Below are 57671 nucleotides of genomic sequence, written 5' to 3' on the forward strand. Positions count from 1 at the left end.
CTTGGAATACGTATAACCGTCAGTTACGGGTTAATTTGCGTTAATTTTCGGTTTGGCACAGACTTTAGCAATTCCGAGTGGATTCGGACGTAGTCGAATCCGCCGTAATTGCGGTTATACATTGTTGTAGGTAGTTTTTTATTCATATTTTATTAATCAACCATACAATTCCGATTCCAGAGAATAAAAATCCACCGACTATAAAAATCATTGGAAAATAGGTTTTCCAGAACTCACTGTTTATCATTATTTCGTATTCATTATTCTTTTTCAAGTAAATTATATCAATCGGTTCATTTATCCGTTTAGGATTCGCACTTGAATCCAACTTTTGGGTTGTTTCACTTCCGTTTTTGTCCGTAAATCGAACAACAGGAAAGTGATAGATATGTGAATCACCGTCAGCATCTTTGCTACGTTCCTCTATAAAGTCAATTATTTTAGCTTTAGTTTTAATTCCACTTGTTTGTATTCTACGATTTGAATTCCGAACGTTAAATCCAGCGTATAAAAATCCACCTCCAACTATTAAAAAAACAATTGCTCCAATTAAGTTTTCCATTCAGTTTCTTGAGTTGTCAAATTACCTACAACTAGTTAGTAAACGCAATATATTGCGTTTATTCCGCCAATATGGGTGAATAAACGCACATTTTACATTTTTAGCTGTTATTTTTCCCACAATTTATAATTATTTTCTGTATTGTAATTACGGAAATGTGTAATTAGCTCAATTTTGTGTGTAAAATGCATTAATTATACTCCGTTTTGTATTTTTATTTAGGAATTTTTTAATCATTTTTAAACGACTACAAATATTTACAACCGAAAGTAAGCGCTTTGTAACCGTATAAAGTTTGGTTACGGTTTTAGGTTTACAGTGCCATTGCAATAGTGCTTTGGTAGTAGTAACTGTTAAACATTAAAACACACAAATTATGAACGCACTTAAAAACAGAGTACAGTTAATTGGTAACTTAGGTAACGATCCAGAAATTATAAACTTAGATGGTGGTAAAAAGCTTGCACGCTTTTCTATAGCTACTAATGAGACGTACAAAAACGCTGCTGGCGAAAAAATAACAGATACCCAATGGCACAATGTTGTTGCTTGGGGAAAAACTGCAGAAATTGTAGAAAACTATTTAACCAAAGGAAAAGAAATTGCTTTAGAGGGCAAATTGGTTAACAGGTCTTACGAGACCAAAGAAGGCGAAAAAAGATATAGTACAGAGGTGAATTGTAACGAGATTTTAATGCTTGGTAAAGGGTAATGTAACCTAAACACTAACCATAAACTAAAAAGGCTTTCTATACTGGTTTAGAAAGCCTTTTTAGTATTACATATTTTTATGTAAAGCTAGTTGTATGCGCTTACGGGCAACGTCTACCTCTAATACTTTTACCACTATTTGTTGGTGTAGGCTTACGTGCTCATTTACGTCTTTTACAAAAGTGTCTGACAGGTTAGATATGTGTATTAAGCCACTTTCCTTAATACCAACATCTACAAAACAACCAAAATTGGTAATATTGTTTACTATACCTGGTAATAACTGTCCAGCAACAAGGTCTGTTATAGACCGTATGTTTTGGTTAAAAGAAAATACTTTGGCTTTTTCTCTAATATCTAAACCAGGCTTTTCTAGCTCCTTAACAATGTCTTGCAATGTTGGTAAACCAACAGTGTCTGTACAGTATTTTTCTAGTTCTATTTTTTGTAAAACCTCTTTATTACCAATTAACTCTTCAATAGGTACTTTGGTATCTTTTGTTATTTGTTGTACTATGCTGTAACTCTCTGGGTGTACGGCAGAATCATCTAAGGGGTTATTGGCATTTTTTATGCGTAAAAAAGCAGCACCTTGCTCAAACGCTTTTCCGCCCAAACGCGGTACTTTTTTTATGGCTGTTCTGCTTGTAAAAGCACCATTTTCGTTTCGGTAGTTTACAATGTTTTCGGCTAATTTTGGTCCAATACCAGATACATAACTTAGTAAAGATGTACTTGCGGTGTTTATATTTACACCAACCGCATTTACACAACTCTCTACAACAGTGTCTAAAGATTGTTTTAGTTTGCTTTGGTCTACATCATGTTGGTATTGCCCAACACCTATAGATTTTGCATCTATTTTTACCAATTCTGCTAACGGATCTGCAAGTCTACGCCCAATAGAAACTGCACCACGCACAGTAACATCATAATTAGGAAACTCATCTCTAGCAATTTTAGAAGCCGAGTATATAGATGCGCCTGCTTCGCTAACCACAAAAACTTCTAATGGGTTTTTAAATTGTATGCGTTTAACCAATTGCTCTGTTTCTCTAGAGGCTGTACCGTTACCTATTGCTATGGCTTCAATTTTATATGCATCTGCTAAAGAGCTAATTTTTTTAATAGCTTCTGTGCTTTTGTTTTGTGGTGCATGCGGATAAATAGTTTCATTGTGCAACAAATCTCCTTGGGCATCTAAACACACCAATTTGCAACCGGTTCTAAAACCAGGATCTAAGGCTAATATTCTTTTTTCGCCTAAAGGAGAACCTAATAGTAATTGTTTTAAATTTTTAGAGAAAACAGCTATTGCATCTGCATCTGCTTTTTCTTTAGCATTTTTTAAAAGCTCGTTAGACAAAGAGGGGAGAAGTAGTCTTTTGTAAGCATCTTGTATAGCAAGCTCTATTTGCTGTGCACAGGCATTGTTACTTTTTATAATTCGGTTTTCAATTTTATCTAAAGCTCTATCATTGTCTATTTCTATTTTAACCCTAATAAAACCTTCTTTTTCTGCTCTTAAAATGGCAAGTAACCTGTGTGATGGGCATCGTTTTAAAGCCTCGCTCCAATCAAAATAATCTCTAAACTTCTGGGCTTTTTCGTCATCTTTTTTAGTGCCAATAACTTTGGTTGTAATTAGGGCGTAGTTTTCAAGCTGGTGGCGTATACCGTTTCTAATATCTGTGCGCTCATTAATCCATTCAGATATAATATGTCTTGCTCCTTCTAACGCCAAATCTTCATTAATAATAACATCATTTAGGTATCTAGAGGCTGTATATTCAATTTCATCATTACGCTGTGCCATTATTATTTTAGCTAAAGGCTCTAAACCGTTTTTAATAGCGGTTTCAGCTTTTGTCTTACGCTTTTTCTTAAACGGAAGGTAAATATCTTCTAAAGTAGTAAGGTTGTCTGTGGCAGCAATTTTTGTTTGTAGTTCTGGCGTTAAAACATCTTGTTCTTGCAACGCTTTTAGTATTGCTGCTTTTCTTTTTTCTAAGGCTTCAAACTGAGCTTTGTAGGTAACAATAGCACCAATTTGTACCTCGTCTAAGTTTCCTGTTTTTTCTTTACGGTATCTAGATATAAAAGGTATGGTACAATCTTGATTTAAAAGCTCTATAGTATTTTTTACACTTAGTTCTGGTAACTGCGTGTGTTTAAGTATATATTTTATCATTAAAAAAGACCTTATAAATTTAGTTTTATAAGGTCTCTAATATATTTAACTCAATTGATTTAATCGAATTTCTGTGCTATAATTTTTCTAGTTTTCGCCAGACTGCATTTTAGCATCATTTATCATTTTCTCGTTAGGTAAAATAGCAACGTTTACTCTTCTGTTTTTGGCTCTACCTTCTGGTGTACTGTTATCATGCGTTGGTTTTTCTTCTCCAAACCACTCTGTAGTAAATCTACTAGCAGCAATTCCTTTAGCTGTTAAGTATGATGTTACTGCGTTTGCTCTGTTTTTAGATAACGTCATGTTGTAATCTGCAGCACCAGAACTATCTGTATGGCCTACAACCAAAATATTGGTATCTGGATACTCTATAAATACATTAGCTAATTTATCTAAAGATGTTTTAGATGCACCGTTAATGTTGTATTTAGCTGTGTCAAAAAATACACCACTGTTTTCATCAAAAGTTACAACAATACCATCATCTACACGCTCTACTTGTGCACCCGGAATTTCTTCTTCAATTTTTTGTGCTTGCTTATCCATTCTATTACCAATAAGCACACCAGCACCACCACCAACAACACCACCAATAACTGCACCTAGCTCGCCATTGCCTCCTTTGCCTACATTGTTACCAATTATAGCACCTAAAATTGCACCACCAGCAGCACCAATTGCACCACCTTTTTGTTTGTTGTTTGCGTTTTGTACAGCATCACAACTTGTAAAATTTACCATTAATAGTAATGCAAATACACCTATTGTTATTTTTTTTATTGTTGTTTTCATGTGTTAATTTTAAATTATTTAATAATTAATGGGTTGTGTTTTTTTTACCAATCTGCTTTGGTAAAGTTCATTGTAATTGTAAATGGTTTGCCATCTACAGATAAAGTTTGTGTCCAGGTCATATTAGACTCTGTTAACAATGCAAGTGATAATCTAAACCCTACGTTGTTTTGACTTTTACCTTTTGCGTCTGTAGGCTTAATTAAAAAGTCGTACAAGCCAGTAGTTTCATCAATTTCTTGAATTGTAAAAATAAAGTTACGTTCTCCTGTAGCACAATTTGCATTGTTTATGCTATACTTACCAGTATTGTTGTTAGGTATAAAAGACCAAGAACTACCTTGAAAGCATTCTTTAGATACATCGTTTAAAAGCGTAACATTGTATTCACCAGCTTCACTATAAGATATGTTGCTAAGTGTCCATTCTCCTTTAATTACTTTTTTTGATGTTCTAACGGTTTTTGATGCTCCGCAAGAAACTAAACTTACTGCAAGTAGTAGTACTATTAACTGTTTCATAATTTATTTTGATTTATGTATATACGAAATAACTGTTTTTTTAGACCACACAGTAACTCATTTGCATAAAATGATAATGCAATAAATTTGTAGTCCAAATACTATGTAAAGATACTAGATGTTGTATTAACTAGGTGTGAAAAAAACTGTAAATTAGATGAAGTGCGTAGTCTTAGGCTACTTTTTTAAGCAAATCAAAACAAGGACATTTTTTACAACGCTTGTTTTCAGATTTCTTATATTTTTTACAGCATTTGCTTTTTACCTTATCTGCAACTTTAGGAGTTGCTTTTAGCAATTTTTTTAATGCTTTTTTTTCTTTTTTCTTATCCTTTTTTTTGCCCATAACTACTTATGCCTAAAAATAGTACGGCAAAAGTAGTTATTTTAAATTAATCTAAATAAAATTATTTTGTTAAACTTATTGTGGATCTTCTGTAGAGGCTGTAGACACTGTTAGTTGCTGTATATCTCTATCAAACAAATACAAACCACCTTTATCATCTCCAATAAGGTTTATTTTGTCTAAAATAGTACGTGCCATAGCTTCTTCCTCTATTTGTTCTGATACGTACCATTGTAAAAAGTTATGTGTAGCATAATCTTTTTCTTGTAAGGTAATGTGTACTAGCTCATTAATACTATTAGAAACAAACACTTCATGTTCAAATAATTTTTCGAACATTTCTTTAAAAGAATTAAAGGTTACGTTAGGTGCGGCAAGCTCAGAAATTTGTGCGTGTCCGCCACGTTCATTAACAAATTTAACCAGTTTTAGCATATGGTCTCGCTCTTCATTAGACTGGTCGTACATAAAACCAGCAACACCCTCAAGACCTTTTACCTCAGCCCAGCAAGCCATAGCTAAATAAATCTGAGAAGATTCTGCTTCTATTTTTATCTGATTGTTAAGTGCTTTTTCTATATTTTTTGATAACATAATTTTCTTCTTTTTATAAAATTACAAAATTAATTTATTGTTTCGCCACTATTTACACCATCTTCATCTGGGTTCACAAAAACTAATTTTCCGTCTGCATTTTCTGTCATTAAAATCATTCCTTCACTCTCTACACCGCGTAAAGCTCTTGGAGCTAGGTTTACTAAAACAGTAACTTTTTTACCTACAATTTCTTCAGGAGTAAAGCTTTCTGCAATACCAGAAACTATGGTGCGGGTATCTAAACCAGTATCTACCTTTAAAACCAATAGCTTTTTTGCTTTAGCCATTTTTTCTGCTTCTATAATGGTACCAACACGCATATCTAACTTTGTAAAATCGTCAAAAGTAATGGTGTCTTTTTGTGCAGCTACTTCTTTGCTCATTTGTAAGTTTGCTTTTTTTGTTGCTTCTAGCTTTGCTAGTTGAGCTTCAATTTCTTTGTCTTCTACTTTTCTAAACAACAATTCTGCTTTGTTAATTGTATGTCCGGCTGGTAATAATACATCTTGGGTAGCAATAGTATTCCATTCTACGTTATTATTTGCAGCACTTACATTTAAAATGTTTTTAAGTTTATCCGATGTAAAAGGTAAAAATGGCTCACTTAGTACAGCCAATGCAGATGCTATTTGTAAAGCAACATACATTATGGTTTTTACACGTTCCTCATCTTGCTTAATAACTTTCCAAGGTTCTTCATCTGCTAAGTACTTGTTACCAAGTCTAGCTAAATTCATTAATTCTTGTCCGGCTTCTCTAAATCTATAGCGTTCTAAAGAACTAGAAATTATTTCTGGGTATTTTTTAACCTCTTCTAAAGTAGCTTTATCTATTTCAGAAAATGTAGCAGGAGTAGGTAAAACACCGTTGTAATATTTGTTTGTTAATACCACAACTCTGTTTATAAAATTACCAAAAATGGCAACCAACTCGTTATTATTACGTGCCTGAAAATCTTTCCAAGTAAAATCGTTATCCTTAGTTTCTGGAGCGTTTGCAGTTAGTGTGTAACGCAAAACATCTTGCATATCTGGGAAATCTTCTAAATACTCATGCAACCAAACGGCCCAGTTTTTAGAGGTTGATAACTTATTGCCTTCTAAATTTAAAAATTCATTTGCTGGTACGTTTTCAGGTAGAATAAAATCTCCGTGTGCTTTTAGCATACTAGGGAAAATAATACAGTGAAAAACAATATTATCTTTACCTATAAAGTGAAGCATTTTTGTGTTTTCATCTTTCCAATATGGCTCCCAATCTTTGCCCTCGCGTGCAGCCCATTCTTTGGTAGATGAGATGTAACCAATAGGCGCATCAAACCAAACATAAAGTACTTTGCCCTCACCACCTGGTACCGGAACAGGAATTCCCCAGTCTAAATCTCTGGTTACGGCACGTGGTTTTAAACCATCATCTATCCAAGATTTACATTGTCCGTAAACATTAGGTTTCCAATCGTTTTTATGGCCTTCTAAAATCCATTCTTTTAAAAAGTCCTCATACCTATCTAAAGGTAAAAACCAGTGTTTTGTTTCTTTTAAAGTAGGTACAGCACCAGATACGGTAGATTTAGGATTTATTAATTCGGTAGCACTTAATGTAGATCCACAGTTTTCACATTGGTCTCCATAAGCTTCTTCATGACCACATTTTGGACACGTACCAATTACAAACCTATCTGCCAAAAACTGTTTAGCTTCTGCATCATATAATTGTTCTGTAGTTTCTTCTATAAAATCACCTTTGTCATACAAATTCTTAAAAAACTCAGAAGCTGTATCATGGTGTACTTGTGCAGATGTGCGCGAGTAATTATCAAAAGTAATTCCAAAATCTAAAAAAGATTTTTTAATGATTGCGTGGTATTTATCTATAACCTGTTTAGGTGTAATGCCTTCCTTTTTGGCTTTCATAGAAATAGCAACACCGTGCTCATCACTACCACAAACAAAGGCAACATCTTTATTGGTGCCTCTTAAATAACGTGCATAAATATCTGCAGGAACATATACACCTGCCAAATGGCCAATATGTATTGGTCCGTTTGTGTAAGGTAACGCAGCTGTAATTGTATATCTACTTGGTGTTTTTGTTTGTTGTGCCATTAAAATTGAATTAAGCTGCAAAAATACATTTTTAGCAAGCAGTACTAAAGAAAAGATAGAAATAAATGCGTGTTACAACCACTAGCTACTTTTAAAAACTAGCGCAATACAACGATTATTTAAAATATAAGCTGTATTTTTTAGTTGTAATTGTGTAAAAAAGATAAAGTTATGAGTGGTAAGCCAGTACGTAAAGATGTTTTAAAATCTGTAGATTTAGATGCTATAAAAGATACTCCTAAGTCTGAAGATGATATTACACGTGTGTATAAAAACAAAAATTCTAGAGTTAAAAAGGAGTTAGATTTTAAAACAAAAAAGAACAATACTAAATTGACATAAAAAAAGCACCTAAATTAAATAATAGGTGCTTTAATGTAATATTAATTGTAATGTAAACTGATTAAGATACCATTACAGATTTGCTCATTTTTTGATCTTGAACACTTATTCTGTAAATGTATTTACCAGTGGCAAGGTTTACAGGTAGGCGTTCTCTAATGTTAATTTCTTGAGAGCCTTCTGTAGTCATAGCATTGTATACTGTGCCTATGTTTTGCCCTAAAATGTTATAAATTTGAATATCTACATGTGCCGTAAATGGCATTTCTAAATGTATTGTTGGGTTTCCTTTTGTAGGGTAATATGGTTTGTGAACTACCATATTTTCTATTACAGGGTCTGGTTCTGTAGGATCTGTTCCTCCGTCTGGTGGTCCAGGTAAAACAGGAGTTTCATCATCAATAGCAATATCTGGAAAATCTTCTCCACTACAACTAAAACCTAAATCTACTGGCACATAAGTGCGTCCTAATAAATGTCTTTCTACAGCTTCTCTAGGTACACATAACCATTCTGCTAAAACAGTGCCATATAAATCTCTAAAATCCATTGTATACTCAAGGTTACCTCTTTCATTAGGATCCTCTAATGATGGATGATCACCAACAAATGCACTACCATTTAACGCAGAACCAAAGAATAGTGTAGGACTTGCTTTACCATGATCTGTACCGTTAGATCCGTTTTCGTATATTCTACGTCCAAACTCAGAAAAGGTCATACTTAAAACCTTGTCATCTTGCTCTGTACAGGCTAAGTCTTGGTAAAAATCGCTTACGGCAACAGATAAATTTGTCATTAAGCGTTCATGTACTAATGGCTGATTTCCGTGCGTGTCAAAACCACCCATAGAAATCATATATACTTTTGTGCCTAAGCCACCTTTTATTAGCTTGGCTAATACAGCTAATTGTCGTGCAAAACTATTGTCTTGGTATTCAATACCGCAACCTAAAGCTTCACCACGTTCATAAGCCTCATGTATTTTACCAGAATACTCATAAGTAGTATTAGCAACACCTCTTAAAAACTTAATTTGGTCACCATACATACAATCGCCAAAAATAGTTTCGTCAGCTATTTCATATTGGTTACCTGTTTCTGCAATACGCTCTAGTTGGTTAATGTTACTTGTTACAAATGCATAATTTGTTTCTTCTCCCTGAAAAACCAAGCTACCATATTGTCCTATTTGGATAGCAGCAGGAGCTTCTGGTGGGTTAATTAAATAATCTTGATATAATTCTTCAAAATGTCTACCCATCCAACCTGTTTTTTCACCAGAAAAACCAGTGGTTGTTAAATCGGTATTTGCAAAAATATCTGATCCTGTAAAATGAGATAAACTCTGACCTTCATAACCTACGCCATGAACTGCTTTAAACTGACCTTCTCCCCACATGCGCTCTAAAGAGGTCATGTATGATGGAACACCAAAATTATCGGTTAATTTTAAAACCTTACTTTCTGGTATGTATATATTAGGTCTTGCATTTGCGTAAGTATCATATTGCTCTATTGGTATAACAGTACTTAAACCGTCATTACCACCTGCAAGTCTTATTAAAACTAAAACTTTACCGTCTGACTCTGCATCTGCAATTGCAGTAGACAAAGGTGACGTAGCCGAAGCGTTAAGTACATTGCTACCTAATAGCATAGAACCAGAGCCAACCATCCCCATTGCTTGTAAAAAAGAACGTCTGTTCCATTTTTTATGCTCTAAGTCATGAGCCTCTTTGTCTGCATGTTGTACTTTAGAATTTGTATTGCACATAATAAATGGTTATTTTAATTGGAATTCTGGTTGTCTAATAATATGCATCATAAGCTGAAAAACTAATACTTCTGCACCTGGGTAATATAAGCTCCAGGTACCGTCTCCTTCTGGAGGAGCGTAATATTGTACCAGTGCATCGTCTCTAAATACATCATATGCATTTTGTAGCTCGTCTGCAGCAATACCTTTTGGTAATAATTTATCTAAAATGGCATCGGTAACCCTGTCTGGATTACTTTCTGTAGATGCATTAGGTGTCACAGAAATAGCAAAATCTCTAAATTGCTCAGAGCTTACATTGTATGCTGTTTGCAAATAAAGTTCTGCAGATAGCCAGCGGCCAATCATAAAATTAGTATTTATCCAATACCTATCTCTGTACCAACCTTCTACTCCTGGTGGGTTAAAAATTTCTTGTCCAAGAAGTCTGCATGTGTTTTCTACACTTGCAATTGTATCTTCATCAAACGTAAAATTAGTTTCGTTTATTAGGTTTATATAAATATCAAACGGACTCTTAATTATTACACCAACAGCTTCGTCATCATAAAAATGTTCACTTTTAAATAGCACTCTTAATACTTCTGCTATTTCAAAACCACTACCTCTAAATACTGCCGCTAATTCGTCAACAATTTGTTTTGCATTACCGTTGTTTTCTTCGTCATCAGAATCTGGGTGAACAAAAAACTCGTATAATTTTTTACAAATAAACCAGCTTATTTTTTCTTCTCTTTGGTCAAACAAATTAGTTATAACACCATCATAATCAAAGGTGTCTGTTTGGCCAAAAATGGTTTTACTACCTGTGTCATGCTTTGTTGGGTCAAAAGTAATTGGAGTATAACTTTCTTCACCACGTTCTACCCAACCAGTTAAGGCTCTAGCGGTTTCTATAATATCTTCTTCTGTATAGCCGTTACCTTCACCTAATGTAAATAATTCATACAACTCACGCGCATAGTTTTCATTAGGGTTGTTACCATTATTGTACACACCATCTAAATAAAATAACATAGCGTCATTAAGGCCAATTTCACTTACAAAATCTTTAAAATTGCCTATTGCATTACGTTGTAAACAATTTACATACCTATAAAATAGAGGCGGAGCCATATAGTTTCTGTATTCCGTTACAAAATGGTTGCTCCAAAAGAAACTTAACCTATCTTTTAAATTATTTGTAACTAAACCATTTATGTATAGACTTATAAACTCTTGTTTTTGTTGATTTCTTAATTGGTTTCTAGCGTCATCATCCTCAGGATAATCTGCACCTGTCCAATTTGCCCATATAGGTGCTGCAATTTCTGGCATACTAATAGCTTCTGCTATTAAATTATCTACATATGCAGACACATTTTGTCCTACAGCGTTTGTAATAGTGTCTACAGAGGCACTAAAACCTAATCTTCTGTAAAGATGTTCAGCTTTTTGTTTGTCTAGTGAGCCAGCTATGGGGTTTAGCGATGCAGAATTGCAATTCACAAAATATTCCATAATAATTATTGCATTAGTATTGATCGGTTATTAGGTTGTGTGTTTATTTTTAACGTTAAAATATACATTACCGTATATGAATGGTTAAAAATTTTAACAAAGCAACTTTATTACCTACGTAAATTAAGCGGTTTTAGATGATGAAAAGCTTTTTTTTTCGATGAAATGCTGTAATTTGTGTGTTAAATTTTTTTTATGGGTATTCACAATCAGTTTGGTAAAGAAGGGGAAAAACTAGCAGTAGAGTTTTTAAAGGACAATGGTTACGTTATTAAGCACCTTAATTACCGTTATTTAAAAGCTGAGGTAGATATTATTGCACAGCAAAAAAGCACACTAGCCATTATAGAGGTAAAGTCTAGAAGTAGTGACGCTTTACAGAATATTGCAGATACGGTAACCGCTAAAAAAATTAAACTTCTTGTTATGGCTGCAGATCATTATGTGTCTGATAATGATTTAGATGTAGATGTTAGATTTGATATTATTACAATTTTAAAAAATGCAGATAATTTAAAAATTGAGCATTTAAAGGATGCATTTTATCATTTTTAAAATTGAACCTACATATTTTTATCATATTACAATTGTTACATTTAAAACAATTTGTTAATTTTGTAATGTAAAGATGATTTTTTTCGTTTACACTGAAAAATATTTTTCTAATACACGCAAAACAAACAACCAAAAATTAATTTAAACTAACAGCAAGATGAAAACAATATCATCCGTAGTAGAGGAGTACATTAAAAAGAAGCCTTTTTTACAAAGTGCTTTGGCACAAAGCATTATTAACTTAACGTCGTTATCTAGAATAATTAAACCAGAAATAGAATCTGAATTAGGTAAAGATATTAGAAACGGAGCTATTGTTATGGCTTTAAAAAGGTTATCTGACGATTTAGAGTTTAGAGCTACGCACAAAATTGTAAAAGTCCTTAAAAACATAGGAGAAATTACGGTGAGGTCTTCTTTAACAGATTTTACTTTTTTATTGTCTGATTCTATCTTAGATAACCAAACAAAGCTAATTAGAGAAGTTAACAAAAATAAAGATGTTTTTTATACTTCTTCTAGAGGAGTAAATGAGCTTAATATTGTGGTAAATAATACTTTAGATAATACAGTAGAAGAGTTGTTTAAGCACGAAAGATGTACCCAAAAAGCAGAAAATTTATCTTCTATTACTGTAAAATTACCAGCAGAGAATGTATCAGTTCCTGGTATTTATTATTTTATTTTTCAGCGTTTAGCTTGGGAAGGTATTGTACTTTTTGAGGTGATTTCTACAACCAATGAGTTTACTATTTTAGTAAATGATGAGCAGGTAGATGTAGCCTTTAAAACTATAAAAGATCTAAAGGCTTTATAAGTCTATTTGTACTATTTTTTATTTAAATATTCTAGAACCTCTTTGTAGGTTTCTGGCTTGTTTACAATTCTTTTGTCTTTATCTAAAATAAAGTAGGTAGGTGTGGCAGAAATGTTATACAATTCTGCGTATTTGCTATCCCACTTGCCTAGGGCTAATGCGTGTGTAAAACTTTTAAGTTTAGCAGACTCTGTGTCCCAATAATTGTACTCGTCCTCTAAACCAACAGCAAGTACCTTTATGTTGCTGTATTGTTGTATTGCTTTGTTTAGTTGTGGCAATTCTTTTAAACAATGAGAGCATGTGCTACTCCAGAAAACAACAACGTAGTTTTCTGCAGCATCTAGTTTACTTAAGCTGTTTTTGCCATCATTCCAAGTAATTTCTGGTGCTTTTGCACCAATTCTTAACCTTGTATGTGCTTCTATACCTTTTATTAATTCTTGATTATTAGTTACAGCGCCAATTTCTTTTAGGTAGTTGCTGTATATAAAATCTGATGTTTTATTATACTTTGCGCTTGCCGCATAAATCCATAAGTCATAAAACAAGCTAAACTTAAAAGTATCATTAACACCCTCTAACTTACTAGCAACAGTTTGTATGTTTTGTTGCAAAACTGTTTCTGTAGCATCTTTTGTAATTTTATTTAACGGCAAAGATGTGTACACATAATTTAATGTTTTATCTGTTAAGAATGATGAAGCCTGTAATTGCTCATTTTTAAAATCTATTGCTGAAAAATAATTTTGCTTTTTATGTTCTACAAATTCGTAGATAGATTCAAAACTACTTGCTACGTATGGCTTATTTGCTTTAATAAAATTAAGAGCTATTAAATCTTTAGCATCAGCTTCATACTTAGCTTGTGTGCTATTTATTTTATTGTAAATTTTTGCTAACTCTTTTTTATTAGTACTGTTAGATGTGTAAAAGTCTATAACCTGCTTTTGCAACGCATTAATTTCTAAAAAATAACTGTTTACTATTTTGTTTTCTGTTGATGTTGCATAGGTGGCCCCATCTTGTGCATTAAAATTAAGAACAATGTCTTCCTTGCCATTGTACAAAACATCAAAATTAAATTCTTCTTGTGGTACAGCATATACCAGCCTGTAAGTTCCGGCTGCTGCATTGGCAGGTAATTCTAGTTTAAATTTACCGTCTTCTATTTTAGTATCTGCAACATAAACTTGAGTGCCAGGTTTAAGTTGGTATGCAATAAGCCAAGTATACTCTTTGGCTGGCGAAAACGTGCCAGATATGGTGTGCTGTGCTGTTAATGACATAGCAATAAGAGCAAATAATAATGTTAGCGTTTTTTTCATAGTATGCTTTTTTTTAGCAATGGTTAATGCTTAGTTATTTAGCTTATTTTCAAAAACCGAACCAAACTAAATATTTTTAATCATTTTAATGCGTATTAAAAGGAGCCAAGCTCTTTAATGCTTTTTCTACAGTAGTAATTTTATCAAAAACTAAAAGTAAACGTAAGCCAGCTCTAGTTTGTTTTTCTTTCATTTTACAAATAGCGGTATTGGCTTGTACAAATTGTAAAACTTTAGTGAATTTAGGACTTTGGTAAAAACCAGATTGTTGGTCTGCAATAAAATAGCCAATCATTTTACCTTTTTTAAGTACAATTTTTTCTAAACCTAGGCTATTTGCAATCCATTTTATACGAACCGAGTTTAGTAAATCTTCAACCGGACTAGGTATTTCCCCAAAACGGTCTACCAATTCTTTTTCATACTTAGCTAAACCTTCTTCTGTGGTAATTTGGTTTAATTGGGTGTATAAGTTTAATCGTTCTGTAACATTATTTACATAATCATCAGGAAATAAAAGTTCAAAATCAGAGTCTATCTGAGTTTCTTTTACAAACACTTTGTCTTTACCTTCTACCTCTTCGTACAATTCTTTAAACTCGTTTTCTTTTAATTCTTCTACAGTTTCTGCTAATATTTTTTGATAGGCATCAAAACCAATTTCATTAATAAATCCGCTTTGCTCACCACCTAAAATATCACCTGCACCACGTATTTCTAAATCTTTCATTGCAATATTAAAACCACTACCCAACTCTGTAAATTGTTCTAATGCTTGTATACGCTTGCGAGCATCGTTACTCATAGAGTCATAAGGTGGTGTAATAAAATAACAGAATGCTTTTTTATTGCTACGCCCTACACGGCCACGCATTTGGTGCAAATCACTTAAACCAAAATTATTGGCGTTGTTTATAAAAATAGTATTGGCGTTAGGAACATCTAAACCACTTTCTATAATGGTGGTAGACACTAAAACATCAAACTCACCATTCATAAAAGCAAGCATTAAAGTTTCTAGCTTTTTACCGTCCATTTGTCCGTGGCCAATGCCAATTTTAGCATCAGGAACCAAACGTTGCAACATACCAGCAACCTCTTTAATATTTTCTATACGGTTGTGTATAAAAAACACTTGTCCGCCTCTTTGTATCTCGTAAGAAACTGCATCTCTAATGGTGTCTTCTGTAAAGCGCACAACGTGGCTGTCTATTGGGTACCTATTTGGAGGAGCTGTGTTTATTGTAGATAAATCTCTGGCTGCCATTAAACTAAATTGCAGCGTTCTTGGTATTGGCGTAGCAGTTAATGTAAGTACATCTACATTTTCTTTAATAGACTTTAACTTGTCTTTTACAGCAACACCAAATTTTTGTTCCTCATCTACAATTAGCAAACCTAGATCTTTAAAAACTACGTTTTTATTTACCAATTGGTGTGTGCCAATTATAATATCTACTTTGCCTTCTGCCAAACGTTCTAAGGTTTCTCTTTTTTCTTTTGCAGTTCTAAAACGGTTTACATAATCTACCGTTACAGGCATATCTTTTAAACGCTCTGCAAATGTTTTATGGTGCTGAAAAGCCAATATAGTTGTTGGCACTAAAACAGCTACTTGTTTGCCGTTATCTACCGCTTTAAAGGCGGCACGTATAGCAACCTCTGTTTTACCAAAACCAACATCGCCACAAATAAGACGATCCATTGGCCTGTCACTCTCCATATCTTTTTTAAGATCTTCGGTGGCTTTACTTTGGTCTGGGGTATCTTCATAAATAAAAGAAGCCTCTAACTCGTGCTGTAAATAACTATCTGGAGCGTATTTAAATCCTTTTTTAAGTCTACGGTTGGCGTATACTTTAATAAGGTCAAACGCAATTTGTTTAACTCTGGTTTTGGTTTTCTGCTTCAGTTTTTTCCAAGCACCAGAACCTAGTTTAAATATTTTTGGAGGCTTACCGTCTTTGCCCGCAAATTTAGATATTTTGTGTAGGGAATGTATGCTAACGTACAACACATCGCGCTCACTATACATTAATTTTATGGCCTCTTGTTTTTTACCTTCTACATCTATTTTTTGTAAACCGCCAAATTTACCAACGCCATGATCTATGTGTGTTACATAATCTCCAATATCTAACTTGGTAAGTTCTTTAAGTGTAATGGCTTGCTTTTTTGCATAGCCATTTTTAAGGTTGAATTTATGGTAACGCTCAAAAACTTGATGATCTGTGTAGCAGGCAACTTTTATATCATCTAAAATAAAACCTTGAAAAAGAGGTAATACAACTGTTTTGTAATGTACATCTTGTTCTACTTCATCAAAAATATCATGAAAGCGTTTTGCTTGTTGCTCAGTAGCACAAAAAATATAATTGGTATACTTATTAGTGTGATTTTGATCTAGGTTTTCAATTAGTAAGTCGAACTTTTTATTAAAAGACGGCTGTGGTTTAGAATGAAAAACAATAGATTTATCTGCATTTGTTGCTGTTTGATGAATGCTTATAACATTAAACCCATCAAACTCTTTTTTTAACTGATTAGAATCTACAAACAACTCCTTTGGCTGAGCGTGTTTTAGCTCGCCTGTAAGTTTTGTAAAAGCTTCTTCTGCTTTTGCAAAAAGCGAGTCTAACCTATCATGTAAAAGTTCTGTATTTTTAGAAAAAATGACAGTTTTTGCGGCAATATATTTTAAAAAGCTTTCTCTTGTTTCGTCTAAAAATTTGTTTTCTACATTGGGTACAATGGTAATTTTAGTGACTTTGTCTGTAGATAATTGTGTTTCTACATCAAAAGTTCTAATGCTATCTACCTCGTCACCAAAAAATTCTATTCTGTAAGGCACATCATTAGAAAACGAAAAAACATCTACAATACCACCACGAACCGAAAATTCTCCAGGTTCGGTAACAAAGTCTACACGTTTAAACTTATACTCAAACAACACCTCATTTAAAAAGTCTAGGGTAATGGTGTCATCAACCTTAATTTTTAGTGTGTTTTTATCTAGTTCTTTGCGGGTTACCACTTTCTCAAACAACGCATCTGGATACGTAACTAGTAATGCTGGTTTTTTACGCGAATTAATTCGGTTTAAAACCTCTGCACGTAGCAGCACATTAGCATTATCTACCTCGTCTATTTGGTAAGGTCTACGGTAGCTACCAGGATAAAACAGTACATCTTTTTCGCCTACCAATTGCTCTAAATCATTTAAATGGTAAGCAGCCTCTTCTTTGTCGCTAAAAACAACCAGAAAAGGGGTGTCTGCTTCTTTAAAAGTTTCAGATATTACAAAGGATAGGGCAGAGCCTGTTAAACCTGTAAGTGTTGTGTTTTTTTCATTTTTGGCAATAGTAGTTTGCAGTTTCTGCATTTGCGGAAGCTGTGCCAACGATTTTAAAATGAGAGATTTTCCCAAAAGTCAATACATTTTTTGCAAATATAAAGCTACAATTTTAAACAATTATAGTTTGTAGCTAATTTTAAAAAGAACAATGCGTGGTAAAATAAAGGTTTTACTATCGCTTATTAAAAATGTACTAAAAGAATTGTCTTGCTTAAACTGTGTATCAAACAGGTTAGTAGCTTTAATTTCAAAACCCCAAGGACTATCTTCTTGTTGGTAAAAAAGAGAAACCATAGCATTGTCAAAAGTATTATCTATGTTTCTGTCTTTATTCACATAATTATCAAAATTATATTCTGCTTTTAAGGTAAAATTTTCTAGAAAAACATAATCTAAATAGGTAAAAAAGTTGGTGCTTCTATACTTGTTTTTTCCTACAGATGTGTTGTAGTCACTATCGGTTTGTGTATAGCCAACCTCTAAATTTGGGCCTTTTTTAAAAACAGTCTCTAGGCTTACGGTATTTGAGAATCTCCCAGAGGTGTTTTTTTGTGTCTCTGAGTTTACAAGCTGGTAAAAATTACTGTAGTTGTATGAGCCTCTGTATTTAGCCCTTATTTTTTTTATTCTTTTATTAAAATTACCACTAAACACCCAGCTATCCTCCGGTTGTGTAAATAGTATTAAAGAATTAAATTGGTTAATGCCTTGCAACTGCGTTTCTCCTTTTAACTGCTCTGTTTTTTTATTGTATCTAACATTTAAGTTGTAAAATAAACCGCGCAATAAACTTCTTTTAGAGTAATTAAAACTTGTAGTATGAAAAAACTCATTTTCTAGGTTGGCATTGCCTCTAAAAACCGAATTAAAATTACGGAGTATAAAATTACTTGCAAGGTTGTTTACAGAAGGAAAACGAGCATTTGCTTTGTATTTAAAAGTTGCTTTTGCACCGTTTTTAAATTTAATTTCTGTGGTAAACTCTGGTGTAAGTACCGTTTTTGTATTGGTTGTTTTTGTTTGTAACTGATGTAAAGACCAGTTAAAATAATGTTGGTATACGGCAGGTTTAAATGTAAAAATACCAGTTCTAAATTTGTATTCTAAACCTACATAAGTGTCTATAAAATTATGCTGTAAATTGTTGCCAAAATCGGCAGTATTAAAATTGTTTATTTCTCCGCTACTTAAGAGCTGCACATCTTCATTTACAAAAGAGTTAAAGGTTGAGTTTACACCCAAACTAAAATACAAGTGATTGTAGTTGTTTAACACCCAATAGTCTTTTACAATGGCATTTACACTGTGTGTTTTTACTTCTTTTGTTTGCTGTATGTTATATACATCATCTGTCTGTAACGGAATTAGTCCTTGTAGTATTTCTTTATCTGTTTGCCAATTTGTGTTGGGTTTGTCTATGGTATAACTGTGCGTAGCCTCTAAAGTACCGGTGTGGTTGTCTGTTAGTTTACGACTATAGGTTACATTTTGTTTTAAGGTTAGTGCATCTATATCATTAGCTGTATGTATGCTATTTGTATTTGTTGGGCTGTTTGTATTAATGGTGTTTAAACCATTGTTGTTGGTTAGTTTTACAAACGTATTAAATGCAAAATCCTCTTTGTATGTTGGGTCATAATCTAGTGTTATTTTACCAATGGTAAAAAAGTTATTGGCATTGCCAGTGGTGGCTCTGTTTTCTGTAAAAGGATCGTTGTTGTTTTGGTAAATATTCTCGGTTTGGTTTTCTGTGTCGGTATCTGTTTTAGATGCAATAACATAACCACTAATATCTGTGGTGCTATTTATGGCTTGGCGTACGTTAAGCGCACCAAATTTTTGACTACGCTCTTTAAAATTATTGTTGTTTAAAAACTGACTAAAGTCTGACTGAAACAAACTAGACATACTGCCAGAACCAGCCAGTATTTTGCTAAAACCGCCTTCAAACTCCATATAGTCACTAAACGTAAATGCTTTTTCGCCAGTATTGTTTACATCACCAATAAAATTAATGTTGGTTTTAGGACTGTAGTAAAATACATTTGGGTGTATGGCGTACCTGTCTTTAAGGCCAGCAGCAACATCTAAATCTCCAAACAAAAAGCGTTTTTTATCTTTTTTAAGTTTAATGTTTAGTGCCATTTTATCTGTGTCTTGCAACCCCTTAAGCATAGCAATTTCACTATAGTTATCTATAACCTCTATTTGGTCTACAACATTGGCGGGTATGTTGTTTACAGCCATTTTGGTGTTTCCTGTAAAAAAGGGTTTGTTGTCTACCAAAACATTGGTAATTTTTTTACCGTTAGAGGTTACATTACCTTCCCTGTCTACGTCTAAACCAGGTAGTTTTTTTAAGGTTTCTCGTAGTTTGCGTTCTTTGCCATTGGTAAAGGCATCTGTATCATAAACTGTAGTGTCTTCTTTAACCTCTATAGGTATTTTATAGGTGACCTCTACACCGTCTAAAGTGTTTACATCTTCTTGTAAAATAAAGTTTTTAGTGGTTTTTTCTGTTGCTGTAGTGGTAACCACTAATTTTTTATAGCCTATGTAGCTAATGTTAATTTGGTAGGTGTAACCTTTTTGCAAACGTAAAATGTAAGCACCTTTTTCATTGGTAATGGCAAAAGCCGTTTCTGCATCATCACTATCTGGAAAAGCTAAAATATTAGCATTAGGTAAAGGGCTTTGCACGCTGTCTTGTACAAAGCCTTTGTATGTAATTTCTTGGCTGTAAACAATAAATGAAATAATGTAGAAAGTAAAAAATAGTTTTTTAGTCATACTTAATTTAACTATTTTTTTCTTCTTTGCTTACTAGCCTCAGCTAATTCTTCCCACTTTTTATTAGCTTGTTCTTGGGTTATTATTTTATTTAAATTGGGAACTGTAATGTTTAAACCTTTTTTGGGGTTTAAATTTATTTCTGTGGCTGTAATAGAAATCTTATTTTTATTAATCTCTAATACTAAACCAGGTAAACCAGTATATAATTTTGGGCCAAAACTTACAGGTATTTCTGTGGTAAACCAGGCCTCTACTTTTTCTGTATAATAGTGTCCTTGTCTGCTAAATAAAGTTTCAGTTGCCAATGCTTGGTTACAAATATATTTGCCTATTTTTTTTGTTTTATTAGTTATTTTCCAATCAAGAGGAGTTCTTTTAACAATACCAACATATGTGCTGATTTCATAAGTGCTATTATTAGCTGAGTTTCTGTAATATGGTATGGCACTTACAGCCCCAACTGTTGTATTGTATTTATCCAGCTCATCTAAACTTTCTTGCAAATAATAATAAGACTCGTTATTTCTAAAATGTAAAAATAGATCTACTTCTTTTGCATTTTTATACATATCTACTATGAAATCTTTGTGAGTAGAGGGGATTTTTTTAGTAGATGTTACGTTTATAATGCTATCCGCATATGTTTTATTTATCGTTCCACTATATTTAACTATACCACTCAAACTTTGAGAATATATAGATTTTGAGAAAAGAAATATAATCAGAATAATTTTTGTGATTTTTTCCATATTTTTTATTTGATTTAAAGATTTTAATATATTCAAGCAAATCAAACATAAGAAGTGCTTTTGAACATATTATCTATTTTATTGCTTCTTTAAATTTATTTTATTGCTTCTTTAAATTTATTTAATTGCTCTGTATTTAGTTTAGAATACTCTTCTTCAGAGATCTGTTTTCCCTGTCCTATAGGCTCTATAGAAACTTGCTTTAAAAATTTTATTTTAGTTGCTTTGTATAAGGTAGCGTTTAGATTTAATTCTAAAATAACCCCAGGTAAGCCACCATAGCCGTTTGGACCGTATGGAATTTTGATAGAAGGGGCAAACCAAGCTGTTGTAATTAAATTTTTACCTTTGATGATTCTTTTAGAAGTAGCTTTTATGCAATTATAGCCTATTATTTTTTTACTTTCTTTTGTTATTATCCAATTTGATGGAGCTATTTTACCATTTACAACATAAGCTTTACCATTTTGAGACACTTTTTTTTGAACACTATCTTTTTTATAATAGAGAGGGTTACTACAGGCTAACATTTTGGCTAAATTAAAATAAGTTTTATTTATGTTATCTGGGCGCATATTATTTATATTCTTAAAAACAGCTGTCTGATTCTTAAACATAAGTTGCAACTTTATTTCTTCAGCGGCATTATTTACATTTTTCATAAATAATAAAGGTTTACTGATTCCTTTTTTTTCCATTATGTTAACTATAGAATCTATAGAAAAATCATATTCTATTATCCCACATTTTGATTGAGAAAATGAATTATATAGAGACAACGTTAAAATTAAAATGGCTATTTTTTTCATAGTTTTTAATTCCTAAGAGGTGGATTTAAATTATCATATTCTTTTTTCGATATCTTTTTTCCTTTTATGGGCTTTTTAATTTCATTTTTTTTCTTAGATAATAAATTTATTTCTGTAGCAGAAATTAATATTTTATCATCCTGTAGCTCTAGTATTGTTCCTGGTAAGCCAAAATAACCTCTAGGGCCAAAACTTCCTTTAATTTGAGGAGTATACCACGCGGTTACCTTTTTTATAAAATTTCCTTTGCTGTTTACTACTGTGTATTCTGTTACAGCCTTGTAGCAGGTATATTTCCCTATTTTTTTATTTTCTTTTTTCAATACCCAATTTGGCTTTTCTAATGAAACTAGATATAAGTCTCCGTATGCTAAAGCTTGAAGAAGAAACTCTTTGGTATTTACATTTGTGTAATATTTTTTTGAGGCTCCAAAAAATATACTGGCTATTTTACTGTTTATACCATCATCCAATAACTCATCTAACTCGTAGAAAGACTCTTTAGTGCTAAAAGTTAGTTGAAAATCTAATGTCGTGTTTAATAGTGCGTTATTAACATCGTTTAATGTATTGTCTTTACTGTTGTCCCCAAGTGCTTTATTGGTAGAAACCGTGTATTTAATGGTGCTATTTTGAGAATAAATAACAACTGAAATAAAAAATATAATTAGTAATACTATTTTTTGCATAGTTATATAATGTCTAATTTTTCTATTAGTTGTTTTGCTTACTAGCCTCTGCTAATTCTTCCCATTTTTTATTAGCTTGTTCTTGGGTAATTATTTTATTTAAATTGGGCACTGTAATGCTAATCTCTTTTCTGGGATTTAAGTTTATTTCTGTGGCCGTCATTGTAAATTTATCTGTCTTAACTTTTAAGACTAAACCAGGTAAACCAGTATATAATTTAGGACCAATGCTTACAGGTATTTCTGTGGTAAACCAAGCTTCTACTTTTTCTGTATAATAATGTCCTTGTCTGCTAAATAAAGTTTCAGTTGCCAATGCTTGGTTACAAACATATTTGCCAATTTTTTTTGTTTTATTAGTTATTTTCCATTGTAGAGGTTTTCTGTTTATTGTTCCTACGTATTGGTTTATTTCTATAATATTATTTGCTTTTATATTTCTATAAAAGGGCATTTTACCTATTAAGCTCGATGTTGGGTTGTGTCCAGTTTCTAATTCTAGAGCATCATTGTAATAAAAATACGATTGATTATTTTTAAAATGTAAATAGTAATCTACATCAACAGCACTTCCATATTCATTTTTAGCAAATTCTTTATGAGCATGAGGAATATTTTTATTATTGTAAATTGTTTTTAATATGCTATCTATATAAGTCTTGTTGAGTGATCCTTCATATTTAACTGTGCCCTCTAATTTTTGAGCCCAACAAAAATTACTAACAATTAGTAATAATATTAGTGTTGTTATTTTTATTCTATTTTGTTTCATAATTTTTTTTATTAAGTGGGAGAATTTCCCCCCACTTATTAATTAAACTTGCATCCATTACGTCTCATACATTCATCAAAAGCACTAAAGCTATTAGGGTAAGTATTGTCACATGCTGCAAAAAAACTAGAACAATCTGGAGCTTGACGTATTACCTTTTGAGTATTTTTAGGAGATAAATTTACTTGAGCATCAGACGAGAACTGAGCTCCTACAACTATTATTGGCGCAAGTATAAATTTTGAAATATTTTTCATAATATTTTAACAAGAATGTTATTTGTAAATGTTAACCATTTTAAGGACTATTTTCTTTGCTTACTAGCTTGTTCCTAATTTTAGGTAGAGCAAATAAATAATAGTAATATAATTTTATATAAATGTTTGTCCATCATTATATTATCTCTTTTCTCTCTTTAACTTATTATAGTACTCATCACCAGCTTTTTTATACTCATCCATAGACATTGCTTCAACATTTTGAGGCCACTTTATATCTACTGGTTTTTTAGGATTTAGTTTTATCTCCTTGGCTTTGTAAGTAGCCATTAAGCCATTTAATTCTAATATAAGGCCTGGTAGTTGACCTACGTAATTATTTGGACCATAAGCAAAAGGTATTTCCGGTGTATACCATGCTACTATAGTAACATCTCCTATAGGTACGGTTTTTACTTGTGTTGCTTTATAGCATAAAAATGCCCCTATTTTTTTGGTTTCTTTAGTTAGTTTCCATTCTTTATTTTCTATTGGAGCATCAATATTTGTGCCTGCATCTGTTTTTATTATTTGTTTTTTTTGAGAAAGTGAAGTGTAATATTCTCCTTTGTAATAAGACATTATTAGAGCTATATCTTTAAAAAAATTTGTTTTGCCAATATTTAAATTGTCTAATGAATTGTACAAGGAGTATTTTGTATTAAAAGATAATTTGAATTCTAGTTCTTTTGATGCTTTATATATATTTGAGTAATATTCATATTTTTTAGGCTCCATAGAGGATTTTTCTTTATCAATAGCAGCTTGTTGTTTATTCATGTCTATTTTGTAGACAATAACCCCTTCTTCTATTTGAGAATAAACGGCAACAGTAATAAAAAATATAAGTAGTAATACTATTTTTTGCATAGTTATATAATGTCTAAGTTTTCTATTAGTTGTTTTGCTTACTAGCCTCTGCTAATTCTTCCCATTTTATCTGAATACATCATTAAAATGTTCTTTTATATTTTTTTCGGCTTCAATTTGATTTAAGCTATCCTCATCTTCGGTAATTAATTTGCCAGATTTGTTTTTTTTAATTTTAAATGGTTTTACAAAAGATACCTTAGTGGCAGTTAATCTCATTTTACCATTTTCAACTTCTAAAATTAAACCAGATAAGCCATAATATGCTGCTGGTCCAAAATAGGGAGGTAGTTGATTTGTAAACCAAGCGTTTACCCTAAATTTATGAATCCCTATACTATTGTTTACAGTGTCAATTGTTGTTGCTTTATAACATAAGTATTTTCCTATGTATTTGCTTTTGTTATGTATTTTCCATTTTTTAGGTTTTAGTAGAACTCTAAAATTAGCGTCTAGCAAAGTTTTGTTGAGTATGGTTATTGAGTCTTGTTTGTTTATGTAAAAGTCTCCATTTGTTCCCCCAATACTTATTGCCGCTTTTTTTAATGTGTTATTTTTAGAATCATTATCTAAACTCTCTACCACTTTAAAAACAGAATTATTGTTTGATGTTTTTAAGCTGTATCTTATATCCTTTACAGCATCTGCTAATGGTGTGTTAAATGCAGATAAGTTTACTTGATAAGGATTGTTTTTTGCAGTATCAACTTTTAAACTAACCTCTTTTTTATAAATAACCTCCAGAAATTTAGCGTTTTGCGCATAGCTATTATTTGAAATAAAACCTAAACTAGCACTAATTATAAGAGCAATTTTTACAACACTATTTTTCATCAAAAAAACCTTTAAACCTGTTATTAAATTCCTCTTGTGTTAGATTAAGTCCGTCTACTGGCTTTTCTATTATTTTATTTTTATTTGATAGCTCTATTTTAGATGCTTTAAAAAAGAATTTACCTTCATACAACTCCAATATTATGCCTGGTAGACCATTATAATCTTTTGGGCCGTATGCTAAAGGAATATCTAAAGTATACCACGCCGTTACTTTGGTTTCTTTATTGTTATTATCTAAAAGAGTTGCCCTGTAGCAATTGTACTTCCCTATTTTTTTTGAAGTATTTAAAAGCTTCCATTTTTTAGCGTTTTGTGTAATTAAAAATGTATCTCCCCCTATTGTTAGTTGTTTAAGTAAAGCGTTATCTTCTGTGTTGTAGTAGAATATACCTGTTCCGCCTGCACCAGTAGCAACTAAGTTTAGTTTTTGTTTGCTTTCATCATACAAGCTTTCATTTTTTTGATAGGTAGATGATTTGCTATTAAAATTTAAAGCGTAACTAACCTCTTTTGAGTTTTTTAATATTGCTCTTGTATTAGGGTTATTTGTTTTAGAAATGCTTTTAATTAATTCTGGAGCTAAATTAATTGTATACGTAATGCTGCCAGATGTTGTTTTTTGCGCTACTACACTTGTTAAGCACAACACTAGAAACATAAGGTTTACAACCATACTATTTTTACCTTTTACGCTCATCTTTAAGATCTTGATAGAGTTTATCACCAGCCTTTTTATACTCGCTAACAGTCATGTTGTTTTTTTCTTTAGGCCACTTTATAACAATTTCTTTTTTAGGGTTTAGTTTTATCTCCTTGGCTTTGTAAGTTGTCATAGAAGTTTTTACCTCCAATATAAGGCCAGGTATTTTTCCTACAAAATTGTTGGGGCCATAAGCAAATGGTATTTCCGGTGTGTACCAAGCTATTAAACTTCTCTTGGAGCCAGTTTTCGCTAACGTTGCTTTATAGCATAAAAAATCTCCTATTTTTTTAGTCTCTTTAGTTAGTTTCCAATTTTCATTTTCTATTGGAGCGTCAATATGTATACCTGCATCTGTTTTTATTATTTGTTTTTTTTGTGGTAAGGATGTGTAATAAGTTCCATTGTTTCCAGAAATAATAATTGCTAACTCTTCTAAATCACCATCTTTTATGGCTAATCTGTTGTCAACATTAAACTTTGCATATGCTGCGTTAAACTGAAGTTTGTAGTTTACGTTTTCAGCAGCTTTACTTACCAACATCATTGTTTCTTTTACTCCTTCCTTGCCTTTGTAACTACTATCGTCTTGCTTATTTACCGTAATGCCATAGGTTATGGTACCGCTATGTATTTGAGCTAAAGAAATAAGAGGTAGTAGTAAAATTATATAGAGTAAATGTTTCATATATAGTCTGTTGTTTATTGATGATGACCTTGCTAATATAAAACTATATTTTTAGTTTAAAAATATTTTGTATTCTTTTTCTTTATTTTTTTGTTTACATTATTAATGTTTTTGCTTTGCTTTAGAGGCTAATGTTTTTACAATGTCTTCAAACTCTTCATTAGAATTTATATAAGTTCCTTCGGTAGGTTTTGTAAGTAGTTTATTTTTTTTACTCTGCAGTTGTACACTTGTACAGTATATTGTTTGTTTAGGGTTTAGTTTTAGTTCTAAAATAAGCCCTGGTAAGCCATTGTACTCGTCTGGGCCAAAATAGTAGGGTATATCTTTACTAAACCAGGCTTCTACAGTATAGTCTTTTGTTGTTTTTTTATTTGTTTTGGTAAGTGTGGCTTTATGGCAAGTATAACCAAGTATGGTTTTGGTTGTGTCTGTAATTTTCCAAGGTTGTGGCTGGTAAATATTTACTATATAATTTTTGTTATCAAAAGAGGTAGATTTTAATTTTTCGTTTGTAGCTATATTACTGTAATAGGTGCCCTTACTTAAAATGTCTATCATACCCTTAGTAAACTTGTCTAGGTTTGTGTATAGTTTTTCTTCTCTGTAAAAAACAGACTCTTTATTATTAAATGCCAAATTAAACGCTATAAGCTCTTGGGCTGTTTTTATAGACTCTGTTATTTGGTTGCCCATTGTAGAAGTTTTTTTTGTTGTGTCTACTACATCTATTTGCGGGTGTTTTAGTTTATAGGTGGCTTTTCCTTTTTGCGTTTGAGCGCTAATAATGCTTAAACTAAAAAAGATGAGTACTATAAAATGCTTCATTACTTACGGGTTTGTTTTGTTATAAATGTAAGTAAAATCTTATTTTAAAACAGGGTTGTTGCTTTTTACCGCGTTAGTGATAGTAGTGAATAACCCGCAGCTTTTTTGCGAGGATTAGTAACGTATAGCACGGCGTTAAAAACAGCTGTTTTAACGAACGCCCAAAATAATTTTAAAATTTTGAAGTTCTATTATTGCAAAAAATTATATTTGCAATCTAAATTAAATAATAAATTATGTCTTTTAAAGATTTATACGGTAATAGTCAACATAGAAAAAATGTTGCACACTTTGCATCTATTGCTTCTTTAGCAAGTGTAGATGGTGAGGTTAACGATGCAGAAAAAGTTGTTTTAGACCGTTTTGCACGTAAATTAGATATTACTGAAACTGAGTACAAAGAGGTAATGAAAAACCCAGGGGCTTACCCAATAGATCCGCCAACAAGTTTAGACAGACGTTTAGAGCGTATGTACGATTTGTTTAAAATTATTTTTGCAGATCATGATATTGATGATGATGAAAGAGTACTTATTAAAAAATATGCTATTGGTTTAGGATATTCTAATGAGTCTGCAGATAAAGTTATTACTAGATCTATTGTTATTTTTGGTGGTAAATTAGATTTTGAAGATTATGCTATGCTTGTTAGAAAATAAGCAAATAGTATTTTTAAAGTATAAAAAAAACGAGGCTTTTGCCTCGTTTTTTATTTTTAATATGGTTTTATTTGTTTGCTTTTGCAATAAATTCTTCTGCTTTTTCTACCATTTTAGTACTTCCACAAAAGAAAGGTACACGTTGGTGTAATTCTGTTGGTTTTAAAGCCATAATACGGCCTTTACCATCACTTGCTTTACCATTAGCTTGTTCTGCTAAAAATGCCATTGGGTTACACTCATACAACAAGCGTAGTTTGCCTTCATGAGCCTTGCTGCTTTTTGGGTACATATAAATGCCACCTTTTATCATATTTCTATGAAAATCTGATACTAATGAGCCAATATACCTAGACGTGTATGGTCTGTCTCCTTCTTCTTGCTGGCAGTATTTTATATAATCTTTTACACCTTGCGGAAAGTGTATGTAATTCCCCTCGTTTACAGAGTATATTTTACCTGTTTCTGGAAATTGCATATTTGGGTGCGATAAGTAAAATGTACCAATTGCTGGGTTTAATGTAAAACCATTTACGCCGTCACCTGTTGTATATACTAACATTGTAGATGTACCATAAACAATGTAACCTGCTGCTACTTGGTTGTCTCCTGGTTGTAAAAAATCTTCAATTGTAACCGGTGTACCAACTGGTGTTACCCTGCGGTATATAGAAAAAATAGTACCTACAGATACGTTTACGTCTATGTTAGATGAGCCATCTAATGGGTCTATTAGTACAATATATTTGTTTTGGTGTTGCTCATCTTGACTATTAATGCTAATAAAATCATCTTCTTCTTCAGATGCTATACCACAAACAATTTCTCTGTTTTTTAACGTCTGTATAAACTTTTCATTTGCTAAAACATCTAGTTTTTGTTGGTCTTCACCTTGTATGTTGGTGTCGCCAGCGGCTCCTAAAATGTCTATTAATCCTGCTTTGTTTACCTCGTGGTTTACCACTTTTGCGGCTAAACGTATGGCGTTAATCAGTTTAGAAAGTTCTCCAGAAGAATATTGAAATGAGGATTGGTTTTCAATAATGAATTCTCCTAAAGTCTTGTTTTTTTTGTCCATTAATAGCTGTGTTTTATTTAAGTACAAATATCGATAATTTTGTGATACTACAACGTTTTCGTTATTTAAAGTCGCTTAAACGTGTTACTTTGCAGTTTATTAGAGAATAATTATGGAGTTTATTACAAGAGATGCAACTAAGGAAGATATGCCGCAAGTGCTTAATTTAATTAAGGAATTGGCGCTTTTTGAAAAAGAACCAGAAGCGGTAGAGGTTACTGTAGATGATTTAATTTTAGATGGTTTTGGTGATCATAAATTGTTTCACTGCTTTGTTGCAGAAGCAAATAATACAGTTGTTGGTTTGGCTTTGGTTTACAACAGATACTCTACCTGGAAAGGTCCTGTTTTGCATTTAGAGGATTTAATTGTTACCCAAAAAATGCGAGGTTCTGGTTTAGGAACTTTGTTGTTAAATGAGGTTATTAAGTATGGCCATAGTCAGGGTGTTAAACGTATATGTTGGGAAGTTTTAGATTGGAACGAGCCTGCCATTAAGTTTTACCAAAGCAAAGGTGCAGACGTAAAAAGAGATTGGGACGTTGTGCATTTAGATGAAAAAGGAATTGAAAATTATATAGCAAACCTGTAGGTAATAGGTTAGCTAATACAAAATATAACATAATAGAATGAAGATTTTTAAGTTTGGTGGCGCTTCTGTAAAAGATGCTACGGGAGTAAAAAATGTTGTAAACGTATTGCAACAAGTAGGGCATACAAATACTTTAGTTGTGGTTTCTGCAATGGGCAAGACTACAAATGCAATGGAAGATATTGTAAATGCATATTTTAAAGATAAAGCGGCTTTGTCAGCAGCAATACAAGAGGTTATAGATTTTCACGGAGAAATATTAGACAATCTTTTTGATAATAAGCAACATGAAGTTTATGGTAAAGTAAAAGTATTGTTTGATGAGGTACAAGGCTTTTTAGCGTGGAACAAATCACCAAAACGTAGCTTTGTTTATGACCAAGTTGTAGGGTACGGAGAGTTGCTTTCTACTACCATATTAAGTGCTTATTTAAACCAAGTTAACATACAAAGCAATTGGTTAGATGTTAGAGAGTTTATAAAAACGAGCGACAATTACAGAGATGCTATTGTAGATTGGGATAAAACACAAGAAAAAATTACTGCAGGTATAGATAAAAGCAAACTTAACATTACACAAGGTTTTTTAGGTAGTGATGATAATAACTTTACCACTACTTTAGGTAGAGAAGGGTCTGATTATTCTGCTGCTATTTTAGCGTATTGCTTAAATGCTACAGAGGTTACTATTTGGAAAGATGTGCCAGGTGTTTTAAATGCAGATCCAAGGTATTTTGAAGAAACACAGCTGTTAAACAAAATATCATACAGAGAAGCAATAGAACTTGCTTTTTACGGAGCGTCTGTAATTCACCCAAAAACATTACAGCCTTTACAGCGTAAAGAAATTCCGCTGCGTGTAAAATCTTTTTTAAATCCATTAGATGCAGGAACTACTGTTGGTAAAGGTGAAGGAATAGAGCCAAAAGTGCCTTGTTTTATTATTAAAAGAGATTTGGTTTTAATGAAACTTTCTTCTTTAGATTTTTCTTTTATTGTGGAAGATAGTATTAGTGAGTTATTTAAATTGTTGCATGACCATAAAATGAAGGTAGATTTAATACAAAATTCTGCTATTAGTTTTTCTGTTTGTGTAGATAATAAGTTTGATCAGTTACCAGATTTATTAAACAAGCTAAAAGGAAAGTTTAAGGTAAACCATCAAGAGGGAGTATCGTTATATACTATTCGTCATTTTAATGCAAAAGCAATAGATAGTATACAAAACGGTAAAGAAATATTGCTAGAGCAAAGAGCTAAAGAAACGGTGCAATTAGTGGTAAAGTAATATGTTGTTGGTATTAAAATAAGCAACATTGTTTTACATTAAAACTAATAAGTTATATTTGTTTATCACAATATAATGTATGGGATTAGTTACAGCAAAAGAAGTTGCGCAAGCCATTAAAGTAGATAAGTTTGGCTTTATTGGCACTTTTATAGGTTGGTTGCTAATGAAGGTGACTAAAATTTCTAGTATCAATACCTTTTATGACAATCATAAGCACCTAACAGAGACTGCTTTTTTAGATGCTATTTTAGAGCATTATCAAATTAAATTTGAGATTCCTGAGGAAGATTTTAGAAGACTTCCAAAAGACGGAGCATATATAACCATATCTAACCACCCGCTGGGTGGTATAGATGGTGTTTTGTTGTTAAAACTACTATTACAACACAGGGAAGACTTTAAAATAATGGCTAATTTTCTGTTAAACAGAATAGAGCCAATGTCGCCTTACATATTACCTGTAAATCCTTTTGAGAGTAGAAAGGAAGTAAAAAGTAGTTTAGCCGGATTTAAAAATGCGATGCTGCATATTAGAGAAGGGCATCCGCTAGGTATTTTTCCGGCAGGTGAGGTTTCTACCTACAGAGACGGAAAATTAATTGTAGATAAACCTTGGGAGGAAACAGCTTTAAAATTAATTAGAAAAGCAGAGGTGCCTGTTGTACCTATCTATTTTCACGCAAAAAATAGCAGGTTGTTTTACAGGTTGTCTAAAATTAGTGATGTTTTTAGAACCGCTAAATTACCGTCTGAAGTAACTACACAAAAAAACAGGGTTATTAAGGTTAGAATTGGTCAGCCTATATCTGTAAAAACTCAAAATGAGCAAAAGAGCTTGGTAGATTTTACAGATCTATTACGTAGAAAAACATATATGTTATCTAATGCCTTTGAAAAAGAAAGGTTAATAGATAAAGTACCTACAACACTTAAAATACCTAAGGCACCTAAAAAAATAGCCACACCTATTAGTAGAGAACTTATAGAACAAGAGATAGAAGAGCTTCGTAAAAAAGACTGTAGGCTATTGCAAAGCAAATCTTATGAAGTGTTTTTGGCTACAGCAGATGATATGCCATTTATTTTACAGGAAATTGGTAGGCAAAGAGAAGTTACTTTTAGAGCAATAGGAGAGGGGACAAACAAGGCTATAGATTTAGATGAGTTTGACAATTACTACCATCATTTATTTCTTTGGGATGACAATGGTAAAGCTATAGTTGGTGCTTACCGTATGGGACTTGGTGGAGAAATATTTAAAAAATACGGTATAGATGGCTTTTATGTGCAAGATCTTTTTAGACTAGAACCAGAACTGTATGGTATGATGAAACAAACCATAGAAATGGGTAGGGCATACATTGTTAAAGAATACCAGCAAAAACCTATGCCTTTATTTTTATTATGGAAAGGAATTGTGCATACAACACTTAGGCACCCAGAGTACAAATACTTAATTGGTGGTGTAAGTATAAGTAATCAGTTTTCTAATTTCTCTAAATCTTTAATGATAGAGTTTATGAAGTCTAACTACTGGGATCCTTACGTGGCGCAATACATTAGACCTAAAAAAGAGTTTAAAGTAAAATTAAAAGACGCAGATAAAGAATTTATTTTTGATGAAACTGAAGCCGATTTAAATAAGTTTGATAGACTTATTGATGAGGTAGAACCAGGAAATTTAAGATTACCAGTTTTAATTAAAAAATACATTAAACAAAATGCAAAAGTGGTAGCTTTTAATGTAGATCCGCTTTTTAACAACTCTGTAGATGGTTTAATGTATATAAAAATTGCAGATATACCAGAGAGTACAGTAAAGCCTGTTATGGAAGAATTTCAGGCAGAATTAGAGCAGAAACTACACAATAACGAACAGGCAGAATAATATTAAATGCAAATGAAAACAACACTCTTTTTTTTATTTGCATTTGTTTTTTTAAAAGTCACCGCACAGCAAACACTTACGGGTTATGTTTTAGATGCAAATACTAAAGAACCCCTAGTTGGTACCTCTGTATTTTATGATGGTACCACAATTGGTGTAGTTACCAATACAAAAGGATATTTTAGTATTTCTACAGAAAAAAATAGCACAGCGCCACTTGTTATAAGTTACTTTGGTTATAAAAATAAAATTATAAGTGCAGTAGGTAAAAAAGATCTTGGCACTATTTATTTACAAGAAGAAGTAGAGCAATTAAATGAAGTTGTTTTAGAACCCGATACTTGGAGTAGGGAAAAGAAGTTACGCATCTTTAGAAATCAATTTTTAGGAACTACTTTACCTGCGCAAAAATGTAAAATTTTAAATGAAGATGACATACGCTTGTATTACAGTAAAAAAGAAGATGTTCTTTACGCTTATGCAAATAAACCTATTATAGTAGTAAATAAGTTTTTAGGGTATAAGTTATCGTATTATTTGCAAGATTTTGAGGTTCGATATAAAACTAATGTTAATGGCTTTAGACTTAAAGGGTCTGTATTTTACGCAGGTACAGCATTATTTACAGAGATAAACAAAAAGGTAAAACGTAAGTACGTTAAAAATAGAGAAATTACCTATTTGGGATCTACATTGCATTTTATGAGGGCTTTGTCTGCAAAGAGACTTACAGAAGAAAATTTTAGAATTTTTAAAGAAAGCTTAGAGGTAAACCCTTATGACTATTACAAAGTAGAAAAAATAGAAGATGGTAGCGCTAAAGTAGTTCAGTCTTTAGAGCGATTAAATATACTGTATAATAGGTGGAGCAATTCTTTTGTTGTTGTAACTCAAAACCCTTTTTATATAGATGCTTACGGCAACCACTCTCCTGTAGATGTGGTGTTGTTTGGTGGTGATATGGGCTTGCTTAGAATAGCAAATACATTGCCCTTAAACTATGAGTCTGTAAAATAAAAAAGGCCATCTAAAAAATAGATAGCCTTAGTGTATTGTAGTTTTTTTAATTCTTTAGAACCAAGGCTTTCTACCTACTTGGTAAGTGTTGTAAAAATCTTCATCAGATTTTAATAAGTATATAATACCCTCAATAAATCCTATAATTCCTGCTGCACCACAAGTTACCACACTTGCTATTATTTGAATAATACCTTCTTTTTGGTAGCCTAATATAAATTTATGAATTCCTAAATAACCGAATAGAATACCTAAAATACCTGCAAGCATTTTCTTATTTTCGTTATTAGCCATATTGTTTAGACCTTCTGAGAATTCATTAGCAGTTTCTTTTGCTTCTGTGTTAAAATCTTTGTTTTCTTCTGACATAATTTTTGTGTGTTGGTTTAATTTAATTGTGGGTTAAATGTAGTAATTTTTTTTAATTATTACTTAAAAGCTTCGTCTATTGGCTCCCATAATTCTAATTTATTTCCGTCAGGGTCCAGTATCCATCCAAATTTACCGTAGCTATATTCTTCAATTTCACCAACAATTGTAACGCCTTCTGCTTTTAGTACTTCTAATAACTCTACTAAGTTTTCTACCCTAAAATTCATCATAAAAGAAGATTTGCTTGGTTCAAAATACGTAGTGTCATTTTTCATAGGGCTCCATTGTGTACTACAGTCTTTTCCTTCTTTATCTTTCCACCAAAAAGTGCAACCATAGCGGTCTGTATCCAGACCTAATCTTTCTTTGTACCATTGCTTTATTTTATCTGGGTCTTCTGTTTTAAAAAAGAAACCTCCTAAACCTGTAACTCTATTCTTCATATTGGTTTTATTTTTTAGTGTTTTTCTCGTATAAATCTATCCATTGTTGTACTGTCATTTTTGTAGCCAGTTCGCCAATTAACTCGTATGGGATATCATCTAACTTTTTAAACCTGATACAACTCTTGCCCATATCTAACTTGCGTTTGCAATGCTTAGGATATTCTGTAGTAAACCAATTTAACAAGTCTGGATCTGCATAAATACCAGAATGGTACAATGCTATAAAGTTTTTTTGCGATGCCACATTCATAAAGGGGAGCGGCAATTTAGGATCACAATGGTAGCCATCTGCATACAAAGTATGTGGTACAACATAGCCTAACATACCATAACTCATAGTTTCTGTAAAACCAGTAGGAATATTGTTTAAAATTGTTTCTCTAATTTTAGATACAGCTTCTTTGCGCTCTTCTGGTAACTCATTTATATATTGGTCTGGTGTTGTTGCTTTAGATTGCATAATCTGCTGTTCTTTTGGTTCACTTTTAAATTTACAAAAATTTAGCTTTAACCTTGTCTACAATTGTTTGCGCAAGTTTAATTTTGCTTTCTACCGTCCAGCCAGCTACGTGCGGACTAAGTAATACGTTATCAGATTTTATTAAATATTCAAAATCTTCTGGTAGCTCGTTATCTGTAAACATATGTTCAAAAGAAGCTTTCTCATACTCTAAAACATCTAGTCCTGCGCCTAATATTTTACCCTCTTTTAATGCAGTTACTAAATCTGCCGTTACAAGACACTTGCCACGTGCAGTATTAAATAACCAAAACGGTTTTTTAAAACCATTTATAAAATTCGCTGTTATCATATTTTTTGTAAGCTGTGTTTGTGGTACATGCAAACTTAAAATATCTGCTTTTTGTTGCAATTCTTCTAAGTCTACTTGTGTTGCATTTTCGTTTCCAACACCATCTTTAATGTCATAGCAGATAACATCTACATCAAAACCACGTAATTTTTTTGCAAATGCATTGCCCATATTACCATAGCCTATTATACCCACAGTTTTGCCATCTAATTCAATTCCTCGGTTGCCTTCTCTGTCCCATTTTCCATTACGGACTTCTTTGTCTGCTTTGTTTAGTTTGTTAAACAAAGATAAAATCATCCCCAATGTATGTTCGCCAACAGCATTACGGTTGCCTTCTGGTGCAGAGGCTAAAAAAATGCCTTTTTGGGTAGCGTAATCTGTATCAATATTTTCTAGACCAGCACCTAATCTTCCTATAAATTTTAAATTGGTTGCCTTGTCTAAAAATGTTTTGTCTAACGGAAATCTACTGCGTATAATTAAGCCCTCATAGTTATGAATTATAGCTTCTACTTCTTCTTTAGTTGCGGTATAATCTACATCGTTTGTAAAACCAAAACCTTTAAATTGTTCTATTATTAAAGGATGATTTTTATCTAAATGCAATACTTTCATTATTATATTTTTGGATATTCAGTTTGTGTTTTTTTGTCAATAACATTGCCTGTATGTGAGGTAGATAGTTTTTCAAACAACAATACCTCTACAACTTCATCGTTTTCTGTTCTAGGGCAATGTTCTACGCCTTTTGGTACCACAATTATTTCACCCTCTTTTACAATTTCTGTACGGTCTCTAAATTGCATATAAAGTGTGCCTTTTAATACCTGAAAAAGTTCATCTTCATTCTCGTGTGCGTGCCAAACAAAGTCGCCCTTTAATTTGGCTAAAAGTACCTGCATATTGTCTACAACAGCAATTTGGTGCGGATGCCACTGTTTGTTAAACTTACTTTGTTTTTCTTGTAGGTTAATAGTTTTCAAAATAAAATGTATTAAAATTAATAACCAACAGCACCACCATCTGGACTAGATGAGTCTGATGCTCCTACATAGACTTTATTATCAGAATCAACTGTAATGCCCATTAAACGACCAAGTTGGCCACGTGGTTCCATAGTGTGTCCCATTGCTTCTAAAGCTTTTACGGTATCTGGTGATAGCAGGCCTCTTTCATATAAAATACGATCTGGCAACCATTGGTGGTGAATTTTCATAGTTTCAATAGCCATATGTATAGGCATATCAAACTCAATAACATTTAATACTGTCTGAAAAACTGTGTTTATAATAGTTCTTCCGCCTGGACTGCCAATTACCAATACAGCCTTACCATCTTTAGCTACAATTGTAGGCGTCATACTAGAAAGCATTCTTTTTTCTGGTTTAATAATGTTTGCAGCAGAGCCAATTAGGCCTTTGCTGTTTGTATAGCCTGGTTGCGGATTAAAATCGCCCATTTCATTATTAAAAATAAAACCAAGTTTAGGAGAACCTAATCTAGAGCCATAAGAGTGTTCTAAGGTATATGTTAAAGATACAGCATTGCCATCTTTATCTAAAACAGATAAATGTGTGGTGTTGGTACCATCATAAATTTGTCCGTACTTGGTAGAGTCACTTACAGATGCTTTTTGCCAATCTATATTGTTGTACCTATTTTTAGCAAATTCTTTAGAGGTAAGTTTTTCTAAAGGCATATTTAAATTAAAATCAGGATCACCTAAATGTTCTGCTCTATCTGCAAAGGCTCTACGCATAGCTTCTGCAACCAAATGTACGTAAGGAGTTGAGTTAAAAGGTGCTTTGTTAAAATCTGCTAACTCCATAATATTCATCATTTCTAATAGTGCAACACCACCAGAACTTGGTGGTGGCATTACAAAAATATCATGACCTTTGTAAGTGCCTTTTAAAGGGGCTCTTTCTACAGCTTCATATTTTGCCAAATCCTTGAGTGTAATTAATCCATCGTTCTTTTTCATAAAACGAGCAATTTCTTTGGCAACTTTCCCTTTGTAAAAACCATCTTTACCGTTGTCTCTAATTTCTTTTAGCGTAGCGGCAAGTACTGGTTGCTTCCAAATTTCATCCATTTGTGTTATTTCACCTTTTTCATTGGTGAAATAGTTAGCCATAAATTCAGATTCTTTTTTATAGTGTAAAGCATGTTTGTATAATGTGTAAGATAGCGGTACACCATTTTCTGCCAAGTCTACAGCGGGCTGCACTAATGAAGCCCACGGCAATTTTCCATACTTTTTATGAGCCATATATAAACCTGCAACTGTGCCAGGTACACCTACAGATTGTAACCCGTTGTGGTTAGAACCAGCAATTAAGTTACCATCTTTATCTAAAAACATATCTGTTGTAGCTTTTAAAGGTGCTTTTTCTCTAAAATCTATAGTTGTGGCGTTGCCATCAGACTTCATAAAAACCAAAAAGCCACCACCGCCAATATTACCTGCTTGTGGGTGCGTAACTGCTAGTGCAAAAGCAGTTGCTATAGAGGCATCTATTGCATTACCGCCTTTTTTTAGTATTTCTGTGCCAACTTTAGATGCCGCACTATTGTCTGATACTACCATACCATTTTTAGCATAGGTTTGTGCGTTGGTAATTGTAGTGAAAAGTGCACAAGCTATAAGATAAAACAGTTTAATTTTCATAGGTGTAATTTTAGAGTAAATATAGTATTAATAGGTATTTTATAAATTGTAAACAGTGTTAATCTGCGCAATGTTAAAGCCGTTTTTTATTACTTGTTTTGCCTTTGTGCTTTTTATGTTTAGAGCCGGATTTGTATGATTAAAATGTATAAAATTAATTTTGCTTTTTTCTGTAGCCGGTAGCTCTTTAAATAATTCCATACTTTCTATAATAAACGGATGTGGAATTTCTGATATGTCTCTGTTGTTTATTTCTTCAGCATCAAAAAAAGTAGCATCTATAAAGGCATAATCTACCTTGGCAATCTCAGTAGTAATATCTTGGCCCCACTTATTCCATTTGTCTATGTCAGGAATAAATAATGCTCTTTTATTTGGCCCAATTATAGTATAGCCTACGGTTTCCGAAAACTCATCTCTGTGTGGCACTGTAAACGGAACCACCTTTAAATTAGAGGTAAGTTTTAGTGTTTGGTTGTTTTCTGTTGCTTTAATAGCTATGTTTTTATTTGCAACAAGCTGACTCCAAGGACCGTTTTCCTCTAAAAAAGTTTTCATTTTTGGCATAGTATAAACAGGTGTGTTACTAGCATTCATAGCTTCTTTCCCAAGAAACATTAAACCTGCGTAATGACCAATATGTGCGTGTGTTAAAAAAATACCAGTAGGAATTTCTTGTGCATTAAAATTAGCACTGTTTTTTAAGGCCTTTACTTGTGTTGCAATATCTGGTGTGGCTTCAAACAAAAATGTGGCTTTGTTTTGGTTGTCTACAACACCCAATGAAACTACTTTTCTGTTTGGATCTGGGTTTGTAAATAAGTTTTTGCAACAGTCTTTTTTACAGCCTATTTGTGGTGACCCTGCATCTTGTACCGTTCCTAAAATAATTAAAGCTGTATTGTTAATCTTTGTAGGCGAGCTACTTGCTGTATTATGGTTTGTGTTATCTGTTGCGGTAGCAGGTTTGTTTTTAGGTTTACACGCACTAAATAAAAGTAATAAGACACAAATATGTAAAAGGTTTTTTGTCATATGTAGTTGCTTTGTAGTTCTATAAAGATAACTATTTGACATTAAAAAAAGCCAATGGAAATTGTATCCATTGACTTTTTGGGTTCTAAACTAGTAGTGTTAATCTAAAAATCTAGCTCAAATTCTTCTTCTTCAATAGTACTGGCTTGTGACATATCATAAATAAACTCGTCTATTTGTGCTTTTGTAACATTGGGCATACATATAACGTGGGCAACATTACCCTCTGTGGCTAATTGCCATTTTTGTTTTACTTCTAGTGCTGTTTTAGGTAAAACAACAGTAATAGCGTTTGGATTTCGCCAAGCATTTACACCAATTTCTTTTAACCTATTTTCACAATAAACAGCTGTTTCTAAACTTTTTTGGTAACGTGCTCTTAAGCCATCTACACCTAATTTTTTAAGTGCATACCATAAAAATAACGGACTATGACCATTTCTAGATCCTGTAATTGTAGTGTCTAAAGAGCCAATATAAGAGATGCCTTTTGCTATACGATCTCTGTTACTGCGCTTTGTTATTATAACACCAGATGGTATTGGCGAGCCTATAAATTTATGTCCACTTATAGATATACTATCTGCACCGTCTTTAAAGTCAAACGGTATACGTGGCTCCATAAATGCACCGTATGTGCCAGATAATGCAGCATCACAATGTATGTAATGGTCTTGTATAGCTAAGTTTTTTAAAATGCCTTTTATTTTAGAAACATCGTCTTTAGCTTCCTTCATTGTAGTGCCAAAAGTGGTAAGTACAATTGCTGGTTTATGACGATTCATTCTTACCGTATTTTCAAAATCTTCATAATCTATTTCTCCGTTTTTTTGAGAACGAATAATGATGCTAGGAATATTTAATAAATGAATATTTTTACGCACACTATAATGTGTAGATTCTGAGTAATACACCATTCCTTTTGGATATAATTCTCTTGCTAAATACAAACCATATAAGTTACTTTCAGAGCCACCATTGGTTATATAGCCCCAATAATCTGTTGGTTGTGCTCTAAATAGTTTAGCAAAAAATGCAACAACTTCCTTTTCCATTTCGTGGGTTTGTACCTTATACGTGCCATCTTCAAACGGATCTCCTAAGTTGTTTATTGGATATTGTAAAAAACTACTAAGCTCAGCGTAATTAAAATCTTTAGATACAGGGTAACCTAAAAATGAATCTCTGGCTTGTTCTATATTTTCTTTTAATTTATGAAGACGTTCTGTGTCTTTTTCTGATATGTTTTTATACATAGTAGTAGCGTAGGTTTTAATGCTGTAAAATTAGTATTTTCAGGCAAAGTGTCTTTAATTTGTTGTTAGTTTGATAAATTATACTGCATATGTGGTTATTTTCAATAGTATTATTCTAATTTTGATTAAATTTTATCGGCTTAACAAAAAAATATACTGGTATGGATGCTGTAGACAAAAAAATACTAATGTTATTGCAACAAAATGCAAAACAGAACACTAAAGAAATTGCAGATAAAATAGGACTAACAGTATCTCCTACCTTTGAGCGTATAAAAAAGTTAGAGCAGCAAAATTATATTAAGGGTTATGTTGCCCTGCTTAATGAAGAAAAAATAAATAAAGCCATAAAAGTGTATTGCCATATTACACTAGCAACACACTCTAGAGAGTTAATAGATAATTTTAAAAATAATGTGGCCCATTTGCCAGAAATTATGAGCTGCCAACACTTGTCTGGTAATTATGATTTTTTACTAAAAGTTGCTGTTAGTGATATGACGCAGTACCAACAATTTGTATTAGATAAATTATCTGTAATTAAGGGTATATCTAACGTGCAAAGTTCTTTTGTGTTAGAAGAAATTAAGAATGATACAGCTTATGTTTTATAAGAACATTTTAGCTATTGAAAAATAGATTATAATACCAAAAATATCGTTACTGGTTGTAATAAATGGTCCTGTAGCAATGGCAGGGTCTATACCTCTTTTGTGTAAAAAAATAGGTACAAACGTACCAATAATACCAGCAACAATAATAACTGCTATTAATGATATAGATATGGCAAATGCCATTTTAACATCGCCCTCCATAAGCCAAGCAAAACAAAAAAGTATAATGGCTAGTATAGTGCCATTAAGTGCAGATAAAAGTATTTCTTTTATAAGCCTATTTACCATACTGCCTTTTAAATCATCGTTGGCAATACCTTGCACAACAATTGCACTAGATTGCACACCAACATTACCAGCCATAGCGGCAATTAAGGGTGTAAATAATAGTAGCGAAATATGGCCATTTATAACACCTTCAAAAGTACCCATAATAGTGGCAGAACCTACACCTCCAAAAAGGCCTAAAATTAACCAAGGTAAACGTGCTTTTGTTAAGTCTAATATGCTATCATCTGCTTCTACATCTTGAGATATACCTGCAGCCATCTGATAATCTTTATCTGCTTCTTCTTTAATTACGTCTACAATATCATCAATAGTAATTCTTCCAACTAGCCTGCCAATTTCATCAACAACAGGTATAGCTTCAAGGTCATACCTAGACATTATTTTTGCAATTTCCTCTGGTTTTTCGTTTACAGAAACAGAGTCTACTTTTGGGATATACACATCTTTAATGTGTGTTTTTGTAGATGTGGTAAGTAAATCTTTTAATGATAACCTTCCTTTGAGTTTTTCTTCATCATCTACTACATAAATAGAATGTACTCTAGTCACATTTTCTGCTTGTGCACGCATTTCTTTTACACAAGTAAGCACGTTCCAGTTTACATTTACTTTTACAAGCTCTTTTGCCATTAATCCACCTGCAGAATACTCATCATATCGTAAAAGATCTACAATGTCTTTTGCATGTTCCCTGTCTTCTAGTTCAGATATTACCTCTTGTACAATGTTTTGTGGTAACTCTGCAACAATATCTGCGGCATCATCTGTATCTAGTTCATTAAGCTCATCTGCAATTTCCTTGGTAGATAAGTTTCCTAAAATAGATTCTCTTACATCTTCATCTAGCTCCGTTAAAATATCAGAGGTTTTATCACTCTCTAATAATTTAATTATATAAGTAGCCTCATCAGTATTAAGCTCATTAACTATTTCGGCAATATCTGCATAGTGTATTTCCTCTAAAAGAAGCTGAATATCTGCGTCTTTTTGATTGGAAATTAATGTTTCTATATGCTGTAAAAATTCGTCTGTTAATTTAAACGGTGTCATTGGCTATCTTTTTTGTAAGTGCTACAAAATCCTCAACGGCTAATTGTTCTGGACGTTTGCCAAAGATAGGGTCTTCTTTTAAATTATCAGAAAGTTCAAAGGTTTTTAAGCTGTTTCTAATGGTTTTTCTACGCTGATTAAAAACTGCTTTTACAACACGGTATAGTAATTTTTCATCTACACCAATGTCTAAATTTTCTTTACGTGTTAGTCTTAGTACGCCAGAATCTACCTTTGGTGGCGGATTAAAAACAGTTGGCGGTACTGTAAATAAATATTCTGCGTGGTAGTAAGCTTGAGTTAATACAGATAAAATACCATATGCTTTGCTGCCCTCTTTAGAGCAAATGCGCTCTGCAACTTCTTTTTGGAACATTCCTGTAAACTCTGGTATTTGCTGTTTATGCTCTAATGTTTTAAATACAATTTGTGTAGATATGTTATACGGGAAGTTGCCACTTATTGCAAATTGTTCGTCGCCAAAAATGGTAGTTAAATCTTGTTTTAAAAAATCTGCCTCCACAACTTTAAATGTACCTTTTCGGTTAAGTAGTTCTGGGTGTTCTAGTAAAAAATTCTGATTTAAATATGCTATAGATTCAGTATCTAAATCCATAGCTATTAAATTTAAATCATGTTTTAAAATGTACTTGGTAAGTACACCAGTACCCGGACCAATTTCTATAACATTAGTATACCCATTATGAGTTAGTGTTTCTGCAATTTGTTGGGCAATAGCTTCATCTGTCAAAAAATGCTGGCCAAGGTGTTTTTTAGCCTTAACTGGACTATCATTTTTACGTTGGGCCTTGTTTTTCTTGAAAAATTCTTTCTTTTTTTTAGACATAATTATGTAGCTAATTGTTTAAAACTTTGTTTTTTGCAAAAGGTAGTTTTATTTTTTTGCAGGAGTTAATACTGCTTCTCCAATAACTTCTAACTCTGTTCTAAAAGCTACAAACTTGCCAGCAAAAAGCTTGTTTGCTTCCTGGCGTAGTTTATCTGCATCATCTTTATAATAAACGTCTAAAGTTTCTTTGTTTGGTGTGCTGTATTGTACAGAGTATGTTACACCTCCCATTTCTTCTTCTATAATAACCTTACACATTTTTGCGCCAGTAAATTTACCAGTTGCTAACATATCTGGTATGTGTGTTTCTTTCATCCAAGACAACCACTTATCGTGCACTTCTTCCTCTACATTAATGGTTACGTTGTATATATACATAGTCTTTTTTTTAGTGTAATGTTTATTTTTGTACAGTTTGCAAAGCTATAACTAATTTATAGCGTCTCCTCTAAGTTTTCTAAACTCTTTTCTGGCTAAAGGAAAAAAATAGCTGTCTTGGTAGCCGTATATTATTTTCTCGTAATGGTATTTAGCTTCTTCTGGTTTGTACAGTATTGTACGGTACAACTCGCCTAAGGCATAGTGTGCATCGTCTGCTAAAATTCCTGATTTATAAAATTCTATAATTTTTAGGTAATTAAGCTCTGCTTTCTCGTACTCTTGTTGTTGTATAAGTAGTTCTGCTTGTTTTAGCAGAGCTTCGTCTTCAATTTTTTCTCCTTTGTGATTTTCTAAAATATCATCTAAAGCTGCTATTGCTTCTGTGGTTTTATTTTGATAGGCTAATAAATCTGCAGTAGCATATTTTTTTAAGGCTGTTTCGGTAGAGTCCTGCAAGCTGTTGTCAGAAATTAAAAGGCTAAGTTGCATAGCATCATTTGCAATAAGTTGAGATGTAGAACTGCGTAACACTTTTAATTGTGCTAAAGCCCAGTCAAAATCTCCTTTGTAAAAACTTGCTTTTGCAACCTTAAAACGCGCGTTTTGAGCTAAAACATCATTTTTTAGGTTTTTTTGTATTTGTGTGTAATAAATTAAGGCCTCATTAAACCTCTTGTTGTATACCAAAATATCTGCTAAAGCCATTTTTATTTTAGCTTCTTCATACCTGTTAAGCTGTAGTTCTAGTGTTTTTTTTAATACAGATGTAGCTTCTTCTGTTTCATCTTTTTTAAAAGCTAAAAAGTTAGCGTACCTAAGCTGTAACATTATACTGTGTGGTTTGTAACCATAAGTTTCTAGCAATGCAGCAAATGCTTTTTGTGTAGCATCTGTATTTTTGTTGTTAGACAAGTCTAAGTCTAATGCTATCCTTTGCAATTCTGCATATAATTTTACATTATCTACCCTAGGGCTGTTAACTACAATGTAATTATAAATTTCTTGTGCAGTTTCTTTTTCGTTTTCATCAACACAAATATTAGCTAATGTTTGTAATCTTCTTAAGCTGTTGTCTTGTGAGCGTTTGTAAATTGCTTTTTCTTGACTAAAAGCACTGTAAAATTGTTTTTGCTGTATAAAAAGCCAACTTAGCATTTCATTCCAAATAATATCCGGACTTCTTTGTGCGTTTTTAAGAATAAGTTTTTTTAGTATTGTGTTGTTTCTGTTATCAGAATCTGTGGTAATAAAATCGTCTAAATTACGTATTACCGAAGACATTCTATTAGGATCTTTAGCAACTATATTTAGTAGACTGGTAAACATTTTCTCTACATTACCTTGTTCCCCATAAATACGTGCTAACTGAAAATTAAAATCTAAAGCCGGATTTAATTCCATTGCTTTGTTGTATGTTTTTGCAGCATACTCTAAAAGCGAGTAGTTTTGGAATTTATATGCTAAGCCGTATCCGTTTCTTGGGTTTTCTTCTACTTTTGAGTAGGCCAAATCATAATATTTTTTGGCCTCTTCATTATTGCCTTGTAGGGTATAATTGTGTCCTAAGTCTATATAATAAACAGGTATTGGGTTGGGCGAATCTAAGTTTTTTTTAATTTGTTTTTCGGCATCAGAATAACGCTCTAACTGTTGGTAGCAACTAATTAAAAACGTTTGATAGTCAGATCTTCTTGGGTTTTCTTTTACTAATCTCTCGTAAAAAACTACTGCCTTGTCAAAATCACCATCATCATAATACTGTTTAGCTAAAAAGCTGTTTTGCCCAACGGAAAGTTGCGCAAAACAGCAGGCTAGTATAAGTATAAATATTCTCAAGAAATCTATTTTTTAGTAAAGATACCAAGAATATAAGAAGTTCTTGTTAAAGAACCTTAATCTATCATGTCAAAACCACAATAAGGCACAAGAACATCTGGTATTTTAATGCCTTTTTCTGTTTGGTAATTTTCTAAAATCCCTGCTAAAACACGTGGTAAAGCTAAAGAACTTCCGTTTAAGGTATGTGCAAATTGGCTTTTGCCGTTTTCATCTTTAAAACGTAGTTTAAGTCTGTTAGCTTGGTATGCTTCAAAGTTAGACGCAGAGCTAATCTCTAACCAGCGGTCTTGTGCTGTAGAAAACACTTCAAAATCAAACGTAAGAGCAGATGTAAAACCAAGGTCTCCGCCACAAAGGCGTAACAATCTGTATGGTAATTTTAATTCTCTTAAAATATCTTTTATATGTTCTACCATACCATCTAAAGCAGCATACGAATTGTCTGGGTGCTCTACGCGTACAAGTTCTACTTTATCAAACTGGTGCAATCTATTTAAGCCACGCACGTGCGCACCATAGCTACCAGCTTCTCTCCTAAAACAAGGTGTATAACCTGTGTATGTAATAGGAAAATCTTTTTGGTTAACAATAGTGTTTCTAAAAATGTTAGTTACAGGTACTTCTGCAGTTGGTATTAAGTATAAATCATCTGCAGTAACGTGGTACATTTGCCCTTCTTTGTCTGGTAACTGACCTGTTCCGTAACCAGAAGTTTCATTTACCAAATGCGGAACCTGAATTTCTTGGTAACCAGCGGCTGTATTTTTGTCTAAAAAGTAAGCAATAAGTGCACGTTGTAATCTAGCACCTTTTCCTTTATAAACAGGAAAACCAGCACCAGCAATTTTAACACCAAGTTCAAAATCTATAATGTCATATTTTTTAGCTAGTTCCCAGTGTGGTAAAGCACCTTCTATTAATTCAGGAATATCTCCTTCTCTAAAAATTTCCTCATTATCTTCATCTGTGTTTCCTGCAGGTACACTAGGGTGTGGTACATTAGGAATTTGGTACAGTAAACTTTGTAATTCCTCAGCAACCGTATTTAATTCTTCTTGGTATGTTTTAGACTCTTCTTTTAAAACAACGGTGCGCTCTTTTAAAACTGTTGCTTCAGATGCTTTTCCGGACTTAAAAAGCATACCAATTTCTTTAGACAACTTATTGCTCTCTGCAAGTGTGTTATCTAATTTGGTTTGTGCATCTCTACGTTTTTCATCTAATGAAAGTACGTTTTCTAACAAAGGAGCTGCATCTATATTACGCTTTTTTAGGGCGATAATAATCTCGTCTTTTTGTTCTCGGATAGCTTGAAGCTGTAGCATTTATTTAAATTTTAAAAGCAAATTTAATGGTAAAAAGGGATTGCGCAAAAGAGAATGCGTAAAACTTGAAGAGTTTAGTGCTTGTAATTTATTTTGGACTAGGTAAAATAAAATTATTGTGCTTAAAATGATGCCATTTTTCTTGTGCTAAATCTACTTTAGGATCTATAAAAGGTTGGTATGGTTTACCGTTAATGCTAACTCTAGAGTTTACGTATACAGCAATATTTTTATTTTCCTTTTTGGCTTCTTTTTTTAAATGTTGTGCAAATTGCCAAATAAAATCTGGATATGCTCCAATTTTTCTGCGTTGTTTTTTAGTAAGATAGTTGTTTAAATTAATTCGCTTTTTTTCATTTGTGTCTTTGTCTACTGTAGTAAAAGTAACACTTCCAGAACGTGAACGTAGCATCATACGCCAACTAAGTCTATGCCCTTCTTCGGTCCATAAAACATTGTCTTTAAAAAAATGATGTCTTATGGGTAACCCCAACTGAAATAAAAAATAGATAACCCAAATACCTACAATAAGTTTTTTGTGTTTTGGCGGGGCAAGTGTATGTACTTTGTATTTTTTCTCTTTTAAAAAAAAGATATCTCTAAGTTTTTGTGGCTCAAAAAAGAAAACTGTAAAAGCCAAAGCTAAGTACGGGAAAATGCCTATTTGAAAAACAATAGAGTTAAACAAGTGAAAAAAGATAGCTAAAATAAAAGCAATTTTTCGGCTAGGTTTCCATAATAATGCAGGAATAATAAGTAAATCAAACAAAATACCAAAAACAGCTACAATTTTGTGCACCCAAGCAAGTTGTAAAAACTCGCCAATTAAAAAATAGTCTGCTTTGTTTTGCATTAGCACTTTTATAAAGCCAAAGTCTAACCAGTCTGCATACAATTTGGCTACAGAAGCATATGTGTATACAATGGTTAGCTGTAGTACAATTATATATTTATAATATGCGTGCATTTTGGTAGTGCGTAGTTCTGGATTATTTTTAGCGTCTACAGAAAGGTCTGTGTTAGCTGGGAAAAACACCATTATCCAAGAAATTAACATTAATAGGTAATAATGGTTGTTGTATGATGTTTTTTGCATTAAATACACACAGCTCCATAACAATGCAAAGGCAAGCATACTGTACCTGTATTTGTATCCTACAGAAATAAAAATACCAGTAATACCCATAATAATAAAATAGGCATACATACTAGGGCCAGTAATAATATTTAGCCACTCAAAACCAATAAAAGAAAAATTAAAAGTAGGTTCTACAAGGTTGGCCTTTACCCAGCCAGTAAGTATAGCTCCAAAGGACTCTAAACTTATAAGCATGCCAAAAAATATTCTAAATAGAATTAAGCCGGCATTGTCTATTTTTTTAAATAGGAAAGTGGTCATAGTTTAGCAATTAAACTAGTAGCAGTTTCTTGGTCTTTTGTAAGCTGAACTTTTAAATCGTTAATAGAGTCAAACTTTACTTCATCTCTAATGCGCTCTAAAATGTCTACCTGTATTTTTTTGCCGTAAAGATCATCATTAAAATTGAAGAAATTTACTTCAATGGTTTTTTCTGTTCCGTTAACAGTAGGGTTGTAGCCAATATTCATCATACCAAAAACAGTAGAATTGTTTAATTTGGCTTTAACTACGTACACACCATTTTTAGGTATTAATTTGTACTCTTCTTTTATATAAATATTTGCAGTAGGAAAATTTAATTGTCTCCCTAAGCCTTTACCTTTGGTAACAATACCGGTTAACATATAATTGTAGCCAAGGTAACTGTTGGCTTTGCTAACATCGCCTTCTGCTAATGCTTTTCTAATTTTTGTAGAACTTACAGATACGTCATCAATTTCTTGTGCGGTAATTTCCTCTACATTAAAATCAAACGTAGTGCCGTAATTTTTTAAGTCGTTAATATCTGCATTACGGTTACGCCCAAATCTATGGTCATATCCTATAATAATTTTTTTGGTATTGAGTTTATTAACTAAGATGTCACGAACAAATTCTATTGCGCTAAGCCTAGAAAATTCTTTAGAGAAAGGATGAATAATTAAAAAATCTAAGCCTAAGTTGCTTAGTATCATTTCTTTTTCTTCAATAGTGTTAAGTAATTTAATATTACTATCTTGTTGCAAAACCATTCTAGGATGCGGGAAAAAAGTAAGCACAGTACTTTCTATTTCTAATAGTTTGGCACTATTTATGAGTCTTTCTAGTATCTTTTTATGGCCAATGTGTACACCATCAAAAGTACCAATTGTAATAACTGTAGCGTGTGCTTTGTCGAATTTTGTAATGCTTTTAATTGTTATCACGAGACTAAAATAATAAAAAGACTATTTTTGAATATTAAATTGCTTTTAATGATTACAAAACTACGCCTTGTTTTTTCAATAACCATATTATTTGGTAGCTTTTACGGTTTTGCACAACAGAATTATTGGAAAACTGGTAGCTTACAACATAATTTAGCGTCTAAAACTATACAAAATATAGATGTAAATAAAGCAAAAACGTTTTATTTAGATGAATCTTCTTTTTCTGCTTCTTTACAGCCAAATATAAGTGCTAAAGGAAAAAAAGTAATGTATTTTCCTGATGCTAACGCAGAACTAAAAGCTTTTTATGTGGAAGAACATGCAATTTTTGCTCCAGGTTTGGCTGCAAAATATCCTAATATTAAGTCATACATAGGTAAAGGAGTTGTAAATCCTAACCAAAGAATACGTTTTAGTATTTCTCACAAGGGTATACAAAGTATGATGGTGAATGCAGATAAGGAAGAAGCAACTTATATGCAGCCTACAAAGCAAAACAAAGGAGAATACGTTATATACAAAGCAAGTGCACACCAGCATAAAGATGCGTTTGTTTGTGAAACAGAATCTGTAATAGCTACAAGTAAAAAAGCGTCTGCAGCTAAGCAAATAAACGACCAAACTTTAAGAACATACAGAATAGCTATTTCTGCATCTGGTGAGTACACAGCTTATCATGGTGGTAGCGTGGCAGATGCATTGGCAGCAATAAATGCAACACTAACTAGGGTAAATCAGGTTTTTGAGACCGATTTAGGAATACATTTAGAACTAGTAGCAAATACAGATGAGGTAATTTATACAGATGCAACAACAGATCCGTACTCTGGTAGTTTAAATACGCAAGCGCAAAATACATTTTCTACAGTAATAGGTGCTGCTAATTATGATGTGGGACACCTTTTTCATCAAGGACCAAACGGCGGTAATGCAGGTACTGTTGGGTCTGTTTGTGACGACAATTGGAAAGGTAGAGCATACTCTTCTCGCAGTACACCAGAAGGAGATTTATTTGATGTAGATTTTGTTGCACATGAAATAGGGCATCAATTTGGGGCTAACCATACCTGGTCTTTTGATTCAGAAGGTACTTTAGTGCAAGCAGAACCAGCAAGTGGATCTACAATAATGGGGTATGCAGGTATTGCAGATGGCAATAATGTACAGAGCAATGGAGATGATTATTTTCATTATTATAGTATTTTTCAGATAGCAGAATATGTTAGTGGTTTAAGTTGTGGCGTAAATACTGCAATTACCAATAATCCGCCAGTTATAAGTCCTTTATCTAACTATATTATCCCTAAATCTACACCGTTTGTATTGTCTGGTGAGGCAACAGATTTAGATACAGGCGATTTGTTAACGTACTCCTGGGAACAAATAGATAACGGAGTAGTAACACGTACTAACTTTGGGCCAGAAAATCCTAGTGGAGCAAATTTTAGATCTTTAAAGCCAAGTACAGAAAAAGAGCGTTATTTTCCTAAAATAGAACGTGTAATACAGGGTAATTTAACACAAACAAACCCATCTGAGGGTTCTTCTTGGGAAACAGTTTCTGATGTAGAAAGAGATTTAAATTTTGCATTTACAGTAAGGGACAATGCAGTAGGTGGCGGACAAGTAGCCTCTGAAACTATGAATGTTAGGGTTGTTAATGCAGCTGGGCCATTTGCTGTAACATCACAAAGTTCTAATGTTGTTTACCAATCTGGCTCTGTGCAATTGGTAACTTGGGATGTTGCCGGTACTAATGCAGCGCCTGTTAATACAGAAACGGTAAATATATATTTGTCTATAGATTCTGGTTTGTCTTTCCCTACCTTATTGGCAGAGAATGTAGTCAATGATGGTTCGCACATAGTGCAAATACCCAATGTGGTAACAACAACAGCTAGAATACGTGTAATGCCTACAGATAATGTGTATTACGCAATAAATTCATCTAACTTTACAATAAATACCTCAGATGTTAATTTAGAGTTTGAAAAATTAACTTATAACGTTTGTCAGCCTAGCAACGTGGTAATACCTTTTAAGTATACTGTTAATAATGGTTTTGATGAGACCTCTACGTTTAGTGTTTTTGGAGCGCCAGCAAACTTAGGTGTTTCATTTTCTGCGCCTACAGCAGATACCAATAATACAGATGTAGACCTTACTTTGTCTAACACCCAAAATGTAGCGCCAGGAACTTATGAGCTTACTGTACTTTCTAACTCGGTTTCTAACACTACAGGAGTGGTTGTTACCTTAGTAATTGGCAATACTAGTTTTGCAGATGTAGGGTTAATTTCTCCAGGTAATGGTGCAGCTGGTGTTAATATGAACGAAACATTACTGTGGGAAGAAAACGTAGCGTACTCTTCTTATGATTTAGAAATAGCTACAGATGCAGCTTTTGCAAATATAATAGAAACTAAATCTACTCCTTTTACAAGCTATAGACCTACTAATTTGTTGGCAGAAACAACATATTACTGGCGTGTTAAGCCAAAAAGTTTATGTGCCGAAGGTACTTTTGGACCTGCATATACTTTTACTACGGCTTTAGTTAGTTGTAATACTAAACAGGCTCAAGACTTACCAAAAACAATACCAACTGTAGGTACGTCTGTGCTACAGTCTAAAATTACTTTTTTAGACGATTTACCAATTACAGATGTTAATGTTAGTGTAGATATTGCACATAGTTTTTTAAGCGATTTAACAATAAGTCTAATATCTCCTCAAGGAACAAGAGTGGTGTTAACTTCCAATTCTTGTGGTGATTTTCAGGATATTAATGCTGTTTTTGATGATGATAGTCCAAGTTTTGTATGTGGCAGTGGAGCTAATGCGGCAATTGAAGGTAGTGTTAGGCCGTTAGGTTCTTTGGCTTCATTAAATGGCGAATCTGTTTTAGGTGAATGGATTTTAGAAGTTAAGGATGGTGCCTCTTCTGATGGAGGGCAAATAAATAACTTTAATTTAGAAATTTGCGTAGAAGGTTTGTCTAGGCCAGATGAAGATAATGATGGTGTTTTTGATGATGGAGATGATGCTTGCTTAGGAACACCAAATGGGGCAGAGGTAGATGTTAATGGTTGTGCTATTTATAGATTTAGACCAGATAATTTTGCAATTTCTATAGAGAGTGAAGCTTGTACCACTAGCAATGATGGAGAAATTTTTATTGATGCTGTAGAAGAAATTAATTACAGTGTAACCATAACTGGTAACGGAGTTAATATTACAGAAGCATTTACAGATACAGTAAGTTTAGACGATTTAAGTGCTGGTACGTACCAAATTTGTATATCTGGTACAGACGGTACAATTACTTATGAAGATTATTGTGTAACAGTTGTTGTTACCCAACCAGATGTGTTAAAAGTATTGTCTGCTGTACAGAACAAAACACTTAATTTGCAGTTAAGTGGTGCTAATTTGTACAATGTAGAGTTAAATGGAGTAACGCTACAAACTACAGATAAAACAGCTAGCTTGGCGCTTAAAAACGGTTTAAATACAGTAAAAGTGTCAACAGGTTTAGAATGCCAAGGGGTGTACCAGCAGCAAATTTATATTGCAGCAAATCCGGTAATATCACCCAACCCAACACAAGGCAAGGCTGTGGCTTATTTAGGTACTTTATCTGGCTCTGTAACGGTTACTATTTACACTTTAAGCGGACAAATATTAGAGCAGAAAGAATACGCTGTTCAAGACGGAAAAGTAAATTTAGATGTATCTGCCTTAGCAAAAGGGATGTATGTAGTGTTGTTTGATGGAGGAGCGGTTAAAGGTGAAACAAAATTAATTAAGAAATGAAAAAATTACTAATGCTTTTGTGTCTATTATTGGCACTGTCTTGTTCTAAAAGCTCTCCAAAGCCACCATCATCACCAGAACTTCTTTTTCCTTTAAAAAGCTCTGAGTGTACTACTGGTATTACTATAGGTACAACAAATACAAGTGAGGTAGAGTTGCAGTGGAATGCATCTGCAAGAACAGATTTGTATGAAGTTAAAATAACTAACCTAAATACTAACTTAACGCAAACACTAAGTACAACAGCCATAACACAAAAGGTTGTTTTAGATAAAGGTGTAGCCTATTCTTGGTTTGTAATAGCTAAAAACGATGAGGTTTCGCAGACAACAGCCAGTGAAATTTGGAAGTTTTACAATGCTGGATCGCAAACTACATATCCGCCTTTTGCTGCGGAAATAATAGCGCCTAAATCTGGACAAACAGTGTTTAAGGATACCAATAACGATGTAGAATTAGAGTGGGTAGCAGAAGATGTAGATAATGATATAGCTAGTTACCAAGTGTATTTTGGTAGTGTTTCACCGCCTACAGATTTGTTAGCAACTAACGCACCAGATAATACAACAGTAAAAGTAGGTGTGGTAGCCAATACAGTCTATTATTGGAAAGTTGTAACTGTAGATGAAGAAGGAAACTCATCAGACTCTGGTACTTATGAGTTTAAAGTTAGGTAATTAAGTGTTGTTAAAGTGGTTCATAGTAGTTTTTATGCCTGCTAGTACAAAAGATTTTATAAGTTCAATAGAACGTTCTAAGCGTTCTGGCATTTTCTCTTGTTCTTCTTGGTTCCATTCCCCCAAAACATAATCTACCTGTCTGCCTTTTCCAAAATCGGCACCAACACCAAATCTATATCTGTTGTAAGAAGTAGTTTGTAATATGTTTTGTGTGTCTTTTAAGCCGTTATGGCCGCCATCACTACCTTTAGTTTTAACGCGTATTGTACCAAAAGGTAGGTTAATATCATCTGTAATAACCAATAAGTTTTCTAAAGGAATTTTTTCTTTCTCTAACCAATACCTAATAGCTTTTCCGCTAAGATTCATATAAGTAGATGGTTGTAAAAAAAGAATAGTGCGCCCTTTAATTTTATATGTGGTAACAGCGCCTAATTTTTGTGGTTCAAAAGTTAAAGATTCTTTTTTAGCAAAGGCATCAAGTATTTTAAACCCAATATTATGTCTTGTTTCTGTATATTCTGTGCCTATATTGCCTAGGCCAACTACTAAAAATTTTTTCATAGGATCTTTTTCTTCTAAAAAGAACAACGGTTTTGTTCTAAAAATTGATTTTAATATTTGTGCTATCATATGTAACAAAAGCACCAAAAATACAAAAGCATCCTGAAACTTGGTAAATTCCAAGGCAGGATGCTTTAATTTGTATCTGTAAAGATTTACTCAGCAGCAGGAGCTTCAGCCTCAGCTTCTCCTTCTTCTTCGTCATCATCAGCAGCAACAACGTTACGAGATGATTTAACCTGTACAACAACTGTATTGTCTGGGTGTAAAATAGTAAAATCATCATTTACTAATGAAGATACTGCTATGTTACCACCAATTTTTAATTTATTGATATCTACATCAAAGAAATCTGGTAATTTAGCTGGTAAAGCTTTAATAGTAAGCTTTCTTTTTCTAAATAATAATCTACCACCATTTCTAACCCCTGGAGAGTTACCTACTAAACGAACAGGAATATCCATAGTTACCGCTTTATCATCAAATAATTGGTAAAAATCTATGTGTATAATTCTGTCTGATACTGGGTGAAATTGAATGTCTTGAATAACAGCATTCACTTTTTCTCCGTTTTCCAAATCTATCACAACTGTGTGCGCGTTTGGAGTGTACACTAAATCTTTGAACGCTAATTCTGGTGCTGAAAAATGTAGTGGTTGTTCTCCTCCGTATACTACGCAAGGAACCATTCCAGCATTACGTAAGGCTTTAGTTGCTTTTTTGCCCACGCTTTCTCTTTTTGATCCTGTAATTGTAATTGACTTCATTATATATATTTAATTAATGTGCGAAATTAGTGTATTAGATCTATATTACATTAAAAATTTAGAACTAATAGACGTATTGTTATGTACTCTAGTCATAACATCAGCAAATAACTCTGCAGATTCTACAACTTTAACTTTAGGACTTTGCTTTTTTAACGGAATTGAATCTGTTACAATAAGTTCTGAAAGTTTAGATTTTTCAATTTTTTCATAAGCATCACCAGATAATAAAGCGTGCGTTGTAATAGCTCTTACGCTAAGTGCACCTCTTTCTATCATAAGATCTGCTGCTTTTGTTAATGTACCTGCTGTATCTACCATATCATCTACAAGTACTACGTTTTTACCTTCTACGTTACCAATAAGCTCCATATGAGAAATTACATTTGCCTTTTCTCTTTGCTTGTAGCAGATAACAACATCACTTTCTAATGCTTTAGAATATGCATAAGCTCTTTTAGAACCTCCCATATCTGGAGAAGCAATAGTTAAATTGTCTAGTTTTAAACTTTTTAAGTACGGTAAAAATAATGTAGAGGCAAATAAATGGTCTACAGGTTTTTCAAAGAAACCTTGTATTTGGTCTGCGTGCAAGTCCATTGTAATAATCCTTGTTGCACCAGCTGTTTCTAACATTTTAGCTACTAATTTAGCAGCAATAGGTACTCTAGGTTTGTCTTTACGGTCTTGTCTTGCCCAACCAAAGTATGGCATAACAGCTGTAATGTGTCTTGCAGATGCTCTTTTAGCTGCATCTAACATTAAAAGCATTTCCATTAAGTTTTCTGAGCTTGGATTTGTAGATCCAATAATAAAAACTCTTGCGCCACGAACAGACTCTTCAAAAGAAGGCTGAAACTCGCCATCACTGTATCTAGAGAATTTTACTTTTCCTAAGTCAGATCCAAATGATTTGGCAATTTTTTCAGCTAAAGCAGTACTTTGTGTACAGGCAAAAATTTTAGGTTCTGGGACTGTGTATGACATTGTTGTGTTGTTGATTTCTATGTTGGTCGTTATCAGTATTTTAAATACCTTTTTTTAAACGAGGTGCAAATTTATAAATTTATTTGTGAAGCTAAAGGATAATTGTTTTTATTTTTTGTAAAATAATTAGAAATTATTTTTACTTTTGCAGCCCGTTACAATTGCTCGAGTGGCGGAACTGGTAGACGCGCTGGATTCAAAATCCAGTTCTTCGGAGTGTGGGTTCGATTCCCACCTCGAGTACTAAAAAAAGCCTTGATAGTGATATCAAGGCTTTTTAAATTTTTAGACTTATTCTGTTATAAATATTAAAGATATTTTATAGTTGTCTTTGTCTCCACTAGCAAATACCATTCTGTTTTCTGTTAGCTCTATAAGTTGTAAGGTAAAAGAAGTACTTTTAACAAGATCTTCAGTTACTTCGCCTCTTAATTATAGTTATGTATAAACGCCCTTCATCTTCATAAAAACTATATTCTGCTTCGGCAATTTCGTTATCTCCGTAGTAACAATTTTCTAATCCCGCTGCTACTTCTATAATTCCGTCTGGTTTAAAAGTGTAAATATCATCTACAAGACAATCGTTTTGTTCACTTTTTTGCTTAGAATTGTAATCAATATAATACGCTTCTAATTTCCAGGCTTTAGAGCTGTTATTGTGTAAAATGGTTAAATCTTCTGACGAGTATAGTTCTTGGCTGGCATCATCATCATCACTACTGCAAGAAACTGTAATTATTAAAATAAATAGTGATAAGATTGATAATTTAAAGTTATTTATAAAATAAGATTTTTTGGTTCTGTGTGTCTTAACCAATTATTGTACCACTTACGTATTTATAAGTTTAATTTTTAATTATATTTAATTTGGTAACATATATTTTACTTAAACCATTTTTGCTCTCTTTTATATAGTTTTTAAAGTCTAAAACTGTTTTAAACTCTTGAGGCTTAATGTTTTTTCTTTTGCTAGTGAAGTATAATTTTTGATTTTTTTCATCATAAAAAGGGCAATACTCCATATATTTTGTGTTTATAGGAAGCCCTAAGTTTTTAGCTTTTGACCAGTTGTTATTTTTGTCTTTTTTAGAAATGTATAAATCCCCACTTCCTTGACCGTCTTTGGCATTGTATTTTGTGAATAGCAAAAAGTCTTCAGATTTAGAGATAAATGCATTAAACTCATAACCATCACTATTAATATTTTTGTTTAAAAGAACGGGTTCTTGGTATTTGCCTTGTTTCCATTCGCAAAAATAAATATCATCTTTACCTAATCCTTTAGGAGAAGCCATTGTAAAGTATAAATTATTATTGCTGCTTATTGTTGGGTAAAATTCATCTAAATTAGAGTTTACTGGTGTTCCTAAGTTTTTTGGATTAGACCAACCGTTATTTTTGGTATCCCTATCTACATACCAAATATCAAAATCTTTTTTTTGACTACTAGAGTTGTTTAACGGCCTGTCTGATACAAAAAATAGTCTGTTTTGATCTGGAGTTAAAAATGGCTCTAAATACATAAACTCATCACAAAAGGGTAGTAGTTCTGGCTCTAACCA

The 57671-nt window shown here is 32.8% G+C and carries 55 protein-coding genes and 1 tRNA gene (1 of these 56 running past the window's edge); 13 read left to right on the forward strand and 43 right to left on the reverse strand.

Features of this window, described 5'->3' with window-relative positions; all coding sequences use genetic code 11:
• Positions 1–142 precede the first annotated feature (142 nt).
• Positions 143–562 (reverse strand): DUF3592 domain-containing protein, encoded by a 420-nt coding sequence (locus KLA_RS14230; RefSeq protein ID WP_034646536.1) that lies wholly within the window; start codon positions 560–562, stop codon positions 143–145.
• Positions 563–938: 376 nt separating this feature from the next.
• On the opposite strand from KLA_RS14230, the gene KLA_RS14235 reads away from it, so the two are divergent.
• On the forward strand, positions 939–1274 hold the full coding sequence (locus KLA_RS14235) for a single-stranded DNA-binding protein (RefSeq protein WP_034646538.1): 336 nt from the start codon (positions 939–941) through the stop codon (positions 1272–1274).
• Positions 1275–1340: 66 nt separating this feature from the next.
• Here KLA_RS14235 and KLA_RS14240 read toward each other — a convergent pair whose 3' ends face one another.
• The 6 genes from KLA_RS14240 to metG form a co-directional block, all read right to left on the reverse strand.
• Positions 1341–3464: a Tex family protein gene (locus tag KLA_RS14240; RefSeq protein WP_034646540.1), complete on the reverse strand. Its 2124-nt coding sequence runs from the start codon at positions 3462–3464 to the stop codon at positions 1341–1343.
• 87 nt (positions 3465–3551) lie between these two features.
• Positions 3552–4259 (reverse strand): OmpA family protein, encoded by a 708-nt coding sequence (locus KLA_RS14245; RefSeq protein WP_013621297.1) that lies wholly within the window; start codon positions 4257–4259, stop codon positions 3552–3554.
• Between the two features lie 44 nt (positions 4260–4303).
• Positions 4304–4780, reverse strand: a complete 477-nt coding sequence (locus KLA_RS14250) for a lipocalin family protein (RefSeq protein WP_013621298.1) — start codon at positions 4778–4780, stop codon at positions 4304–4306.
• Positions 4781–4952: 172 nt separating this feature from the next.
• Positions 4953–5126 carry a hypothetical protein gene (locus KLA_RS18265; protein ID WP_013621299.1) on the reverse strand — a complete coding sequence of 58 codons (174 nt, stop codon included), beginning with the start codon at positions 5124–5126 and terminating at the stop codon, positions 4953–4955.
• 75 nt (positions 5127–5201) lie between these two features.
• Complete coding sequence (locus KLA_RS14255; RefSeq protein ID WP_013621300.1) at positions 5202–5720, reverse strand: ferritin; 519 nt, start codon at positions 5718–5720, stop codon at positions 5202–5204.
• 29 nt (positions 5721–5749) lie between these two features.
• Positions 5750–7828 (reverse strand): methionine--tRNA ligase, encoded by a 2079-nt coding sequence (gene metG, locus KLA_RS14260; protein ID WP_034646543.1) that lies wholly within the window; start codon positions 7826–7828, stop codon positions 5750–5752.
• Positions 7829–7999: 171 nt separating this feature from the next.
• Between metG and KLA_RS18120 the strand changes: the two genes are divergently transcribed.
• Positions 8000–8170: a hypothetical protein gene (locus KLA_RS18120; protein ID WP_013621302.1), complete on the forward strand. Its 171-nt coding sequence runs from the start codon at positions 8000–8002 to the stop codon at positions 8168–8170.
• A 61-nt stretch (positions 8171–8231) separates the two neighbouring features.
• Here KLA_RS18120 and KLA_RS14265 read toward each other — a convergent pair whose 3' ends face one another.
• A complete protein-coding gene (locus KLA_RS14265; RefSeq protein ID WP_013621303.1) occupies positions 8232–9947 on the reverse strand; it encodes a DUF1501 domain-containing protein in 1716 nt (571 codons plus the stop codon).
• A 9-nt stretch (positions 9948–9956) separates the two neighbouring features.
• A complete protein-coding gene (locus KLA_RS14270; protein ID WP_034646545.1) occupies positions 9957–11450 on the reverse strand; it encodes a DUF1800 domain-containing protein in 1494 nt (497 codons plus the stop codon).
• A gap of 195 nt (positions 11451–11645) precedes the next feature.
• Here KLA_RS14270 and KLA_RS14275 point away from each other — a divergent pair, with 195 nt between their 5' ends.
• Together KLA_RS14275 and KLA_RS14280 are read left to right on the forward strand one after the other, a co-directional pair.
• On the forward strand, positions 11646–12005 hold the full coding sequence (locus KLA_RS14275; protein WP_013621305.1) for a YraN family protein: 360 nt from the start codon (positions 11646–11648) through the stop codon (positions 12003–12005).
• Between the two features lie 157 nt (positions 12006–12162).
• On the forward strand, positions 12163–12822 hold the full coding sequence (locus KLA_RS14280; protein ID WP_013621306.1) for a hypothetical protein: 660 nt from the start codon (positions 12163–12165) through the stop codon (positions 12820–12822).
• 11 nt (positions 12823–12833) lie between these two features.
• Here the strand turns inward: KLA_RS14280 and KLA_RS14285 are convergent, their stop codons facing one another.
• The 13 genes from KLA_RS14285 to KLA_RS14345 all read right to left on the reverse strand — a co-directional run bounded on the left by KLA_RS14285 (position 12834) and on the right by KLA_RS14345 (position 27497).
• Positions 12834–14150: a TlpA family protein disulfide reductase gene (locus KLA_RS14285; protein WP_034646546.1), complete on the reverse strand. Its 1317-nt coding sequence runs from the start codon at positions 14148–14150 to the stop codon at positions 12834–12836.
• Positions 14151–14235: 85 nt separating this feature from the next.
• Complete coding sequence (gene mfd, locus KLA_RS14290; protein ID WP_235183578.1) at positions 14236–17532, reverse strand: transcription-repair coupling factor; 3297 nt, start codon at positions 17530–17532, stop codon at positions 14236–14238.
• Positions 17533–17622: 90 nt separating this feature from the next.
• A complete protein-coding gene (locus tag KLA_RS14295) occupies positions 17623–20295 on the reverse strand; it encodes a TonB-dependent receptor (RefSeq protein ID WP_034646550.1) in 2673 nt (890 codons plus the stop codon).
• Between the two features lie 11 nt (positions 20296–20306).
• Entirely contained in the window at positions 20307–21083 is a 777-nt protein-coding gene (locus KLA_RS14300) for a GLPGLI family protein (protein WP_152536856.1), read from the reverse strand.
• A 59-nt stretch (positions 21084–21142) separates the two neighbouring features.
• Entirely contained in the window at positions 21143–21856 is a 714-nt protein-coding gene (locus tag KLA_RS17665; protein ID WP_051456120.1) for a GLPGLI family protein, read from the reverse strand.
• A 5-nt stretch (positions 21857–21861) separates the two neighbouring features.
• Entirely contained in the window at positions 21862–22545 is a 684-nt protein-coding gene (locus KLA_RS14310; protein WP_051456121.1) for a GLPGLI family protein, read from the reverse strand.
• A gap of 25 nt (positions 22546–22570) precedes the next feature.
• Positions 22571–23317, reverse strand: coding sequence for a GLPGLI family protein (locus KLA_RS17670; RefSeq protein WP_051456122.1), 747 nt, complete (start codon positions 23315–23317; stop codon positions 22571–22573).
• 38 nt (positions 23318–23355) lie between these two features.
• Positions 23356–23574 carry a hypothetical protein gene (locus KLA_RS14320; protein WP_034646554.1) on the reverse strand — a complete coding sequence of 73 codons (219 nt, stop codon included), beginning with the start codon at positions 23572–23574 and terminating at the stop codon, positions 23356–23358.
• Between the two features lie 141 nt (positions 23575–23715).
• On the reverse strand, positions 23716–24444 hold the full coding sequence (locus KLA_RS17675) for a GLPGLI family protein (RefSeq protein WP_051456123.1): 729 nt from the start codon (positions 24442–24444) through the stop codon (positions 23716–23718).
• A gap of 66 nt (positions 24445–24510) precedes the next feature.
• On the reverse strand, positions 24511–25278 hold the full coding sequence (locus KLA_RS17680; protein ID WP_051456124.1) for a GLPGLI family protein: 768 nt from the start codon (positions 25276–25278) through the stop codon (positions 24511–24513).
• Positions 25268–25978, reverse strand: a complete 711-nt coding sequence (locus KLA_RS17685) for a GLPGLI family protein (RefSeq protein ID WP_051456125.1) — start codon at positions 25976–25978, stop codon at positions 25268–25270. Before KLA_RS17685 ends, KLA_RS17680 begins: the two co-directional genes overlap by 11 nt.
• The gene (locus KLA_RS17690) at positions 25962–26669 is read right to left on the reverse strand and encodes a GLPGLI family protein (RefSeq protein WP_013621315.1); all 708 of its coding nucleotides are present in this window, start codon (positions 26667–26669) and stop codon (positions 25962–25964) included. Before KLA_RS17690 ends, KLA_RS17685 begins: the two co-directional genes overlap by 17 nt.
• A 102-nt stretch (positions 26670–26771) precedes the next feature.
• The gene (locus KLA_RS14345) at positions 26772–27497 is read right to left on the reverse strand and encodes a GLPGLI family protein (RefSeq protein ID WP_013621316.1); all 726 of its coding nucleotides are present in this window, start codon (positions 27495–27497) and stop codon (positions 26772–26774) included.
• 236 nt (positions 27498–27733) lie between these two features.
• Here KLA_RS14345 and KLA_RS14350 point away from each other — a divergent pair, with 236 nt between their 5' ends.
• Entirely contained in the window at positions 27734–28156 is a 423-nt protein-coding gene (locus KLA_RS14350; RefSeq protein ID WP_013621317.1) for a TerB family tellurite resistance protein, read from the forward strand.
• Positions 28157–28223: 67 nt separating this feature from the next.
• Here the strand turns inward: KLA_RS14350 and fbp are convergent, their stop codons facing one another.
• On the reverse strand, positions 28224–29234 hold the full coding sequence (gene fbp / locus KLA_RS14355) for a class 1 fructose-bisphosphatase (protein WP_013621318.1): 1011 nt from the start codon (positions 29232–29234) through the stop codon (positions 28224–28226).
• Positions 29235–29346: 112 nt separating this feature from the next.
• On the opposite strand from fbp, the gene KLA_RS14360 reads away from it, so the two are divergent.
• From KLA_RS14360 to KLA_RS14375, 4 genes are all read left to right on the forward strand, one after another.
• On the forward strand, positions 29347–29826 hold the full coding sequence (locus KLA_RS14360; RefSeq protein WP_034646556.1) for a GNAT family N-acetyltransferase: 480 nt from the start codon (positions 29347–29349) through the stop codon (positions 29824–29826).
• A 37-nt stretch (positions 29827–29863) separates the two neighbouring features.
• Complete coding sequence (locus KLA_RS14365; protein WP_034646566.1) at positions 29864–31114, forward strand: aspartate kinase; 1251 nt, start codon at positions 29864–29866, stop codon at positions 31112–31114.
• Positions 31115–31193: 79 nt separating this feature from the next.
• Positions 31194–33005 carry a GNAT family N-acyltransferase gene (locus KLA_RS14370; protein ID WP_034646568.1) on the forward strand — a complete coding sequence of 604 codons (1812 nt, stop codon included), beginning with the start codon at positions 31194–31196 and terminating at the stop codon, positions 33003–33005.
• 12 nt (positions 33006–33017) lie between these two features.
• Complete coding sequence (locus KLA_RS14375) at positions 33018–34022, forward strand: carboxypeptidase-like regulatory domain-containing protein (RefSeq protein ID WP_161633469.1); 1005 nt, start codon at positions 33018–33020, stop codon at positions 34020–34022.
• A gap of 54 nt (positions 34023–34076) precedes the next feature.
• Here KLA_RS14375 and KLA_RS14380 read toward each other — a convergent pair whose 3' ends face one another.
• The 8 genes from KLA_RS14380 to KLA_RS14415 all read right to left on the reverse strand — a co-directional run bounded on the left by KLA_RS14380 (position 34077) and on the right by KLA_RS14415 (position 40617).
• On the reverse strand, positions 34077–34391 hold the full coding sequence (locus KLA_RS14380) for a TM2 domain-containing protein (RefSeq protein ID WP_013621323.1): 315 nt from the start codon (positions 34389–34391) through the stop codon (positions 34077–34079).
• 59 nt (positions 34392–34450) lie between these two features.
• Positions 34451–34837: a VOC family protein gene (locus tag KLA_RS14385; protein ID WP_034646572.1), complete on the reverse strand. Its 387-nt coding sequence runs from the start codon at positions 34835–34837 to the stop codon at positions 34451–34453.
• Between the two features lie 7 nt (positions 34838–34844).
• On the reverse strand, positions 34845–35300 hold the full coding sequence (locus KLA_RS14390) for a DUF1801 domain-containing protein (protein WP_013621325.1): 456 nt from the start codon (positions 35298–35300) through the stop codon (positions 34845–34847).
• Between the two features lie 31 nt (positions 35301–35331).
• Positions 35332–36270 (reverse strand): 2-hydroxyacid dehydrogenase, encoded by a 939-nt coding sequence (locus tag KLA_RS14395; RefSeq protein ID WP_034646575.1) that lies wholly within the window; start codon positions 36268–36270, stop codon positions 35332–35334.
• A 2-nt stretch (positions 36271–36272) separates the two neighbouring features.
• The gene (locus KLA_RS14400; protein ID WP_013621327.1) at positions 36273–36638 is read right to left on the reverse strand and encodes a cupin domain-containing protein; all 366 of its coding nucleotides are present in this window, start codon (positions 36636–36638) and stop codon (positions 36273–36275) included.
• Positions 36639–36655: 17 nt separating this feature from the next.
• The gene (gene ggt / locus KLA_RS14405; RefSeq protein ID WP_034646577.1) at positions 36656–38326 is read right to left on the reverse strand and encodes a gamma-glutamyltransferase; all 1671 of its coding nucleotides are present in this window, start codon (positions 38324–38326) and stop codon (positions 36656–36658) included.
• A 39-nt stretch (positions 38327–38365) separates the two neighbouring features.
• A complete protein-coding gene (locus tag KLA_RS14410; protein WP_034646579.1) occupies positions 38366–39361 on the reverse strand; it encodes an MBL fold metallo-hydrolase in 996 nt (331 codons plus the stop codon).
• Positions 39362–39465: 104 nt separating this feature from the next.
• Entirely contained in the window at positions 39466–40617 is a 1152-nt protein-coding gene (locus KLA_RS14415) for a histidine decarboxylase (RefSeq protein ID WP_034646581.1), read from the reverse strand.
• 161 nt (positions 40618–40778) lie between these two features.
• Here KLA_RS14415 and KLA_RS14420 point away from each other — a divergent pair, with 161 nt between their 5' ends.
• The gene (locus tag KLA_RS14420) at positions 40779–41231 is read left to right on the forward strand and encodes an Lrp/AsnC family transcriptional regulator (RefSeq protein ID WP_013621331.1); all 453 of its coding nucleotides are present in this window, start codon (positions 40779–40781) and stop codon (positions 41229–41231) included.
• Here the strand turns inward: KLA_RS14420 and mgtE are convergent.
• From mgtE to KLA_RS14455, 7 genes are all read right to left on the reverse strand, one after another.
• Positions 41226–42572, reverse strand: a complete 1347-nt coding sequence (mgtE, locus tag KLA_RS14425; protein ID WP_013621332.1) for a magnesium transporter — start codon at positions 42570–42572, stop codon at positions 41226–41228. The genes KLA_RS14420 and mgtE overlap by 6 nt on opposite strands.
• Entirely contained in the window at positions 42559–43419 is an 861-nt protein-coding gene (rsmA, locus tag KLA_RS14430) for a 16S rRNA (adenine(1518)-N(6)/adenine(1519)-N(6))-dimethyltransferase RsmA (protein WP_013621333.1), read from the reverse strand. Before rsmA ends, mgtE begins: the two co-directional genes overlap by 14 nt.
• A 48-nt stretch (positions 43420–43467) precedes the next feature.
• Complete coding sequence (locus KLA_RS14435) at positions 43468–43800, reverse strand: DUF4286 family protein (RefSeq protein WP_013621334.1); 333 nt, start codon at positions 43798–43800, stop codon at positions 43468–43470.
• Positions 43801–43851: 51 nt separating this feature from the next.
• Entirely contained in the window at positions 43852–45639 is a 1788-nt protein-coding gene (locus KLA_RS14440; RefSeq protein ID WP_034646584.1) for a tetratricopeptide repeat protein, read from the reverse strand.
• Positions 45640–45695: 56 nt separating this feature from the next.
• Entirely contained in the window at positions 45696–46967 is a 1272-nt protein-coding gene (gene serS, locus KLA_RS14445; RefSeq protein ID WP_013621336.1) for a serine--tRNA ligase, read from the reverse strand.
• Positions 46968–47055: 88 nt separating this feature from the next.
• Positions 47056–48366 carry an HTTM domain-containing protein gene (locus KLA_RS14450; RefSeq protein ID WP_034646586.1) on the reverse strand — a complete coding sequence of 437 codons (1311 nt, stop codon included), beginning with the start codon at positions 48364–48366 and terminating at the stop codon, positions 47056–47058.
• Positions 48363–49292 (reverse strand): bifunctional riboflavin kinase/FAD synthetase, encoded by a 930-nt coding sequence (locus KLA_RS14455; protein WP_013621338.1) that lies wholly within the window; start codon positions 49290–49292, stop codon positions 48363–48365. The genes KLA_RS14450 and KLA_RS14455 overlap by 4 nt, the downstream gene beginning before the upstream one ends.
• A 48-nt stretch (positions 49293–49340) precedes the next feature.
• Here KLA_RS14455 and KLA_RS14460 point away from each other — a divergent pair, with 48 nt between their 5' ends.
• Together KLA_RS14460 and KLA_RS14465 are read left to right on the forward strand one after the other, a co-directional pair.
• Complete coding sequence (locus KLA_RS14460) at positions 49341–53111, forward strand: reprolysin-like metallopeptidase (RefSeq protein WP_034646588.1); 3771 nt, start codon at positions 49341–49343, stop codon at positions 53109–53111.
• Complete coding sequence (locus KLA_RS14465; RefSeq protein WP_034646590.1) at positions 53108–53788, forward strand: hypothetical protein; 681 nt, start codon at positions 53108–53110, stop codon at positions 53786–53788. The genes KLA_RS14460 and KLA_RS14465 overlap by 4 nt, the downstream gene beginning before the upstream one ends.
• Here KLA_RS14465 and pth read toward each other — a convergent pair whose 3' ends face one another.
• From pth to KLA_RS14480, 3 genes are all read right to left on the reverse strand, one after another.
• Entirely contained in the window at positions 53789–54424 is a 636-nt protein-coding gene (gene pth / locus KLA_RS14470; RefSeq protein WP_034646620.1) for an aminoacyl-tRNA hydrolase, read from the reverse strand.
• An 86-nt stretch (positions 54425–54510) separates the two neighbouring features.
• Entirely contained in the window at positions 54511–55122 is a 612-nt protein-coding gene (locus KLA_RS14475; RefSeq protein WP_034646592.1) for a 50S ribosomal protein L25/general stress protein Ctc, read from the reverse strand.
• A 45-nt stretch (positions 55123–55167) separates the two neighbouring features.
• Entirely contained in the window at positions 55168–56109 is a 942-nt protein-coding gene (locus tag KLA_RS14480; RefSeq protein ID WP_034646594.1) for a ribose-phosphate pyrophosphokinase, read from the reverse strand.
• Between the two features lie 163 nt (positions 56110–56272).
• On the opposite strand from KLA_RS14480, the gene KLA_RS14485 reads away from it, so the two are divergent.
• Positions 56273–56352, forward strand: a tRNA-Leu gene (locus KLA_RS14485).
• 169 nt (positions 56353–56521) lie between these two features.
• On the opposite strand, the gene KLA_RS14490 is transcribed toward KLA_RS14485, so the two are convergent.
• Positions 56522–56926, reverse strand: a complete 405-nt coding sequence (locus KLA_RS14490; protein WP_235183579.1) for a hypothetical protein — start codon at positions 56924–56926, stop codon at positions 56522–56524.
• A gap of 28 nt (positions 56927–56954) precedes the next feature.
• Positions 56955–57671, reverse strand: partial view of a PD40 domain-containing protein gene (locus KLA_RS14495; RefSeq protein ID WP_034646596.1) — the 3' portion only. 219 nt of this gene lie beyond the right edge of the window; 717 of the gene's 936 nt are visible here — the last part of the coding sequence; the start codon falls outside the window, past its right edge — the gene reads right to left on this strand; its stop codon occupies positions 56955–56957.

This window comes from Cellulophaga geojensis KL-A, assembly GCF_000568425.1.
In the GTDB taxonomy this organism is placed as follows: Bacteria; Bacteroidota; Bacteroidia; order Flavobacteriales; family Flavobacteriaceae; genus Cellulophaga; species Cellulophaga lytica.

Excerpts from the sequence above, each read along its gene's own strand:
- KLA_RS14370 (WP_034646568.1), top strand. The coding sequence starts at position 31,194 with ATGGGATTAGTTACAGCAAAAGAAGTTGCGCAAGCCATTAAAGTAGAT.
- KLA_RS14460 (WP_034646588.1), top strand. The coding sequence starts at position 49,341 with ATGATTACAAAACTACGCCTTGTTTTTTCAATAACCATATTATTTGGT.
- metG (WP_034646543.1), bottom strand. The coding sequence starts at position 7,828 with ATGGCACAACAAACAAAAACACCAAGTAGATATACAATTACAGCTGCG.
- KLA_RS14375 (WP_161633469.1), top strand. The coding sequence starts at position 33,018 with ATGAAAACAACACTCTTTTTTTTATTTGCATTTGTTTTTTTAAAAGTC.
- KLA_RS14310 (WP_051456121.1), bottom strand. The coding sequence starts at position 22,545 with ATGCAAAAAATAGTATTACTAATTATATTTTTTATTTCAGTTGTTATT.
- mfd (WP_235183578.1), bottom strand. The coding sequence starts at position 17,532 with ATGCAGAAACTGCAAACTACTATTGCCAAAAATGAAAAAAACACAACA.
- KLA_RS17675 (WP_051456123.1), bottom strand. The coding sequence starts at position 24,444 with ATGCAAAAAATAGTATTACTACTTATATTTTTTATTACTGTTGCCGTT.
- KLA_RS17690 (WP_013621315.1), bottom strand. The coding sequence starts at position 26,669 with ATGAAACATTTACTCTATATAATTTTACTACTACCTCTTATTTCTTTA.
- fbp (WP_013621318.1), bottom strand. The coding sequence starts at position 29,234 with ATGGACAAAAAAAACAAGACTTTAGGAGAATTCATTATTGAAAACCAA.
- KLA_RS14410 (WP_034646579.1), bottom strand. The coding sequence starts at position 39,361 with ATGACAAAAAACCTTTTACATATTTGTGTCTTATTACTTTTATTTAGT.
- KLA_RS14395 (WP_034646575.1), bottom strand. The coding sequence starts at position 36,270 with ATGAAAGTATTGCATTTAGATAAAAATCATCCTTTAATAATAGAACAA.
- KLA_RS14360 (WP_034646556.1), top strand. The coding sequence starts at position 29,347 with ATGGAGTTTATTACAAGAGATGCAACTAAGGAAGATATGCCGCAAGTG.
- KLA_RS14235 (WP_034646538.1), top strand. The coding sequence starts at position 939 with ATGAACGCACTTAAAAACAGAGTACAGTTAATTGGTAACTTAGGTAAC.
- KLA_RS14275 (WP_013621305.1), top strand. The coding sequence starts at position 11,646 with ATGGGTATTCACAATCAGTTTGGTAAAGAAGGGGAAAAACTAGCAGTA.
- KLA_RS14250 (WP_013621298.1), bottom strand. The coding sequence starts at position 4,780 with ATGAAACAGTTAATAGTACTACTACTTGCAGTAAGTTTAGTTTCTTGC.
- KLA_RS14385 (WP_034646572.1), bottom strand. The coding sequence starts at position 34,837 with ATGAAGAATAGAGTTACAGGTTTAGGAGGTTTCTTTTTTAAAACAGAA.
- KLA_RS14480 (WP_034646594.1), bottom strand. The coding sequence starts at position 56,109 with ATGTCATACACAGTCCCAGAACCTAAAATTTTTGCCTGTACACAAAGT.
- KLA_RS14475 (WP_034646592.1), bottom strand. The coding sequence starts at position 55,122 with ATGAAGTCAATTACAATTACAGGATCAAAAAGAGAAAGCGTGGGCAAA.
- KLA_RS14280 (WP_013621306.1), top strand. The coding sequence starts at position 12,163 with ATGAAAACAATATCATCCGTAGTAGAGGAGTACATTAAAAAGAAGCCT.
- KLA_RS14265 (WP_013621303.1), bottom strand. The coding sequence starts at position 9,947 with ATGTGCAATACAAATTCTAAAGTACAACATGCAGACAAAGAGGCTCAT.
- KLA_RS17670 (WP_051456122.1), bottom strand. The coding sequence starts at position 23,317 with ATGAAACAAAATAGAATAAAAATAACAACACTAATATTATTACTAATT.
- KLA_RS14350 (WP_013621317.1), top strand. The coding sequence starts at position 27,734 with ATGTCTTTTAAAGATTTATACGGTAATAGTCAACATAGAAAAAATGTT.
- KLA_RS14415 (WP_034646581.1), bottom strand. The coding sequence starts at position 40,617 with ATGTATAAAAACATATCAGAAAAAGACACAGAACGTCTTCATAAATTA.
- KLA_RS14285 (WP_034646546.1), bottom strand. The coding sequence starts at position 14,150 with ATGAAAAAAACGCTAACATTATTATTTGCTCTTATTGCTATGTCATTA.
- KLA_RS14270 (WP_034646545.1), bottom strand. The coding sequence starts at position 11,450 with ATGGAATATTTTGTGAATTGCAATTCTGCATCGCTAAACCCCATAGCT.
- pth (WP_034646620.1), bottom strand. The coding sequence starts at position 54,424 with ATGATAGCACAAATATTAAAATCAATTTTTAGAACAAAACCGTTGTTC.
- KLA_RS14295 (WP_034646550.1), bottom strand. The coding sequence starts at position 20,295 with ATGACTAAAAAACTATTTTTTACTTTCTACATTATTTCATTTATTGTT.
- ggt (WP_034646577.1), bottom strand. The coding sequence starts at position 38,326 with ATGAAAATTAAACTGTTTTATCTTATAGCTTGTGCACTTTTCACTACA.
- rsmA (WP_013621333.1), bottom strand. The coding sequence starts at position 43,419 with ATGTCTAAAAAAAAGAAAGAATTTTTCAAGAAAAACAAGGCCCAACGT.
- KLA_RS17680 (WP_051456124.1), bottom strand. The coding sequence starts at position 25,278 with ATGAAAAATAGTGTTGTAAAAATTGCTCTTATAATTAGTGCTAGTTTA.
- KLA_RS14450 (WP_034646586.1), bottom strand. The coding sequence starts at position 48,366 with ATGACCACTTTCCTATTTAAAAAAATAGACAATGCCGGCTTAATTCTA.
- KLA_RS14390 (WP_013621325.1), bottom strand. The coding sequence starts at position 35,300 with ATGCAATCTAAAGCAACAACACCAGACCAATATATAAATGAGTTACCA.
- KLA_RS14255 (WP_013621300.1), bottom strand. The coding sequence starts at position 5,720 with ATGTTATCAAAAAATATAGAAAAAGCACTTAACAATCAGATAAAAATA.
- KLA_RS17685 (WP_051456125.1), bottom strand. The coding sequence starts at position 25,978 with ATGAGCGTAAAAGGTAAAAATAGTATGGTTGTAAACCTTATGTTTCTA.
- KLA_RS14345 (WP_013621316.1), bottom strand. The coding sequence starts at position 27,497 with ATGAAGCATTTTATAGTACTCATCTTTTTTAGTTTAAGCATTATTAGC.
- KLA_RS18265 (WP_013621299.1), bottom strand. The coding sequence starts at position 5,126 with ATGGGCAAAAAAAAGGATAAGAAAAAAGAAAAAAAAGCATTAAAAAAA.
- KLA_RS14230 (WP_034646536.1), bottom strand. The coding sequence starts at position 562 with ATGGAAAACTTAATTGGAGCAATTGTTTTTTTAATAGTTGGAGGTGGA.
- KLA_RS17665 (WP_051456120.1), bottom strand. The coding sequence starts at position 21,856 with ATGAAAAAAATAGCCATTTTAATTTTAACGTTGTCTCTATATAATTCA.
- KLA_RS18120 (WP_013621302.1), top strand. The coding sequence starts at position 8,000 with ATGAGTGGTAAGCCAGTACGTAAAGATGTTTTAAAATCTGTAGATTTA.
- serS (WP_013621336.1), bottom strand. The coding sequence starts at position 46,967 with ATGCTACAGCTTCAAGCTATCCGAGAACAAAAAGACGAGATTATTATC.
- KLA_RS14240 (WP_034646540.1), bottom strand. The coding sequence starts at position 3,464 with ATGATAAAATATATACTTAAACACACGCAGTTACCAGAACTAAGTGTA.
- KLA_RS14465 (WP_034646590.1), top strand. The coding sequence starts at position 53,108 with ATGAAAAAATTACTAATGCTTTTGTGTCTATTATTGGCACTGTCTTGT.
- KLA_RS14420 (WP_013621331.1), top strand. The coding sequence starts at position 40,779 with ATGGATGCTGTAGACAAAAAAATACTAATGTTATTGCAACAAAATGCA.
- KLA_RS14320 (WP_034646554.1), bottom strand. The coding sequence starts at position 23,574 with ATGAAAAATATTTCAAAATTTATACTTGCGCCAATAATAGTTGTAGGA.
- KLA_RS14380 (WP_013621323.1), bottom strand. The coding sequence starts at position 34,391 with ATGTCAGAAGAAAACAAAGATTTTAACACAGAAGCAAAAGAAACTGCT.
- KLA_RS14435 (WP_013621334.1), bottom strand. The coding sequence starts at position 43,800 with ATGTATATATACAACGTAACCATTAATGTAGAGGAAGAAGTGCACGAT.
- mgtE (WP_013621332.1), bottom strand. The coding sequence starts at position 42,572 with ATGACACCGTTTAAATTAACAGACGAATTTTTACAGCATATAGAAACA.
- KLA_RS14365 (WP_034646566.1), top strand. The coding sequence starts at position 29,864 with ATGAAGATTTTTAAGTTTGGTGGCGCTTCTGTAAAAGATGCTACGGGA.
- KLA_RS14245 (WP_013621297.1), bottom strand. The coding sequence starts at position 4,259 with ATGAAAACAACAATAAAAAAAATAACAATAGGTGTATTTGCATTACTA.